Below are 46,097 nucleotides of genomic sequence, written 5' to 3'. Positions count from 1 at the left end.
GACATACGTCCGACGGGCCTTTGAACCAACTCAGCTACAGCCGGCCACTCAGCGCCCGGCCCAGCCTTGCTTAGTAATAGCGCGAGCTGTTCATGCGGCGCATCGCTTCGTACAGCGTGGGCATGCGCACTTCTTGCGAACGACGGTTCATGCGAGCCAGTGCTTCGACCTTGGCGACGGCTTCGACCGACACGACGTCGTCCGACTGCTGGCGCCACACCGCGGCCTGCAGCTCTTGCATGATGCGCGGGTCGCTCTGGGCGGTCGCCAGGAAGCGGGCGTCTGCACGCGCTTGCGCCCGGCGCTCAGCAGCTTCGCGCCACAGGGTGGCCAGGCTGCTCTTGCGGACCGAGCCGACGAAGAGCGCGAACAAGGCGATGGCGGCAACGCAGAACACGGTCCATGCGGCGAGCAGCGCGCCTTCGTCCCAGTTGGAGACGATCTTGTCGGCGACCACGAGCACGGCGGCCGCGAGGGCCAGCACGAACAGTGCGATCAGCGGACGGGCGCCATGGGCGCCGGCACGGGCGGCCTGGATCTGGCCGAAGAGAACTTCGGCGCGACGGACGCCGGGATGTTCGGTGGGTTGGTCAACGTGGACAAAGCTGGTCATGATGCATCCCTCCTGGGGATAAGTAGTAATCAGTGGTGGCGAACAAGGCCGATGGCCCGATATTAGGGATTACCCCAGTGTTCCGCCACTTTATCTTTTTGATGTTTATCATTCATATCGCTGATGGACGTCAATTTCCGCACATTCGACCTCAACCTGCTGCGCGTCTTCGACGAGGTGATGGCGGAGCGCAACCTCACGCGCGCCGCCCGCAACCTCGCGATCACCCAGCCGGCCGTGAGCAATTCGCTGCGCCGCTTGCGCGAATTGCTGGGCGACGAGTTGGTGCGGCGTTCCGGTGCGGGCGTGGAACCCACGCCGCGCGCGCAAGCCCTCTGGCCGACGGTGCGTGACGCCTTGCGCCAGCTGCAACACACACTGGCGCCCGGCGAGTTCGATGCCGGCACCGCCGACACGACCTTCCTGCTGGCCATGGCCGACGCCACAGCCGCCGAGCTCATGCCGGGCCTGGTGAAGATTGCGGAAGAAGAAGCCCCAGCCATCTCGCTGCGCGTGCTGCCGCTGACCACGCGCGACCCGCGCCGCATGCTGGAGCACGAAGAAGTCGACATGGCGATCGGCTACTTTCCCGCCGTGATCGCGAGCCTGGCGGCGCGCGGTCAGTCGGGGGTGGGGGCGCCGTTCGAGACCCAGCGGCTCTACCTGGGCCAATATGTCTGTGTGATGCGGCGCGGCCATCCACTGGCCAGCGCACCGCTGACGCTCGACAGCTACTGCACGGCGCGGCACCTGCTGGTGAGTTTTTCGGGGCGGCCGTACGGCTTCATCGACCAGACGCTGGGCGCCATGGGGCGCGAGCGGCGGATCGCGGTGACGGTGAACCAGTTCTTTACCGCCGGGCGCGTGGTCGCGAATTCGGACCTGCTGGCGGTGCTGCCGCGTCACTTCGTGAGCGTGACGGGCATCGAGAATCAGCTGGTGGTGCGGGACCTGCCCTTCGACCAGCCGCCGGTGCACGTGGATGCCATCTGGCACCGGCGCGCCCAGCATGGGCATTCGCACGAGTGGCTGCGCACGGCGCTGCTGCGCTCGGCGGCCGCGGCGTTTGCGGGCTCGGTCCACGGGCAGGCGTGACCTGCCCTTGGATCCCGGGTGCGCCGCACGGGGCGGCGCGCGTCAGCGAATTACCTGACGACGCTGAGCCAGGCGGAAGCCGCCGCACGCAGCTCTTGCGCGTGGTGCGCACCGCGACCGGCACGGCTGTCGGCGCTTTCCATCAGCGCAGCGGCGTGGCTGGCGGGGGTCTGGCTCGGCGACGAACGGAAGAAACGGGCCACTTGGGCAAGAAGACTGAACATGACGGTGCGCGGCTTGTGGCTGCGACGGGGTTGATTAACGATGGATGTAGATTAAGGGTAATCCCTAGTAAAGCAAGCCCCAGGTTATGCATCTCACGCATAGTGCGATTCACCTAGACTGACCCGACGATGAAGCTGCAACTGCTCTCCGACCTCCACCTGGAATCCCACCCCAACTTTCATGCCGACCCCATCCCGGGCGCCGACCTACTGGTGCTCGGGGGCGACATCGGCTCCTACCAGGAAGGCTCCCGCCTGGCGGACACCGATTTCGGGCTGGGCCGCTTCTCGCCGCGCAAGGGCTGGCCGACGCCGGTGGTCTACGTGCCGGGCAACCACGAGTACGACAACCTCGATTTCGACGCGACGCATGCGCGCCTGCGGGCGCTGTGCGACGAGCTCGGCATCCTCTGGCTGGAGCGCGAAACGCTGGTCATCGAAGGCATCCGCTTCATCGGCACCACGCTGTGGGCCGATTTCGACGCGCTGGTCGAGCCCCGCGACGGCCTCGCCGAGGCGCTCAAGAAGCGCGGCAAGGCGATGCGCGCGGCCGATTTCTACCTCGAGAAAATGGCCGGCACACGCGACGGCAAGCCCTTCATGGCTGCCGAAATGAGAGAGCAAGCGCTCACCTGTCAGGCCTGGTTGCGTGATGCGCTGGCCCAGCCTTACGACGGCACGACGGTGGCCATCACCCATTTCGCGCCCAGCCTCGCGAGCGCCGATCCCCGCTACGGGCTCACGCCCGGGACCGCGGGTTTCTGCAATTCGCTCGACGAGCTGCTGCCGCACGCGCAGCTGTGGCTGCACGGCCACCTGCATTGCCCGTTCGACTATGTGAAGGACGGCTGCCGCGTGGTCGCCAATCCGCTGGGCTACCGCAGCAACGGCGAGCAAGAGGGCTACCAGCCCCAGCTGCTGATCGATATCCGCTGACCGGCCGTTTCGCCGGTCAGGCGGTGCGCCCCTTGGCCACGAGCCGGATGCCCGGCATGAGCTCGGCCGCGAGTTCGGGCCGCTCCAGCGCGTAGTCGAGGTTCATGCGCGCGATCTCGACGTGCTCCTCGCCAAGCGCCTGGGCGCGCGAGCCCTGGCCGCGCTCGATGGCCTGCACCATCGCGTGGTGCGTGCGGTGCGCCTGGCGCATCCACTGCTGGCCCTCCTCCATCGACGACTGCATGGGCAGCATCGCGCTGGGTGCGGCAAAGGGCTGGCCGCCGAGCATGTCCATCACGCGCTTGAGCGCAAGGTTGCCGCAGCCTTCGAGGATCAGCTTGTGGAAGCGGTCGTTCATCTCGACGTACGCCGCGTAGTCGTCGATCTCCATGCTGGGCTTGTTGACGGCGCGGTCGCCGTCTTCCAGGCAGTCCTTCAGGTCGCGCAGCAACTGGCGCGACACGCCGTCTTCCGCCAGCAAACGGGCGGCAAAGCCCTCGATCACGCCGCGCACGCGGATGGCGTCGGCCACTTCCTGCGAGGTGAAGCGGCGCATCTGGTAGCCGCCGCTGGGCGACTGCTCGATGAGCCCTTCGTGCTCGAGGCTGGCCAGCGCCAGGCGCACCGGCGTGCGCGAGGCCCCGAGCTTCTCGGCCAGCGGGATCTCGGCCAGCCGCTCTCCGGGCACGAATTCGCCCTTGAGGATCAGGTCGCGCAGTTGCACGAGCACGCGGGATTGTTGAGAGTCCATCGGGAGGCGCCAGGGCAACAAGGAGAGGGATGAATGGGCGGATTCTAGGAGACCCGCCCGCCACTGCACGCAGCATAGCCAAACGGGCGCGGTTGTTGCATGCACTGCAAACTGAAGTGTGTCAAAAACACACAATCACCTCAGAGTTAACCCTATATATGACCGCTTCAAGCCCCAAAACAGGGCGATTGAGCCGATGAAAGTTTGACCTTTGTCAAAAATCACCAAGACAATGCATACAACTGCATGCAATGCCTGCAGGCCTTCTGACAAAGACCTCTCGATGGAGCCCGCACGATGATCAGCGCCGAGCAAAACGATTTCATCACCCGCGTCGGACCCGGCGCCCCCGCCGGCAAGCTGCTGCGCCGCTACTGGCAGCCGGTGGCCCTGGCCGACGAACTGGCGGGTCCGCGCCCGGTCAAGCCCGTGAAGCTCATGGGCCAGGACTTCGTGCTGTTCCGCGACGAGAGCGGCCAGCTCGGCATGCTCGACCGCGACTGCCCGCACCGCGGTGCCGACCTGGCCTTCGGCCGGCTGGAAAACGGCGGCATCCGCTGCGCCTTCCACGGCTGGCTGTTCGACGCCAAGGGCAACTGCCTGGAGACCCCGGCCGAACCCGCCACCAGCAAGCTGTGCAGCCGCATCAAGCAGTCGGCCTATCCGGTGATCGAGAAGGCCGGCGTGGTCTTCGCGTACATCGGCGAGGGCGAGCCCCCGGCCTTCCCCGACTTCGACTGCTTTGTCGCGCCCGACAGCCACACCTTCGCGTTCAAGGGCCTCTTCGAATGCAACTGGCTGCAGGCGCTCGAAGTGGGCATCGACCCCGCGCACGCCTCGTACCTGCACCGCTTCTTCGAGGACGAGGACACCTCCGAGAGCTACGGCAAGCAGTTCCGCGGCGCCTCGGCCGACTCCGACATGCCCATCACCAAGGTGCTGCGCGAGTACGACCGCCCCGACATCAGCGTGGAGCCCACCGACTACGGCTTCCGCCTCAAGGCGCTGCGCAAGCTGTCGGAAGACACCACCCACGTGCGCGTGACCAACGTGGTGTTCCCGCAGGCCTTCGTGATCCCGATGAGCGCCGAGATGACCATCTCGCAATGGCACGTGCCCGTGGACGACACGCACTGCTACTGGTACGCCGTGTTCACCAGCTTCACCGGCCCGGTCGACAAACAGCAGATGCGCGACCAGCGCCTGAAGCTGTACGAGCTGCCCGACTACACCTCGCGCAAGAACAAGCGCAACAACTACGGCTACAGCATCGAGGAGCAGCTGACCGAAACCTACACCGGCATGGGCGACGACATCAACGTGCACGACCAGTGGGCGGTGGAGTCGCAGGGCGCCATCCAGGACCGCACGCGCGAGCACCTGGGTAGCACCGACAAGGGCATCATTGCCTACCGCCGCGTGCTGGTGAAGGCCATCGAGGCCACGCTGGCCGGCGAAACCGCGCCGATGCTCATCGACGCCGCGCAGGCCAGCGCCATGACCGGCCCGCCGTCGATCGACGGCATCGGCAAGGTGGTCGATGAAGCCGCCACCGAGGCCTACTGGCAGGACGCCGACCGCGCGCGCCGCCTGAAGTCCGACTGGGCGTCCGCACGCCTGGCCGCTGCTGCTGCCTGAGCACGCGCCATGAACAGCCACACCTTCGTCGACCGCTTCGGTCTCTGGTCGTCCGACCAGCATGCGCAGGCGCGCGAACTCGTGCGCCGCATCGACAGCGGCGAGGTGGACACCGTCCGCTTCGCCTGGCCCGACCAGCACGGCCTGCTGCGCGGCAAGACCCTGGTCGCGGGCGAGGCGCGCTCGGCCCTGTGGGAGGGCGTGAACCTCACTTCCACGCTGCTGGCCAAGGACACCTCGCACAAGACCGTGTTCCCCGTGTTCACGCAGGGCGGCGGCTTCGCCATCGAGGGCCTGCAGGGCGGCGCCGACTTCACCATCGTGGCCGACCCTGCCACCTTCAAGGTGCTGCCCTGGGCGCCGCGCACCGGCTGGATCCTGTGCGACGCCTACATGGCCGACGGCCGGCCCTGCCCCTTCGCCACGCGGCAGATCCTGCAGCGCGCGGTGACGCAGCTCGACGAACTCGGGCTGGACTTCATCGCCGGCCTCGAGGTCGAGTTCCACGTCTTCAAGCTCGAAGACGCGCGCATGGACCTGCCCGACTCGGGCCAGCCCGGCGAACCGCCGCGCGTGTCGCTGCTGTCGCATGGCCACCAGTACCTGACCGAGCTGCGCTACGACCGCGTCGACGGCCTCATGGAGCTGCTGCGCTCGCAGCTCGTGGCGCTCGGCCTGCCGCTGCGCTCGCTGGAGATCGAGTTCGGCCCGAGCCAGTTCGAGCTCACCTTCGGCCCCACGGCCGGCGTGACGCCCGCCGACACCATGGTGCTGCTGCGCAGCGCCATCAAGCAGATCTGCCAGCGCGCCGGCCTGCACGCCACCTTCATGTGCCGCCCGAAGATCCCGAACGTGATGTCCAGCGGCTGGCACCTGCACCAGTCGCTGCGCCGCAAGAGCGACGGCGTGAACGCCTTCATGCCCGAGCCCGGCGGGCGCGACCTCAGCGAGATCGGCATGCACTACCTCGGCGGCCTGAAGGCGCACGCCTGCGGCGCGGCCGCGCTCGCCAGCCCGACGATCAACGGCTACCGCCGCTACCGCCCCTTCTCGCTCGCGCCCGACCGCGCGATCTGGGCCCGCGACAACCGCGGCGCGATGCTGCGCGTGCTCGGCGGCCCGGGCCAGAGCGCCTCGCGCATCGAGAACCGCGTGGGCGAGCCGACGGCCAACCCGTACCTGTACCTCGCGTCGCAGCTGTTCTCGGGGCTGGACGGCATCCGCCACCAGACCGACCCCGGCCCCTCGGCCGATGCGCCGTACGAAACGCCGGCGGAGCAACTGCCGCGATCGCTCGGCGACGCCCTCGCCTGCCTGCGCCGCGACGAGATGCTCAACACGCAGATGGGCAAGACCTTCGTCGACTACCTGTGCCACATCAAGGAAGCGGAAATCGCCCGCTTCAACCTCGAAGTCAGCGAGTGGGAACACCGCGAGTACTTCGACATGTTCTGAACCCTTCAATGCCCACGATCCACTACATCCTCAAGGACGGCACCACGCGCGAGGTCGACGCCAAGGTCGGCGCCAGCGTGATGGAGACCGCCATCCGCGGCAACGTGCGCGGCATCGACGCCGAGTGCGGCGGCTGCTGCTCGTGCGCGACCTGCCACGTCTACGTCGACGACGCGTTCCTCGAACTGCTGCCGCCGCCCGACGACATGGAAAGCGCGCTGCTCGATGCCGTCGCGTCTGAGCGCCGGCCCGGTTCGCGCCTGAGTTGCCAGCTCAGCGTGAGCGCCGCCCTCGATGGCCTCACGGTGCGTGTGCCCGATACACAGGTCTGACCAACGCGTCGGGCATCATCGCCCGCTGCCAAACATCCGGTTACAAGCCAGCGGCGCCCGTGCGGCGCATTCCACTCCCACTGAAAGGCGTTTTTTCATGACGACGACGATGACCAAGCGAACCCTCCTCTCGACCCTGCTGCTCGCCGGCCTCGGCATGGCGGGTGCTGCTCAAGCACAGACCAGCGAGCCGCTGCGCATCGGCCTCATCGCGACCTACTCCGGCCCCTACGCCGACTACGGCCGCCAGTTCGATGCCGGCATCGCGCTGTACCTGAAGGAGCACGGCGGCAAGGTGGGCGGGCGCACCGTCGAGATCATCAAGAAAGACACCGCCGGCCCGGCGCCCGACGCCGCCAAGCGCATCGCGCAGGAGCTCATCGTGCGCGACAAGGTGAACGTGCTCACCGGCCTGGACTTCAGCCCCAACGCCTACGCCGTGGGCGCCATCGCCACGCAGGCCAAGATCCCCACGCTGGTGATGAACGCGGCGTCGTCGGCCATCACCACCAGCTCGCCCTACGTGGCGCGCCTGTCGTTCACCGTGCAGCAGGTCACCGACCCGATGGCGCGCTACATGCTCAAGCAGGGCGTGAAGGACGCCTACACCGTGGTCGCCGACTACGCCTCGGGCGTCGACGCCGAGACCGCGTTCAAGAAGGCCTTCACCGCCGGCGGCGGCAAGGTCTCGGGCGAGGTGCGCACGCCGATGAACAACCCCGACTTCTCGGCCTACGTGCAGCGCATCAAGGACGCCAAGCCCCAGGCCGTGTTCTTCTTCTTCCCCTCGGGCGTGATGCCGCCGGCCTTCCTCAAGGTGTGGAAGGAGCGCGGCATGGAACAGGCCGGCATCAAGCTCTTCGCCACCGGCGAAGCCACCGACGACAGCTACCTGGACGCCACCGGCGACGTGGCGCTGGGCCTCGTCACCAGCCACCACTACTCGTTCGCGCACAACTCGCCCAAGAACCAGAAGTTCGTGAAGGACTTCGCCGCCGACAACGGCGCCAAGCTGCGCCCCAGCTACTTCGCCGTGACCGCCTACGACACCATGGCCGCCATCGACCTGGCGCTGGCCAAGACCAAGGGCGACACCGCCGGCGACAAGTTCATGGACGCGCTCAAGGGCCTGAGCTTCGAGAGCCCGCGCGGCCCGATCGAGATCGACGCCGCCACGCGCGACATCGTGCAGACCGTCTACATCCGCAAGACCGAGCGCGCCAACGGCCAGCTGGTGAACGTGGAGTTCGACAAGTTCGAGCGCGTCAAGGACCCGGCCAAGGAAGCCGCTCCCAAGTAAGCCAACGCCAGCCAGCACGCAGCAAGCAGGAAATTCATGGGCATCGTGATCTTCGATGGAGTGGCCTACGGCATGCTCCTGTTTCTCATCGGCGTGGGCCTGTCCATCACGATGGGACTCATGAATTTCGTCAACCTCGCGCACGGCAGTTTCGCGATGGTGGGCGGCTACGCGGCCAGCGTGCTCATGAACCAGTGGGGCCTGGGCTTCGGGCTCTCGCTGGCGGCGGCCTTCGTGGCGGCGGCGCTGGTGGGTGCGGTGCTGGAGTTCGTGTTCTACCGGCGGCTGTACCGCGCGCACCCGCTGGACCAGGTGCTGCTGTCGATCGGCGTGGTGTTCGTCTCGATCGCCGCGTTCACCTACTTCTTCGGCCCGACGATGCAGCCCTTCACGCTGCCGAAGGCACTCGAGGGCCAGGTGTCGTTGCTCGGCCTCGAAGTGGGCCGCTACCGCCTGTTCCTCATCGGCTGCGGCGTGGCCGTGCTGGTCGCGCTGCTGCTGGGCCTGGGCAAGACGCGCTACGGTGCGATGGTGCGCGCCGCCGTCGACAACCAGCGCGTGGCGGGCGGCACGGGCATCCACGTGCAGCGCCTGTTCTTCCTGACCTTCTCGCTGGGCTGCGGCCTGGCGGGCCTGGGCGGCGCGCTGAGCCTGGGCATGCTGGGGCTGGAGCCGTCGTTCCCGCTCAAGTACCTCGTCTACTTTTTGATGGTGGTGTGCGTGGGCGGTGCGGGCACCGTCACCGGCCCGTTCATCGCGGCGCTGCTGGTCGGCATCGTCGACGTGGCGGGCAAGTACTACCTGCCTGAAATGGGCGCCTTTCTCATCTACGTGTTCATGATCGTCATGCTGCTGGTGCGCCCGAACGGCATCGTCGCCAAGAAGGGGCTCGCATGAAGCCGCTGAGCCTGTCCCCCGCGCAGCTGCGCGTGGCCGAAATCGCCTTCTGGCTCGCGCTCGCCTCGAGCTTCTTCCTCTTGCCCGACAAGCTCACGCTGATGAGCCAGATCATGATCTTCGGGCTCTTCGCCGTGTCGCTGGACATGGCGCTGGGCTACGCGGGCATCCTCACCGTGGGCCACGCGGCCTTTTTCGGCGCGGGCGCCTATGCGGCCGGCCTGCTCGCCAAGTACGGCTGGAGCGAGCCCTTCACCGGCCTGGCGTTCGCGCTCGCCGTGTGCGCCCTGCTGGGCTACGTGCTGAGCTACCTCGTGGTGCGCGGCGCCGACCTCACGCGGCTGATGATCACCATCGGCGTGTGCGTGCTGCTGTTCGAGCTGGCCAACCGGCTCTCGGGCATCACGGGCGGTACCGACGGCCTGCAGGGCGTGGTGATCGCGCCGGTGCTCGGCCTGTTCGACTTCGACCTCTACGGCAAGACCGCGTTCGGCTATGCCTTCGGCGTGGTGCTCGCGATGTTCCTGCTGGTGCGGCTGGTGCTGCGCTCGCCCTTCGGCCTGGCGCTGCGCGGCATCCACGACAGCCGCAAGCGCATGACGGCCATCGGCTCGCCGGTGGAAGCGCGCCTGCGCATGGCCTACGCGATGTCGGCCGCCGTGGCCGGCGTGGCGGGCGCGCTGCTGGCGCAGACCACGCAGTTCGTGGGCATCGAATCGATCAGCTTCAACCGCTCGGCCGAAGTGCTGATCATCCTCGTGCTCGGCGGCACCGGGCGGCTGTACGGCGGCCTCATCGGCGCCATCGTCTACATGCTGGTGCACGACTGGTTCGCCGACATGAACCCGCAGTACTGGATGTTCTGGCTCGGCATCTTCCTGATCGCGGCCGTCATGCTGGGACGCGGCGGGATCATGGGCGCGCTCTCGCGCGTGGTGCGCACGGGGAAGGCGCGATGAGCTCCACCACCGCAACCACCACGCACGCGCTGCGCACGCAGAACCTGGGCATCCGCTTCGGCGCCTTCCAGGCCGTGAGCGACGTCAACCTGTCGCTGGAACCCGGTGCGCGGCAGGCACTGATCGGCCCCAACGGCGCCGGCAAGACCACGCTCATCAACCTGCTCACGGGCGTGTTCAAGCCCACCAGCGGATCGATCCGCCTGGGCGAGCGCGACATCACGCGCCTGCCCGGCGACAAGCGCGCCCGCATGGGGCTGGCGCGCACCTTCCAGATCAACACGCTGTTTCCCAGCCTCACGCCGCTGCTGTCGGTGGTGCTGGCCATCAGCGAGCGCGAAGGCCTGGGCGCCACCTGGTGGCGGCCGCTCAAGGGCTGCACCGCCGTGTTCGACGAAGCGCATGCGCTGCTGGCCACGCTGAAGCTCGACGCCCTGGCCGACGTGCCCGTGGCCGAGCTGGCCTACGGCAAGCAGCGGCTGCTCGAGATCGCGCTGGCGCTCGCCGCCAAGCCCCGCATCCTGCTGCTCGACGAGCCCGCCGCCGGCGTGCCGGAAGACGAGAGCGGCGAACTCTTCGAAGCCATTGCGGCGCTGCCGGCCGACATCAGCGTGCTCTTCATCGAGCACGACATGAAGCTCGTGTTCCGCTTTGCGCGCCGCATCTCGGTGCTGGTGGGCGGACGCATCCTCACCGAAGGCACGCCCGCCGAGATCGGCGCCGACCCGCGCGTGCGCGAGGTCTACCTGGGAAGCTCGCACCACCATGGCTGAAACCGCCGCCCTCGCCTTCGACCGCGTCACCGCCGGCTACGGCAACGCCGTGGTCCTCGACCGCCTCGACTTCTCGCTGCGGCCCGGCGAAAGCCTGGCCATCCTCGGGCGCAACGGCGTGGGCAAGACCACGCTGCTCGAAACGCTGATGGGCAACACCCGCGTGATGCAGGGCGCGATCCGCTGGCAGGGCGCCGACATCACGCGCTGGCCCGCGCACCAGCGCGTGCGCGCGGGACTGGGCTGGGTGCCGCAGGAGCGCGAGGTGTTCCCCTCGCTCACGGTGGAAGAAAACCTCACGGTGATCGCCCGCCCCGGCAGCTGGACCTTGCAGCGCGTCTACGAGTTCTTTCCGCGCCTGCGCGAGCGGCGCGGCAACTACGGCAACCAGCTCTCGGGCGGCGAGCAGCAGATGCTGGCCATCGGCCGCGCGCTCATGACCAACCCGAAGCTGCTGCTGCTCGACGAGCCGATGGAAGGCCTCGCGCCGATCATCGTGGAAGAGCTGGCGGCGGCGATCCGGCGGCTGTGCGAATCGGAAGGCCTGGCTTCGATCGTGGTGGAGCAGCACCCGGTGCTGGCCCTGGACATGACGCACCAGGCGATCGTGCTGGAGCGCGGCACCGTCGTGCACGCCGGCCCGAGCGCGGCGCTGGCGTCCGACAAGGACTTGCTCGAAGGTTTGCTGGGCGTCGGCATCGCCGAGGCGCCGGCCGGCTGAGCCGTCAGGCCAGGCCGATCCGCCGGGCCCGCACGAAGAAACGCCACGACGCCAGTCCGCCGGCGATCAGGCTCACGCCCCACGACAGCCACACGCAGGTGTAGAGGATGAAGGCCAGGCCGACGTCCACCACGGGCGCCAGGAAGGTCGTGTCCTTGCCGAACAGCACATGGGTGCCCAGGCCCCACCACACGAAGTACGGCAGCGCGGCCAGGCACAGGCCGTAGACGAGGCTGGCCACCAGCGGGCCCAGGTACTCGCGCAGCACGGCCCAGCGCACGAGGAAGAACAGGGCCAGGTCCAGCAGCACCAGGGCCAGCAGGCCGAGGCCCAGGATGAGTTCGAGGGTCATGGCCGCACTGTAAGCATGCCGACCCGCGACAGGGCCGTGCGCGCGCCGGCGTACCGGCAGGCGCTACCGCGCGCCGCAGCACGCGGTACGCCTCGACCGCATCAGCTCAGCATCTGCCCGCGGCTGCCGATCACGGCCACGTCCACGAACTGGCCGCCTTCGCGGTTCGAACGGCCGTAGTTGATCTTCACGCCACCCAGGTCGAAGTTCTCGATGCTCGCCATGCCGCCGAGCACGGCGGCGCGCGTCGGCGCGGGGCCGGCGCGGCGCAGGCCCTCGGCCAGCACGGCGGCGTTCATGTAGCCCTCCAGGCTGGTGAGCGAGAAGTCCTTGGTGCCGTTGGCCAGCATGTCGGCCTGGTAGCGGCGCACGATCTCGAACTTGGTCGAGTACGGCGACGGCACCACGATCACGAAGCCCAGGCCGCGTGCCAGGTCGCCCATGGCCGACAGCGCGCTGGCCGTGATCGACAGGCCGTAGGCCGAGCTGCTGTTGCCCGCGCCGCGCAGCGCCTTCAGGAACACCGGCGCCGTGCCGGCCAGGCCGACCACCACCACCTGCGGCTTGGCCTTGGCGATGGCTTCGGCGGCCGGGCCCACTTCCATGCTCGTGGTGTTGGGCGTGGTGGCGATCACCGCCGGCTCCAGCTTGGCCTTGGCCAGCGCGTTCTTGAACGCCGCCAGCACCGACTGGCCCAGCGGGTCGTTCGAATGCACGAGGCCGATGCGGGTCTGGCCCAGCACGGCGGCCGTGCTCACCAGCTTGTCGACCTCCTGGTCGTAGTTGGCGCGCACCCAGAAGGTGTTGGGCGAGGTCTTCTTGCGCAGCGCGATGGTGCCGGTGATCGGGCCGACCACGGCCATGCCGGGCACCGCGTCCATCACCTCGGCGGTCTGGCGCGTGCCCAGCGGGTGCACCAGCGCGAGCACCGAGCTGTCCTTTTCGAAAGCCAGCGCGTTGGCCTTGGCCACCTCGGGCTTGAAGGTGTCGTCGGCCATCACGAGCTCGACCTTGCTGCCGTGGATGCCGCCGGCCTTGTTCAGCGCGTTGAAGAACGCGCTGGAGCCCTGGTACAGCCCCTGGCCGTTGGCCTTTTCGACGCTGCTGTTGTCGAAGGTCGTCCCGATGCGGATCGCACGGTTCTGCGCGAACGCCGGAAATCCCAGCCCGACGCCGGCCGCGGCGGCCGTCGTGGCGGCCAGCCCGGAAAGGGCGCGGCGGCGGCTGGTGGAAAGCGGCGCGGTCGACTCGCGCGGCACGGGGACGGTCATGATCAAAGCCTCCAATAGTCGGTGACAAAAGTTCACATTTCAAACAGAAATGTAACGCACCTCACTGGATCGGTCATGACAAACCCTAGAGCAGCTCCTCGCCCACGATGGGTAAAAGCAACCAGTTCTTGAAGCGCAGCCAGAGGAATTCGCCCGGTTCGTCCTCGTGCACGATGTCGCCGCCGGCATCGTCGTATTCCAGCCACTGCACGCGCCGCCCGCCCGGCGCGAGCCGCAGCCGGTAGCCCAGGTTGACGCGCTCGCCGTTCATGAGCTTGTCGTAGTCCTGCACCAGCCGCGGGCTGTCGATCACCAGCCCCATCTCGGTGTTGACGGCGGCCGAGCGGTGGTCGAGGTTCATCGAACCCACGAAGAAGCGCTCGTCGTCCACGATGGCCAGCTTGGCGTGCAGCCGGCTGATCGACTTGCCGAAGTCGCCGAAGCGCCCCGAACGCCCGGTGAGCGTGGGCGCAATCTCGTAGATGGTGACGCCGATCTTCAGCATGTCGGCGCGGTAGCGCTCGTAGCCCGCATAGGCCAGCGGCTCGTCGGTAGCGCCCAGCGAGTTGGTGACCACCGTGATGCGGCCGCCGCGCTCGATGGTCGCCTTCATCATCGCCATGCCGCGCGCACCCGGAATGAAGTACGGCGAGCCGATCTTCACTTCGTGCTTCGCCGCCTGGATCACGCCAAGCGCACCCTCGGTCACGCTGCCGCCGTAGGCCGCCTCGGCCTTGCGCGTGATCTTGTCGGGGTCGTCCACGAACAGCGTGGCCGGGGCCCAGTAGCGGTCGATGCGGCCGGTGGTGAGCTGCTCGCCGAGCGGCGACTTGTTCAGGATGTCGCGCTGGCGCATGGGCACGTCGGGCACGGCCGCGCGCGCCAGGGTGTCGAAGCGCCGCTGGGCTTCTTCCACCGGCACGCGCCGCGGCGCGATGCGTTCGATGGGCCAGGCGTGCTCGCTGTTCCAGTAGCGGTCGAAGCCCTCGGACATGCGCCGCACGATCGGCCCGCTGGACAGCACGTCCATGTCGATGAAGTTCGCCGCCGTGCTGCGCATGAAGTACTCGTTGGCGATGTTGCGCCCGCCCGAGACCGCAAAGCTGTTGTCGGCCACCAGCAGCTTGTTGTGCATGCGGTGGTTGATGCGCCCGAAGTCGCCCAGCGAGAACAGCAGCCGCGCGGCCAGCGAGCCGGCGCGCGAAGGCAGCGGGTTGAACAGCCGCACCTCGATGTTCGGGAAGGCCGAGAGGCTGCTGAACACCTCGTCCTCGCCCGCCGTGTACAGGTCGTCCACCAGAAGCCGCACGCGCACGCCGCGCGCGGCGGCCTCGCGCAGCTCCTTGAGGAACAGCAGGCCGACGTCGTCGTTGCTGATCAGGTAGTACTGCACGTCGAGCGACTTCTGCGCATGCCGCGCCAGCGAGATGCGCGCGTCGAACGCGAACGCCGCCTCGGGCAGCAGCCGGAAGCCCGACAGCCCCGCCGCCCCGCCCTGCGGCGCGTCCTGGGCGGCCAGCCGGCCCAGGTCGGTGTCGGCCACGTCGGTGATCGCGCTCGTGAGCACCGGGTGCGACTGCGGCGGCGGCAGGCTGGCGCAGCCCGCGAGCCAGGCGATGGCCAGCCCGCTCGACACCAGGGCGACAAAGCGACGAAGGCGGAACAGGGCGGCGGCCATGGGTCGCACTGTAGCGCCGCAGAGCCCGGCCGGGGCGGCATGCCGCCCTATGATCAACGGCACACACGGCAGCCAACGAAAAGAAGGAAAAAACGCGTGCTCAATGGGTTGTGGCTGGGGTTCTTCGGGATGGCGGCGCTCGCAGCGCTGGGACGGTGGCTCGTCGGCGGCGACCCGACCGTGTTCGCGGCGCTGGTCGAAAGCCTGTTCGCGATGGCGCGGCTGGCCGTCGAGGTGATGGTGCTGCTGTTCGGCACGCTCACGCTGTGGCTGGGCTTCCTGCGCATCGCGGAAACCGCCGGCCTCGTCGGCTGGCTCGCGCGCCTTCTCGGGCCGCTGTTCCGGCGGCTGATGCCGGGCGTGCCGGCCGGGCACCCGGCGCTCGGGCTCATCACGATGAACTTCGCGGCCAACGCGCTGGGGCTGGACAACGCCGCCACGCCGATCGGCCTGAAGGCCATGCGCGAACTGCAGCGCCTGAACCCCGACCCCGTGACGGCCACCAACGCGCAGATCCTGTTCCTGGTGCTCAACGCCTCGTCACTGACCTTGCTTCCCGTCACCATCTTCATGTACCGGGCGCAGCAGGGCGCGAGCGACCCGACGCTGGTGTTCCTGCCGATCCTGCTGGCCACGAGCGCCTCGACGCTGGTGGGCCTGCTGTCGGTGGCGGTGGTGCAGCGCCTGCGGCTGTGGGACCCGGTGGTGCTGGCCTACCTGGTGCCCGGCGCGCTGCTGCTGGGCGGCTTCATGGCGCTTTTGGGCACGCTGTCGGCGGCGGCCATCGCCTCGCTGTCGTCGCTGCTGGGCAACCTCACGCTGTTCGGCGTGATCATCGTGTTCCTGGCGGCCGGCGCGATCCGGCGCGTCAAGGTCTACGAGGCCTTTGTCGAAGGCGCGAAGGAAGGCTTCGACATCGCGAAGCACCTGCTGCCCTACCTCGTCGCGATGCTGTGCGCGGTGGGCGTGCTGCGCGCCTCGGGCGCGCTCGACTTCGCGCTCGACGGCCTGCGGTGGCTGGTGCAGGCGGGCGGCTGGGACGCGCGCTTTGTCGACGCCATGCCCACGGCGCTCGTCAAGCCCTTCTCGGGCAGCGCGGCGCGCGCGATGCTCATCGAGACCATGAAGACCCAGGGCGTCGACAGCTTTCCCGCGCTGGTGGCCGCCACCATCCAGGGCAGCACCGAGACCACGTTCTACGTGCTGGCGGTGTACTTCGGCGCGGTGGGCATCCAGCGCGCGCGGCACACCGTGGCCTGCGCGTTGCTGGCGGAGCTGGCGGGGGTGGTGGCCGCGATTGCGGTCTGCTACTGGTTCTTCGGCTGAGCCCGCTTACTTGCGGGGCTCGACCACAGGAAACATCAGGTCGAAGTTGTCGAGCATCCCGAACAGCTCGCCCAGCTTCGCCCGGTTGCCGTCGATCTTCACGAGCCCCGACTGCACCGCTTCCGGAAAGGTCGTCTGCTTCAGCGTGATCGCATCGAGCGTCGCCCGGCTCAATGTGACCGTGGCATCCGCGCCGGCCGCCTGCTGGTTCTTCACGTGCGTGAGCGCCGAGTTCTCCAGCGTCAGCACGAACTTCTGGTTCGAATCGGTGAAGTTCCAGTTGACCACCATCGTCTTGCCCTCGGCCTTGGTCGCGTCGAGCCGCACGCCGAGGAAGTCGAAGAAGAGCTCGTTGCTCACTGCCTTCAGCGTGTCGCCGTTCGCGCTGCTGCCGCCCGGGATCTTCGGCACGCCGTTGCGCAGTTCCATCGCGCCCACCAGGTAGGCGCTGCGCCAGGTGCCCGCCTCCGACTGGTAGCCCAGCTGTTCGAGCGCGTCGGCGCCGAGTTCGCGTGCCGCGCGGTTCGCCGGGTCGGCGTACACCACCTGGCTCATCGCGCTGGCCACCCAGCGGTACTCGCCCTTCTTGAAGTCTTCACGCGCGCGCGCCACCACCGCGTCGGCGCCGCCCATGTACTCGACCGTCTTCTTCGCCTGCGCCACCGGCGGCAGCGGGTTCAGGTTGGCCGGGTTGGCGTCGTACCAGCCCAGGTACTTCTGGTAGACCGCCTTCGCGTTGTGGCGCAGCGTGCCGTAGTAGCCGCGCGTGGACCACTCCTGCTCCAGGCTCGCGGGCATGCGCAGCGTCTCGGCGATCTCGGACGCCGTGTAGCCATGGTTCAGCAGGCGCAGCGACTGGTCGTTGATGAACTTGTACATGTCGCGCTGCTTCTTCAGCAGGTCGACGATGCGTTCGCGCCCCGTGGTGGGCCAGTGGTGCTGCGCGATGAGCACGTCGGCCTTGTCGCCGAAGGCCACGCGGGCCTCGTCGATGTATTTGGCCCACAGGTTGCCGTCGCGCACCTCGGCGCCGCGGATCGTGTACAGGTTGTGCATGTTGTGCGTCACGTCCTCGGCCATGTTGAGCACGCGGAACTGCGGCAGGTACATGAGCATCTCGGACGGCGCCTCCGAGCCCGGCACCAGCTGGAACACGATCTGCACGCCGTCGATGGTGCGTTCTTCGGTGGTCTTCTCGATGGTCGAGGTGGGCGCGATCAGCGTCACGCTGCCGCGCGCCAGCGCCTTGCCCAGGCCCGTGTCGACCTGGCCGCGCGCGCCCGGCGGCAGCAGCGTGCCGAACTGGTACTGCGAGCGGCGGTTCATCGCATTGCCCGCCAGGATGTTCTCGGCCACCGCCGATTCCATGAAGCCCGAGGGCGCGATCACCTGCACCTTGCCCGCGGCCACGTCGGCCTCGTTGACCACGCCCTTCACGCCGCCGAAGTGGTCGGCATGGCCGTGCGTGTAGATCACCGTGCCGACCGGCTTCTTCGGGCGGTGCTGGTAGTACAGCTCGAGCGCGGCACGTGCCGTCTCGGCGGCGAGCAGCGGGTCGATCACGATCAGCGAGGTGTCGCCTTCGACGATGGTGACGTTCGCCAGGTCGAAGCCGCGCACCTGGTAGACGCGGTCGGTCACCTTGAACAGCCCGTGAATCGCATTGAGCTGCGCCTGCCGCCACAGGCTCGGGTTGACCGTGTCGGCCGCCTCGTTCGCCTTCAGGAAGTCGTAGGGCTTCATGTTCCAGACCGGGCGCGGGCCGCTGCCGCTCACGAGGGCGTCGGGCACGGTGCCGATGAAGCCGCGCATCGCGTCCTCGAAGTCCTGCCTGTTCGCAAAGGGCAGCGCCTTCGCCATGTCGGCGTTGGCCTTCAGCGTGACGGGCTCGGCCGCCTTGGGCGCGACCACCGGCTGCGCGGTGGCGGTGAAGGCACAGGCCCAGGCGACAAGGGCCAGGGAGAAACGGGTGGGCGCGAAAGAAGAAGCACGGGCAATGCGGGTCATCGATGTCTCGGGGTTGGGTCTGTCGGACGACGAAAGCACGGGAAGGCAGCGGCCGATTTTCGGAAGCACCCAACCCCTTGGCAAATGCAAAATGCGCGCTTGCTTTTGAACCGAAACGCAAAATGCAGCTGCGCCACCTCCAGCACCTGATCGCCCTCGCCGAGCAAGGCAGCTTCGGGCGTGCCGCGCAGGCCGTACACCTGTCGCAGCCCGCGCTCTCGCGCAGCATCGACGCGCTGGAGCAGGCGCTGAAGGCGCGTCTGGTCGATCGCGCCTACGGCACCGTGCGCTTCACGCAGGCGGGCGAGCTGGTCCTGGCGCGGGCCCGCGAGCTGGTCGCCGACGCGCGGCAGATCCAGCGCGAGGTGCAGCAGCTCGAAGGCCTCACGCTCGGCAGCCTCAACGTGGGCCTGGGCCCGTTCGCGGCCGGGCTGCTGGGGCGCGCGGCGCTGTCGCTCATGACGCAACGCCACCCGCAGCTGCTGATGCGCATGGAAGTGGCCGACACCCCCACCCTGAGCGAGCGCCTGCACCGGCGCCAGATCGACCTGTTCATTGCAGACACCCGCGACCTGAAGAAGCAGCCCGGCCTGAAGCTGGCGCGGCTGCCCAACGTGCCGGTGTCCTTCTTCGTGCGGCCCCGGCATCCGCTGCTCAGGCAGCCGGCGCCGGTCACGCTCGAGCAGCTCATGGACTACCCGGTGGCCGGCCCCAACCTGCCGGCCGAGGTGGCCGCGCATTTCGACCGGCAGATCCGCCGCACCGACCGCGGCGTGTTCAACGTGACCTGCGACGACGCCGACACGCTGCGGCACCTCGCGCTCACGGCCCACGCGGTGATCCTCGCGCCCCACGCACCCGGCCTCGCGCCCGAGACCGCCGCGCTCGCGCCGCTGCCGGTGGCGGGCCTGTCGCGCATGCGCACCCACTACAGCCTGGTGACGCTGGCGGGCCGCACGCCCTCGGCGGCCGCCACGGTCTATACCCGGCTGGTGACCGAGTTGCTCGGGCCGGTTCAGCAGCCCGCCAGAGCCTGAGCCAAAATGGCCCCTTCTCCGCCGTTCACCGCCTTGCCGTCCGTTCTCCCGTGACCACCTCCCGCCGGGCCCAGCCCCCCTCCTTCTCGCCCGGCGAATTCCGCAAGGCACTCGGCATGTTCGCCACCGGCGTGACCATCGTCACCGCGCGCGCGGCCGACGGCAGCCTGGTCGGCCTCACGGCCAACTCGTTCAACTCGGTGTCGCTGGCGCCGCCGCTGGTGCTGTGGAGCCTGGCGCGCGCGGCGGCGTCGATGTCGGCGCTGCGCGCCGGCTCGCACTACGCGGTCAACATCCTGGCCGCCAACCAGAAGGCGCTGGCGGAGCGCTTCGCCACCAAGAACATCGACCGCTGGGCCAACGTGGCCTACACCGACGGCCTGGGCGGCGCGCCGGTGCTGCAGGGCGCGGCGGCGAGCTTCGAGTGCTTCAACCGCAGCCGCTACGACGAAGGCGATCACGTGATCTTCGTGGGCGAGGTGGAGCGCTGCACGCACGACCCCGACGCCTCGCCGCTGCTGTTCCACGGCGGGCGCTTCTACACCGAGCACCCGTTGTGAAACGCCCCGCGCTGCTGGCCGTCCTGCTGCTCGCCGCGCGGATCGCCACGGCGCAGGGCACCACTGAGCCATCGCCGCTGCGGCAGAACTGGTTCGACGACCCCTTCTTCCAGGTCGCCGCGGGCCTGCCGGCCTGCCCCATGCCGCAAGGCCCCTACTACACCGCCGAGGAGCGCCGCGCGCAGACCCACTCGCGGCTGGAGCGCGGCACCAGCTGCTGGCTCGCCGGCAAATGCACCGACAGCAACGCCTACCGCTACGACAAGCCGCTCGCGCCGAAGGTGCGCGCCGCGCTGCTCGCGGTGCCGGGCGTGCGCCGCAGCAGCGTGTGGGTCACGGTGCAGCGCCGCTGGGCCTACCTGCAGGGCTGCGTGCCCGACGCGGCGCTGGCCCGCAGGCTCGAGCGCGCGGCGCGCACCGTGGCCGAGGTCGAGACCGTGGTGCCCGACCTGATGGTGGGCACGCGCGGCAAGCCGCCCTACCCGCTGGCCGGGCACTGAGCGGCGCCGCACGGGTTCTTCGCCGGCGCGATACGATCATCGGATGAATTCCGCGGCCCGTGCCGCCACCGACTGACCGCGAATGATCCAGCGCAAGACCCACCTCGACTCCCTGGCCATCGGCCTGCTCATCGTCTGCTGCGCGTTCTGGGGCTTGCAGCAGATCCTCATCAAGACCACCGTGACCGAGGTGCCGCCGCTGTGGCAGGCCACGGTGCGCATGGTCGGCGCGGTGGCGCTGCTGTGGCTGTGGTGCGCAGTGCGGCGCGTGCCGCTGTTCGAGCGCGACGGCACGCTGTGGCCCGGACTGCTGGCCGGCCTGCTGTTCGCGGGCGAGTTCGCCGGCATCTACCTGGGGCTGCAGCACACCAGCGCCTCGCGGCTCACGGTGTTCCTCTACACGGCCCCGTTCTGGGTCTCGCTGCTGCTGCCGCGCTGGGTGCCGGCCGAGCGGCTGCGCGGCTTCCAGTGGCTGGGCCTGTTCATCGCCTTCGCGGGCGTGGTGCTGGCCTTCAGCGAGGGCTTCGGCCACATGAGCTCGTCGCAGCTCATCGGCGACGGCATGGCGCTGGCGGCCGGCATGCTCTGGGGCCTGACCACGCTCACGCTGCGCACCACGCGCCTGGCCACGGCCAGCGCCGAGAAAACGCTGTTCTACCAAGTCGCCGTGACCGCCGCCGTGTGCCCCCTGCTGTCGCTCGCGCTCGGCGAAACCTGGGGCTTCTCGTACTCGGCCTGGGCCTGGACTTCCATCGGCCTGCAGACGGTGGTCGGCGCCTTCGCCAGCTACCTCACCTGGATGTGGCTGCTGCGGCACTACCCGGCCACGCAGATGTCGTCCTTCACCTTTCTCACGCCGCTGTTCGCGCTGATCTTCGGCGTGGCGCTGCTGAAGGAGCCGCTCACGCTGCAGCTGGTGGTGGCACTGATCGGCGTGGCGCTGGGCATCGTGCTGGTGAACCGGCGGCCTGCGGTACAACGCCCGGCATGAGCAAGAAACTCCACCGGTTCCAGCCCGTCCTCGACGAGATCGTCGCCACCCTGCGCCTGCAGCTCGGCCAGGGCGGCACCGTGGCCAGCTACATCCCGGCGCTGGCGCGCGTCGATGCGCGGCAGTTCGGCATCGCGCTGCGCACCTGCGACGGCGAGGAAGCCGGCGCGGGCGACTTCGAGACGCCCTTCTCCATTCAAAGCGTGTCCAAGCTCTTCACGCTCACGCTCGCCATGCAGCGCATGGGCGACGCGCTGTGGGAGCGCATCGGGCGCGAGCCCTCGGGCAACCCCTTCAACTCACTGGTGCAGCTGGAGAACGAGCAAGGCAAGCCGCGCAACCCCTTCATCAATGCCGGCGCCATCGCGGTGGCCGACCGGCTCGTGAGCCAGGCCAAGGCCAAGGGCGGCAGCGCCAAGGCCGACATCCTCGCGCTCATGAGCAGCCTGTGCGGCGAGCGCATCGACTTCGACGGCGAGGTGGCGCAGTCGGAGGCCGACACGGGCTTTCGCAACGTCGCGCTGGCCAACTTCATGAAGAGCTTCGGCAAGATCGACAACGACGTGGCCGAGGTGCTCGACACCTACTTCCACCAGTGCGCGCTGCGCATGAGCTGCCGCCAGCTCGCGCGCGCCGCTGCCTTCCTGTGCCGCGACGGCGCGCACCCGATCGCCGGCGAGCCCGAGGTCACGGGCGAGCGGCAGACGCGCCGCATCAACTCGCTCATGCTCACCTGCGGCACCTACGACGCGGCCGGCGACGTCGCCTTTTCGATCGGCCTGCCCTGCAAGAGCGGCGTGGGCGGCGGCATCGTCGCGGTGGTGCCCGACCAGCTCACGCTGTGCGTGTGGTCGCCGGCGCTCGATGCCACCGGCAACTCGCTGCTGGGCATGAAGGCGCTGGAGATGTTCGTGGCGCGCACCGGGCTGTCGGTGTTCTGACCTGCGGTCAGGTCGGCACAGCCACCGGCGCCCCGGGCAGGCAGCCCATGCCGTCGAGCGCGGCCTCCACCGCTTCTTCGAGCGGCGTGTGCGGCTCGCGGCCCAGGAAGGCCACCAGCTTCGCGTTGTCCATGCCCACGGGCGTGCGCCACAGGTAGCGCATCTCGCGCAGCTCGCGAAAGGTGACGACGAAGGGCGAGGCCAGCGCCAGCAGCCACCAGGGAAAGGCCGACACGCGCACCTGGGCGCCGGTGCGCCGGGCCACCACCTTGCGGATCGCGTCGCTCATGCGCGTGCCGTCGGCGTCCCAGTGGCCGGCCATGTGGAAGCGCGCAAAGGGCGCGAGCCGGTCGCGCCGCGCCAGCAACTCGACCATGGTGCGGGCCACATCCGGCAGGTACGACCACTGGTGGCCGACACCGGGGTCGCCGGGGCAGCTGACGGCCCGGACCGGTTGGCCCGCCTTCACCAGCCCCTGCGAGAACCAGTTGTTGCCCGCCTTCGGGCCGAAGAAGTCGCCCGCGCGCACGATCAGCACGCGCGCGCCTTCGCGGCTGGCGTCTTCGAGGCGCCGTTCCATCTCGACGCGGATCGCGCCCTTGGCGGTGAGCGGGCGCTGCGGCGAGTCTTCGGCCAGCAGCGGGAAGGCATCGGGGCCGAAGTTGTAGACCGTGCCGGGCAGCACGACGGTCGCGCCCTCGGCCTTCGCGGCGACGAGGGTGCTGTCGAGCATCGGCAGCACCAGCTCCGACCAGCCGCGGTAGCCCGGCGGGTTGACCGCATGCACGATGACCGCGCAGCCCTTCGCGGCCCGCCGCACGGCCTGCGCGTCCATCGCGTCGCCGGCCAGCCAGGTGATGCCCTCGCGCTTTCCTTCGACCGCGCCGCGCTTCAGGGCGCGCACCTCCCAGCCCGCATCGCACAGCTGGCGGGCCACCTCGCCGCCAATGCCGCCCGTGGCGCCGAGCACCAGAACCGTGTTGTCGTTGCGTGCCATGAAATGCTCCTGAACAGTGATCGATGGACGAATTCTGGGCAGGATGGGGTTCGAATGGAATTGCCGAACATGCACCATCGGCCATACATTTCCGTATGACCTGGAACATCAGCTGGGAGCTGTACCGCTCCTTCCTCGGCGTGCTGCGCGAGGGCTCGCTCTCAGGCGCGGCGCGCGCACTCGGTATCACGCAGCCCACCGTCGGTCGCCACGTGGCGGCGCTCGAAGAAGCGCTCGGCGTGGTGCTCTTCACCCGCTCGCAGGTGGGCCTGCTGCCCACCGAAGTGGCGCTCGCCCTGCGCACGCACGCCGAGGCCATGGAAAGCACCGCCGCCTCGCTGCAGCGCGCGGCCAGCAGCCAGGGCGACGGCGTGCGCGGCGTGGTGCGGGTGTCGGTCAGCGAGGTGGTCGCGGTGGAGGTGCTGCCGCCCGTGGTGGCGCGGCTGCGCGAGGCGCACCCGGCGCTGAAGGTCGAGCTGGTGGCGACCAACCGCGTGCAGGACCTGCTGCGGCGCGAGGCCGACATCGCCGTGCGCATGGTCCGGCCCCGGCAGGCGCAGCTGGTGGCGCGCCGCATCGGGAACATCGAGCTGGGCTTTCACGCGCACACCAGCTACCTGGCGCGCCATGGCACGCCGCGCACGCCCGACGACCTGGCGGCGCACGCGCTCATCGGCTACGACCAGCCCTCGGCCTTCGTGCGCGAGGCGATCAAGTCCTTCAAGTCGGTCACGGGCTTCACGCGCGATGCCTTTGCGCTGCGCACCGACAGCGACCTCGCGCAGCTGGCCCTCATCCGTGCAGGTGCGGGCATCGGCGTGTGCCAGGTCGGCCTGGCGCGACGCGACACCGCGCTGGTGCGCCTGCTGCCGCGCGCGCTCTCGCTGAAGCTCGACACCTGGGTCACGATGCACGAGGACCTGCGCCACAGCCCGCGCTGCCGCGTGGCCTTCGATGCGCTGGTTGAGGGCTTGCAACAGTACGTTGGCGTGGCGGCCGCCCCCGCGCCCCGGGCGACAATGCCCCGCGCAAGACCCAAAGCTTCTCCCTGAATGACGACGACCGATTCCCCCGACCACCTCCCCCTGCAGGAACCCCGCCTCTGGCGCGACGACCTCTGGACCGCCCGCATCATCAAGAACGAGGAAGACGACGGCTGGGCCGTCGAGATGACCCGCCACGGCGACCCCGAGCCCGCGCTCGTCGGCCCCTGGACCATGGGCCGCGACAAGAAGAACCCCAAGCCGCTGGACACCCCCGCCTTCCACACGTTGGTGAAGACCGCGGCCGAAGTGATCCGCCGCCACGAACAGCAGCTGCACGCCACGCTCAACAAGAGCGTGACGGTCACCGCGCGCAACGAGCAGCGCATCCGCGTGGCGCTGTCGATCGTGCCCGACGAAGACAACCCCTCGGCCACGCTCACGGCGTATGACGATGCCGACGACTCGGAACTGGCGAGCGTGAACGTGTCGCCCGCGTTCCGGCTCACGACCTCGAGCGCGACCGCGTGGATCGAGTCGGACTACGCACGCCCGCGCAGCTGATGTGTTCAGGCGCTGCGCGCGAATAGCACACGCGCCGCACTTTCGCCAATTAGCGAAAGAGCGTATGTTCACGCCGGGGTGAGTTGAGAAGAATCCGCCCCAACGAGCAATCGTTCCCAGTCATACGACGCCCGCTGCCAGTGCTGCCAGCGAGGTGTCGGGCAATTAAGCCCGAACCGGTTTCACCACCGGTTCGGGCTTTTTTGTTTTTTCGGTCGCAACAACGCCTTTTCAAAACGGATGCACGTCATCCGGTGGCGCAGCTTTGCCCGAAGAAAAAGCACTGGCAGCACAGCGCTCGTTTGCAGGGGCCGCGCGGCGGGAGGAGACACCCAAAACGCGGTTCCGAAGGTCGGATGTTCCTGATGACTCGCACAAAACCAAAGCAAAGGAATTTGACATGACGAACGCTTTCAACCGCCGCCAGATCGTGAAGACGGGCGGCTCGATGATCGTGCTAGGCGCCGCCTCCGGCGTGGCCGGCCTGGCCCGCGCGCAGGACGGCGCCACCGTGAAGCTCGGCCTGCTGCATTCGCTCTCGGGCACCATCGCCATCGCCGAGGCTTCGCTGGTCGATGCCGAGAAGCTGGCCATCGAGGAGATCAACGCCGCCGGCGGCGTGATGGGCAAGAAGATCGAGGCCGTGGTCGAAGACGGCGCGAGCGAGAACTCGGTGTTCGCCGAGAAGGCGCGCAAGCTGCTGGAGCGCGACAAGGTGGCGGCCATCATCGGCTGCTACACCTCGGCCTCGCGCAAGGCGCTGCTGCCGGTGCTCAACCAGGCCAAGGGCCTGCTGTTCTACCCCACCTACTACGAAGGCCAGGAGCAGGACAAGCGCGTGTTCTACCCCTCGCAGGAAGCCACGCAGTCGGTGATCGCGGCGGTGGAATGGATGGCGCGCGAGAAGGGCAAGAACTTCTTCCTCGTCGGCTCCGACTACATCTACCCGCGCACCTGCAACAAGATCGCCAAGCCCGCCATCGCGAAGGCCGGCGGCAAGGTGCTCGGCGAGGAGTACGCACCGCTGGGCCACACCGAGTTCTCGTCGATCATCAACAAGATCAAGGCCGCCAAGCCCGACTGCATCTACAGCACCGTGGTGGGCGGCTCCAACGTGGCCTTCTACAAGCAGCTGCGCGCGGCCGGGCTCGACGGTGCCAAGCAGGTGCTGCTGTCGACCGTGGTGTCGGAAAACGAGATCGACGGCATCGGCAAGGACAACGCCGCCGGCTACTACGCCTGCATGGGCTACTTCCAGAGCATCAAGTCGCCGGCCAACGAGAAGTTCGTGAAGGCCTTCAAGGCCAAGTACGGGCAGGACCGCGTGATCGGCGACCCGATGGAGGTGGCCTACAACAGCGTGTACCTGTGGAAGCTGGCGGTGGAAAAGGCCAAGTCCTTCGACGTCGACAAGGTCACGGCCGCCGCCGCGGGCGTGGAGATCGAGGCGCCCGAGGGCACGGTGCGCGTGCACGCCACCAACCACCACGTGTGGAAGAAGGTGCGCGTAGGCCGCGCGCGGCCCGACGGGCAGTTCGACATCGTGTGGGAATCGCCGCAGCTGGTCGAGCCCAACCCCTTCCCGAAGGTCTGAACGCGATGAACTTCGACATCGCGGTGATGCAGGTGTTCAACGGCGTGAGCCTGTTCACCATCCTGCTGCTCATGGCCATCGGGCTGGCCATCGTGTTCGGCCTGATGGGCGTCATCAACATGGCGCACGGCGAGCTGATGGCGCTGGGCGCCTACATGACCTACCTGGCGGCGCGCTTCTTCGCGCACTACGCGCCGGGCTTCATGGACCTGTACCTGTTCGCCGCGATTCCGTTCGCGTTCGCCGTGACCTTCGTGTTCGGCTATGTGCTGGAGCGGGGCTTCATCCGCTTCTTCTACGACCGCCCGCTGGACACCCTGCTGGCCACGTGGGGCCTGAGCCTCATGCTGCAGCAGGCCTACCGCTCGATCTTCGGCGCGCAGGAAGTGAGCGTGCCGCTGGCCTCGTGGCTGGCGGGGGCGTGGGAGCCCACGGCAAGCATCCAGTTGCCGCTGAACCGCATCTTCATCGTCGGTCTCACGGCCCTGGTGGCGGTCGGCGTGTACCTGCTGCTGTACCGCACGCCCTGGGGGCTGAAGGTGCGCGCGGTGACGCAGAACCGCGCCATCGCCGGTGCGGTGGGCATCGACACGCACCGCGTCGACGCGATGACCTTCGCGCTGGGCTCGGGCCTGGCGGGCATCGCGGGCGCGGTGTTCACCATGATCGGCTCGACCAACCCCGGCACGGGCCAGCTGTACATCGTCGACTCGTTCATCGTGGTGGTGTTCGGCGGCGTGCAAAGCCTCATCGGCACCGCGCTCTCGGGCTTTGCCATCGCGCAGTCGCAGACCTGGCTCGAGTACCTCATGAGCGGCTCGATGGCCAAGGCCACGATCCTGCTGCTGGTGATCGCGGTGCTGTACTTCCGGCCCAACGGCCTGTTCGCCACGCGGTCGAGGAGCTGAGGCATGCACGGTCTTTCTCCTCAACGCAAGCGCGACATCGGCGCCCTGCTCGCGGTGCTGGTGCTGCTGGTGGTGCTGCCGCTCACGCTCGACCCGTTCCGCCTCAACCTCGTGAGCAAGTACCTGGCCTTCGCGTTCGTCGCGGTGGGCGTGGTGCTCACCTGGGGCTACGGCGGCGTGCTGAGCCTGGGCCAGGGCATGTTCTTCGGGCTGGGCGGCTACATGATGGCCATGTTCCTCAAGCTCGAGGCCTCGGCGCCCGAGCTGCCGGACTTCATGGTGTGGAGCAGCGTCGAGCAGCTGCCCGCGTGGTGGCAGCCCTTCCACTCGCTGGGCTGGACGGTGGTGGGCATCCTCGTCGTGCCTGCCGTGCTGGCCTACGTGTTCTCGTACGCGATCTTCAAGCGGCGCGTGAGCGGCGTGTACTTCGCGATCGTCACGCTGTCGCTGGCGCTCACGCTCACGGTGGTGGTGGTCGGCCAGCAGGGCGACACCGGCGGCGCCAACGGCATCACCGATTTCCGCACGCTGCTGGGCTGGGACATCGCGGGCGATGAAGCCAAGCGCACGATGTACTTCGTCGAGGTGGCGGCCATCGCGCTCGTGATGATGGTGTCGCTCGCCATCGTGCGCAGCCGCTTCGGCAAGCTGCTGATCGCCATCCGCGACAAGGAAGACCGCGTGCGCTTCAGCGGCTACAACACGGCGCACATGAAGGCCTTCGTGTTCGCGGTGGCAGCCGTCTTGTCGGCCATCGGCGGTGCGTTCTACAGCCTGCAGGTGGGGCTCATCGCACCGGGCGTGATCGGCGTCGTGGCCTCGGTCGAGATGGTGATCTACGCGGCGGTCGGCGGGCGGCTGTCGATTCCGGGCGCGGTGATCGGCGCGCTCTTGATCGGCTTTCTCAAGTCGTACCTGTCGGAGACCTTCCCCGAAGGCTGGCTGTACGTGCTGGGCGCGGTGTTCATCCTCGTGGTGTGGGCGATGCCGAACGGGCTCGCGGGGCTGGGCGAAAAGCTCGTGCGCCGCCGTACCTCGGAGGTGGCGCCATGAACGCCACGATGACGATGCCCAACGGCGGGCTGCCGCAGGCCGCTTCGGCGGTGCCGCCGTCGAGCGAGCAGATCCTGCGCATCGAGGACCTCACCGTGTCCTTCGACGGCTTCAAGGCCGTGGACGGGCTCAGCCTCTCGGTCGAGCGCAACGAGCTGCGCGTGATCATCGGCCCCAACGGCGCCGGCAAGACCACGCTGCTCGACATGGTCTGCGGCAAGACCAAGCCCAGCGCGGGCCGCGTGCTGTTCAACGGGCAGGACCTCGGCCGCCTGAACGAGTACGAGATCGTGCGCGCCGGCGTGGGCCGCAAGTTCCAGACGCCCTCGGTCTACGAAGACCTCACGGTGCTGGAGAACTTCGAGATCTCGCTGCCGCGCATGCACGGCCTGCTGCAGTCGCTGACCTTTCGCCGCACGCCCCCCGTGCGTGCGCGCATCGACGCGATGGCCGAGCAGGTCTTCCTGGCCGATCGCCTGGGCCACCGCGCCGGGCAACTCAGCCATGGGCAGAAGCAGTGGCTCGAGATCGGGATGCTGCTGATGCAGGAGCCCGAGCTGCTGCTGCTCGACGAGCCCGTGGCCGGCATGAGCCCGCGCGAGCGCGAACAGACCGGCGACCTGCTGCGGCGCATCTCGGCCGGCAAGTCGGTGGTCGTGATCGAGCACGACATGGACTTCGTCAAGCGCATCGCGCACCGCGTCACGGTGCTGCACCAGGGCAAGTTGCTGAGCGAAGGCACGGCCGCCGAAGTGCAGGCCGACCCGCGCGTGATCGACGTGTACCTCGGCCATTGAGAAGAAAGAGAAACCCAGATGCTTGAAGTCTCCGATCTCAACGTGGCGTATGGCGAGTCGCACGTCATCCGCGATGTGTCGCTGCGCGTCGCGCCCGACGAAGCGGTCGCCATCATGGGCCGCAACGGCATGGGAAAGACCACCTTGCTGAAGTCGCTCATCGGCCTCTTGCCCGCGCGCGGCGGCCACATCCGCCTGAGCGGCACCGAGCTCACGACGCTGCCCAGCTACCAGCGCGTGGCGCAGGGCCTGGCCTTCGTGCCCCAGGGGCGCATGGTGTTTCCGTTCCTCACGGTGGAGCAGAACATCCTGTCGGGCGCCGCCCGGTCGGGCCACCGCACGGTGCCCGAGTACCTCTACACCTTCTTCCCCGTGCTCAAGGACATGAAGCAGCGCAAGGCCGGCAATCTCTCGGGCGGCCAGCAACAGATGCTGGCGATTGCGCGCGCGCTCATCTCGGAGCCGAAGGTGCTGATCCTCGACGAACCCACCGAAGGCATCCAGCCTTCGATCATCAAGGAGATCGCGCAGACGCTGAACGTGCTGCGCGCCGAACGCGGCTTCGCCGTCGTGGTGTCGGAGCAGGTGCTGAGCTTCGCGCTCGACCTGGCCGACCGCTTTCTCGTCATCGACCGGGGCCGCATCGTGCATGACGAAGCGCGCGCCACGCTCGACCAGGACAAGGTCAGGTCTTTCCTGACCGTGTGAGCCCTTCCTCTTTTTCTTCAACCACCCCTTCAGGAGCAGCGTCATGAGACATGGTGATATTTCGAGCAGCAACGATTGCGTCGGCGTCGCGGTCGTCAACTACAAGATGCCCCGCCTGCACACCAAGGCCGAGGTGCTGGACAACGCACGCAAGATCGGCGAGATGCTGGTCGGCATGAAGAAAGGCCTGCCGGGCATGGACCTGGTGATCTTTCCCGAGTACTCCACGCACGGGATCATGTACGACGCCAAGGAGATGTACGACACCGCGTCGGCCATCCCCGGCGAGGAGACCGCGATCTTCGCGGACGCCTGCCGCCGCGCCAACGTATGGGGCGTGTTCTCGCTCACCGGCGAGCGCCACGAGGAGCACCCGAACAAGGCGCCCTACAACACGCTGATCCTCATGAACAACCAGGGCGAGATCGTCCAGAAGTACCGCAAGATCATGCCGTGGGTGCCCATCGAGGGCTGGTACCCGGGCGACTGCACCTACGTGAGCGAAGGCCCCAAGGGCATGAAGATGAGCCTGATCATCTGCGACGACGGCAACTACCCCGAGATCTGGCGCGACTGCGCGATGCGCGGCGCCGAACTCATCATCCGCTGCCAGGGCTACATGTACCCGGCCAAGGAGCAGCAGATCATGGTCTCCAAGGCCATGGCCTTCATGAACAACACCTACGTGGCGGTGGCCAACGCGGCCGGCTTCGACGGCGTGTACTCGTACTTCGGCCACTCGGCGCTCATCGGCTTCGACGGCCGCACGCTCGGCGAATGCGGCGAGGAAGAGATGGGCATCAACTACGCCGAGCTGTCGATGGGCCTGATCCGCGACGCGCGGAAGAACGGCCAGTCGCAGAACCACCTGTTCAAGCTGGTGCACCGCGGCTACACCGGCACCATCAACTCGGGCGACGGCGACAAGGGCGTGGCGGCCTGCCCCTACAACTTCTACACGCAGTGGATCAACGACCCTGAAGGCACGCGCGAGATGGTGGAGTCGTTCACGCGCACCACGGTCGGTACGCCCGAATGCCCGATCGAGGGCATTCCGAACGAGCCGGCCAAGCACCGCTGACGCGCCGCCCCATGGACCACGACATCTTCGAACTCGGCGATGTCGCGCTGCAGCGGGGGGCCACCCTGCGCGGCGCGAAGCTCGCCTACAAGACCTACGGCACGCTCAACGCACAGAAGAGCAACGCCATCGTCTATCCGACCTGGTACTCGGGCCAGCACCCCGACAACGAATGGCTCATCGGTCCCGGCATGGCGCTGGACCCGGCGAAGTACTTCATCATCGTGCCCAACATGCTGGGCAACGGGCTGTCGTCCTCGCCGAGCAACACGCCCGAGCCCTACAACCTGGCGCGCTTTCCGGACGTCACGCTCTACGACAACGTGACGCTGCAGCACCGGCTGGTGACCGAGCAGTTCGGCATCGAACAACTCGCGCTGGTGGTGGGCTGGTCGATGGGTGCGCAGCAGACCAACCAGTGGGGATGCCTCTACCCCGAGATGGTGAAGCGCATCGCACCCTTCTGCGGTTCGGCGAAGACGGCGCCGCACAACATCGTGTTCCTCGAAGGCGTGAAGGCCGCGCTCACGGCCGATGCCGCGTGGAACGGCGGCTGGTACACCACGCCGCCGACCACGGGGCTGCGCGCGGTGGGCCGCGTGTACGCGGGCTGGGGCCTGTCGCAGCCCTTCTACATGCAGCAGCTGTGGCGCGAGCTGGGCTTCAGCTCGCTCGAAGATTTCCTCGTCGGCTACTGGGAAGGCTTTTTCCTGAAGAAGGACGCCAACAACCTGCTGGCGATGCTGTGGTCGTGGCAGCACGGCGACATCAGCGACAACCCGGTGTTCAAGGGCGACTTCAAGAAGGCACTGGGCGCCATCCAGGCGCGCGCGATCGTGATGCCGGCCGAGCGCGACCTGTACTTTCCCGTGGCCGACAACGCATGGGAGGTGTCGCACATGCCGAACGCCGAGTGCCGCCCGATCCCCGGCGTGTGGGGCCACTTCGCGGGCGGCGGCAGCAGCCCTGTCGACACCCGCTTCATCGACAACGCCCTCAAGGAACTGCTCGCCACGCCATGAATGCTCCCGTGCACGATCCGCTCGCCGCCTACCGCATCGAGACCGAGCCCTTCTACCGGCCCGCGGGCCACGAGGTGGCGCTGTACCGGCACGCGTACCGCCACCGCATGCCGCTGATCCTGAAAGGGCCGACGGGCTGCGGCAAGACGCGCTTCGTGGAGCACATGGCGTGGTCGCTCGGGCGGCCGCTGGTCACGCTCGCCTGCAACGAGGACATGACGGCGTCGGACCTCGTGGGCCGCTACCTGCTCGACGCGAACGGCACGGCCTGGCACGACGGGCCGCTGACGCTCGCAGTGCGCCACGGCGGCATCTGCTACCTCGACGAGGTGGTGGAGGCGCGGCAGGACACCACGGTGGTGATCCACCCGCTGACCGACGCGCGCCGCATCCTGCCGCTGGACAAGAAGGGCGAGCTGGTGCAGGCGCACCCCGACTTCCAGCTGGTGGTGTCGTACAACCCCGGCTACCAGAGCAGCGCGAAGGACATGAAACCCTCGACGCGCCAGCGCTTCGCGGCGCTGGAGTTCGACTACCCCGACGGCGCGCTCGAAGCGGAGATCGTTGCGCACGAGGCCGGTGTCGACCCCGCGCTCGCCGCGAAGCTGGTGGCCATTGCGCACTGCTCGCGCGAGCTCAAGCACCGCGGGCTCGACGAGGGCGTGTCGACGCGCATGCTGATCTACGCGGGCGTGCTGATCCGCGACGGCGTGGCGCCGCGCGACAGCTGCGACATGACGATGACACGCGCCCTCACCGACGACCCCGACATGGCCAGCGCGCTGCAGGGCTTTGTCGAGGCGCAGTTCGGATGAACGACGGGCACGGCGCCCTCTCGCTGCTGGCGCGCGGGCTGGCCGGCGTCGATGTCGACGTGCAGCCGCTGGCCGGTGCACGCGCGGTGCTCACGGGGCGCCGGCTGCTGCTGCCCGGGGGCGACGAGGCCGTGCGCCTGCACCGCGCGATGGTCGCGCATGCGGTCGCGCACCTGCGCCACTCGACGCCTGCGCGACCGGCGCGCGCACTCAAGCCCATGGGCATCGCGGTGGTCTCGGCCCTTGAAGATGCGCGCGTCGAGCGGCTGCTGTGCCGCGACTTTCCCGGCCTGCACGGCTGGTTCGCTGCCGCGCTGCCGCCGGCGCCCGATCCGCTGGACCTGCGCTTTGCCGCGCTGGTCGCGCGCATGGACCGCGTGCTGCTGCTCGCCGAGGCGCAGGACGACAACCACTGGGTGAACAAGGCGCGCCGCCTGTTCGACGAGACCGCCTCGCGCGCGGGGCTGGAAGACTACGACGCCTTCCGCGCCGTCGCCTCGATCCTCGCCAACGACCTGGGCCAGATGCGCGTGCGCTTCGAGCCGCAGGACTACGCCGTGCCCGCGCCCTGGCGCGACGACAACAGCTACCTGTGGGACTTCGGCGAGGCCGAGACACCGCCCGACGAAGCCATCGCGCTGCAGCAGACGGGCGTGCGGCCACCGCCACCTTCCGATGCACCGAACGAAGGCAACGACACGCCACCCGAAGGCATCGCCGACATGGAGCTCGGCCGCTACACCTACCCCGAATGGGACCGCACGCAGGAGCGCCTGCGCCCCGACTGGTGCACGGTGATCGAGAAGCTGCCCGCGTGGCAGGGCCTGGGCGCGGCGGACACCTCGGGAGCAGCGGGCAACGAGCGCATCGTGCCGCTCGCCCTGCCCCGCGCGCGCCACCTCGACCGCACGCACCGCCTGCGCCGGCAGTGGGAAGGCGACGACATCGACCTCAACGCGGCCATCGAGGTGCTGGTCGATCGCCGCCTGCGCCTGCGGCCCGATGCGCGGCTGTTCATGCGCCCCGGCAAGGGGCCGCGCCCGTCGAGCGTGCTGGTGCTGCTCGACCTCTCCGAGTCGGCCAACGACGCGGGCCACGGCGACGGCGCCGTTTCGCTGCTCGACCTGGAGAAGCAGGCCGCGCTGCTGCTGGCCGCCTCGAACGCGCGCGGCATCGACCGGCTCGCCATCCACGGCTTCTCGTCGAACACGCGCGCCGAGGTGTACTACTACCGCCTGCTCGAATTCGGCCAGCCGCTGGCCGCGCCCTCGCGCGCCATGATCGGCGCGGTGCGCGGTCGCTACTCCACGCGCATGGGCGCCGCGCTGCGCCATGCGGCCTCGCACCTGCAGGCCGAGCCGGCGGGGCCGCGCGCGATCCTGCTGGTGACCGACGGTGCGCCGTCGGACATCGACGTGCACGACCCGAAGTACCTGATCGAAGACGCCCGCCAGGCCGTGGCCGAGGCGCGCGACGCCGGCGTGCGCAGCGCCTGCATCGCGGTGGACGGCGCGGCCGACGCGTACGTGCGGCGCATCTTCGGCTGGCGCAACTATTGCATCGCCGACGACGCGCGCAGCCTGCCCGCGCGGCTGGCCCGCATGAGCACGCGGCTGGCCGCCGCCCATTGACCGACCGAATGAAGAAAGCCAGGGAGGAGCACACAATGAGGGCCCACACATCCAGGAGACACCCCAGTGGCTGACAGGGACCCTCTTCGCGTCGGCATTCTGTATTCCGAGACCGGCGTCACCTCGACCATCGGCCTGTCGCAGCTGCAGGGCGCGCTGCTGGCCATCGAGGAGATCAACGCGGCCGGCGGCGTCGACGGCCGCGAACTCGTGGCCGTGCGCTACGACCCGCAATCGAACCCCGTGCGCTACGCCCAGCTGGCCGAGCGGCTGATCGTGCAGGACCGCGTGAACGTGCTCTTCGGCTGCTACATGTCGAGCAGCCGCAAGGCCGTGATCCCGGTGATCGAGAAGTGGAACAAGCTGCTGTTCTACCCCACGCTGTACGAAGGCTTCGAGTACTCGGGCAACGTGATCTACACCGGCGCGGCGCCCAACCAGAACAGCGTGCAGCTGGCCGAGTTCATGACCACGAACTTCGGTGCGCGCGTGTACCTGATCGGCTCCGACTACATCTACCCCTACGAGTCGAACCGCATCATGGGCGAGCTGGTGATGCAGCGCCCCGGCAGTGAAAAACTCGGCGAGCGCTACGTGGCGCTGGACGCCACCGAGAAGGACTACCGCGCGATCATGGACGACATCCGCGACAAGCGGCCCGACTTCATCTTCTCGACGGTGGTGGGCGATTCCACCGCGAGCCTGTACCGCGCCTATGCCGAAGCCGGCTTCGACCCGAAGACGATGCCCATCTCGAGCCTCACCACCTCGGAGGCCGAGATCTCGCAGATGGGCCCTGGCGTGGCCACCGGCCATTTCACGGCGGCGCCGTATTTCCAGTCGATCGACTCGCCCGCCAACCAGCGTTGCCTGGCGCGTCTGCGCGCGCGCTTCGGCGACGGCTGCGTGCCCAACCTGTGCTGGGAGGCCTCGTACTTCCAGATGCACATCTTCGCCAACGCCTTCCGGCAGGCGGGCACCGACGGCATCGCGGAGATCCTGCCGCACATCCTGGGCAGCGAGTTCGATGCGCCGCAGGGCCGCGTGAAGATCGACCCGACCAACCACCACACCTGCCTGTACCCGCGCATCGGCCGCGTCGACGCGCACGGGCAGTTCACCATCGTGCGCCAGGCGACGCGCCCGGTGTACCCGGACCCGTACCTCGTCACGCACTCGCTGGGCGACTGGACGGCGCGGCTCGATGCGTTGGAGCTCTAGGATGAGGTCGCGCTGCTTTCTTCCCGTTGCCGGCGAGGCTTCAAGGCGCGTCCCGCGAAAGACCTGACCGTGGACAGCACAGCCCCCAAGCGACACACCCTGCGGGTGACGCCACCGCAGCTCAAGGAGCTGCGGCTGCTGAAGATCGCGGTGATCCACCCCGACGACGCAGACGGCCGGCAGCTCACCCAGCAACTGCAACGCATCGGCTGCCAGGTGCAGGCCTTCTGGCCGCCCGTGCAGCACCTGCCCGAGGGCATCGACGTGGCCTTCATGGCCGTGCAGCCCGACTTCATCAACCTGCGCTTCGAATGGACCCAGAGCGAGGACGCCCCCGCCGTCATCGCCGTCGTGACCTACGAGAACCCGACCATCGTCGAGGCCGTGCTCGAGATCCGCGCCAAGGCCGTGCTGCCGTCGCCGGTGCGCTCGTTCGGCCTGCTGTCGGCGCTGGTGGTCGCGCGCGAAGCGCACAAGGAAAGCCGCTCGCTCGCGCGGCGCCTGCGCAAGACCGAGGCCAAGCTGCTCGGCGTGCGCCAGCTGGCCGAGGCCAAGAGCATCCTCATGAAGACGCACGACGTGTCCGAAGGCCAGGCCCACGACCTGATCCGCGAACAGGCCATGAGCAAACGCACCACCATGGAAGACATTGCCGCGGCCATCGTCAACGCCAACGAGATCCTCTCGCTGGGCACGCGCGGCCCCAAGCCCGGGCCGGGCTGACGGCCCTCAGAGCTGGCGGAACGCCGTCAGCACCTTCAACACGCTCTGCGTGGCGCCGTCGAGCGTGGCATGCGGGCGGTGCGCGATGCCCAGGCGGCGCGTGAGCTTGGGCGTGACCGGCACGATCTGCATGCGCTCGTTGAGCGCCGCGTCGGTGGTCTGCTGCAGCGGCAGCAGCGCCGCGCCATAGCCCGCCGCCACCAGGCTGCGGATCGCCGCGTCGTAGTTGAGCTCGATGCGCGCGCGCGGCGCAAAACCGGCCGCGGCAAACCACTCCATCGACAGCCGGTACATGTGCGTGGTCGCGTCGTTGAAGATCAGCGGCTGCGTCGCCAGCCAGGCCGGCGTGGCGCGCTTGGGCGCCTTCCAGCGCGGCGGCACGAAGGCCATCATGGGCTGCGTGCGCCACGGCGTGACCACCAGGTCGCGCTGCGGCGGCTGCGGCATCGCCACCAGGCCGATGTCGAGCGTGCCCGCCGCCAGCCGCGCCATCGCCTCGGCCGAGCCGAGGATGCTCACCTCGACGTCGATGCCCGCATGGCCCACGCCCAGCGCCTCGAGCACCTGCGGCAGCAGGTCGACCACCACGCCGGTGGAGGTGCCCAGCCGCACGCGGCCCGTGCGGCCCTCGGCCTGGCGCTTGACGGCCTCCACCGCCTCGTCGGTGTCGCGCAACAGCTTGCGCCCACGCTCGACCAGCGCCGCGCCGGCCGCGGTGGGCGTGACGCGGCGGTTGCCGCGCACCACCAGCTGCGCGCCCAGGCGCGATTCGAGCTCGCTGATGTGCAGGCTCACGGTGGGCTGCGCCAGGTGCAGCGCCTGCGCCGCCGCCGAGAAAGTGCCCAGGTCGGCGATGGCGATGAGGGTGCGCAGTTGGTCGAGGTTGAGCTGTCGCATCAGGAATGCTGATTGAAGGTGTCAGAAATCTCAACTTCCACAATAGCACGCGCCGCCGGAAGATGAGCGCTCCCCTACCAGGAGCCCACCGTGACCGCGACGAAGCCACCGTCTTTTCATCAACGCCTGCTGCACGCCCTGCACAACTGGCGCCGCCGCGCCGTGACACGCCGCCGCGCCCGCGACGACGTGCTGCTGCTGGCCGGCATGAGCGACCACGACCTGCGCGACCTGGGCATCGGCCGCAGCGAAGTGCCCGAGCTGGTCGACCGCAACCGCTACTGAGCCGCCCGGCCCCGCCTGCGGTTTCTTCAGGAAGCCGCGGGCAATTTGAGGTTCAATCCGGGGCGTGCCCTCCACCGCCTCCCCTGCCCTTCTTTCCATCGAACTCACCTCGCCGCAGTCCGTCGACGGACGGCGCGCGGCCTTCCAGTCGCTGTGGCTGCTGGTGCGCATGCAGCACGCCCATGCCCATGCCCATGGCGGCGGCAGCGGCGTCGTGCGGCTGGCCGACCTGCGCGGCGAGGTGTCCGACGCCAGCACGCTGCGCATGGTCGTGAGCCGCGCGTTCCGCGACTTCAAGGCCTGGGGCCTGGAGGTCGGCTGGGGCGAAGACCTGCAGCGCGAGCCGCGCTTTCTCAACGCCGAGCGGCGCAGCCAGGGTCCGTTCTGGCTGCCGGCCGCGCAGGCCAAGCGCCTGCGCCTGCTCGTGGACAACCGCCCGGCGACCGCCGCCGAGGTGGCGTCGTTCCTCGGCCTGCGCGCCCGCAAGGCGCAGGCCGTCGACACGATCACGCCGCCCGACGCCGTGCACCTGCAGGACGCCGCCTTCTGGAAGCAGCTGGTCGCCTCGCAGCAGGCCGCGCGGCAAGGCCGGCTCATGTCGCCGGTGGCGGGCGGAACCGGCGGCAGCGCGCTCGAGTCCATCCGACTGGCCGGCACGCTGGCCGCGAGCGACTTCCAGCGCGCGCTGGTCACGCTCAACGAGGCCATGCTGTGGCGCCGGCTCGGCGACAACGAACAGGCGCGCCGCCGGCTGCAGGCGCTCAAGAAACAGCGGCTCGCGCACCACGTGGCGGGCAACGACTACCTGGGCGCGATGGAGTGCATCGTCTCGGCCTGGTGCGCCTACACCGCGCGCGACCTGCCGCTGGCGCAGTCGCTGCTGGGCGGCATGGCGCAAGACCCGGCGCGCGCGCTGGTGCTGCGCCACCACCCCGACGTGCGCTTCGAGTGGTGCAACCTGTGGGCGCTGGCCTGCCGCTCGCGCGCCCTCGCGCTGGCCGCCGACGACCGCCCGGCTGCTGCGGCGCTGGCCGAAGAGTCGCTGCAGCGCTTCGGCGAGGCGCTGGCCGCGGCCTTCGAGTCGCACTCCTTCGACGCCGCGCAGCACGTGGCGGCCAACATGGGCATGGCCGCGTGGCTGTTCGACCGCGTGGGCCTGGGCGACCTGCCGGCGCTCGCGCACGACGGCCACCGGGCCGACACCACGCGCCGCGCGGTGCAGTGGATCGCCTTCAGCGAATGGCTGTGCGGCCACACCGACGGCCAGGGCCGCTCGGCGTGGAACGCGATCTACCTGATGCGCATCGCGCGCGGCCACTGCCGGCCCGACGCGCAACCCACGCTCGCGCAGTTCCGCGCGCAGAAGCCGCTCGACCCGGCCGCCATGTCGAAGCTCGCGGGCCCGCTCGCCGACGCCTTCGACACCGCGAACTGGCCCGCACGCTGGGTCGACGTGGCGCAGGCGCGGCTGGCCGACCACCAAGCGGGGCGACGCCGCTACCCCGGCCTGCAGCAGGGCAGCCTGCTGTTCGAGCACGCGTGGTACGCGGCGCACGCGGGCGACCTGAAAGCGGCCGAGCACTCGCTGGGCCTGCTGCGCGAAGTGCTGCCGCAGCTGGTGCCGAGCGACCGCGCCTACTTCACCGAGTCGTGGAACGATGCGCTGCCGGCCGAGCTGGTGCTCGAAGCCAAACCGCCAAGGAGGCCGTCGGCCCCTAGGAAGAAGGCGCGCTGAGCGCCTGCTGCACGCGCTCGCGCAGCACCGGCAACACGTCGTTCTCGAACCACGGATGGTGCTGGAACCACGCGGTGTTGCGCGGCGACGGATGCGGCAGCGGGACGAAGCGCGGCGCGTAGTCCGCAAAGGCCTCGACGGTCTCCGTCACGCCGCCGCGCGCGGTCTTGCCGAGGAAGTGGCGCTGCGCGTACTGGCCGATGAGCAAGGTCAGCGCGATGTGCGGCATCTGTGCCAGCAGGCGGTCGTGCCACAGCGGCGCGCACTCCTTGCGCGGTGGCAGGTCACCGCTCTTGCCACGGCCCGGGTAGCAATAGCCCATGGGCACGATCGCGATGCGCGTCGCGTCGTAGAACACCTCGCGGTCGATGCCGAGCCAGCGGCGCAGCTGGTCGCCGCTCTTGTCGTTCCACGGCACGCCGGTCTGGTGCACCGTGAGGCTGGGCGCCTGGCCGACGATCAGCAGCCGTGCGCTCGCACTGGCCTGCACGATCGGGCGCGGCCCCAGCGGCAGATGCGCCTCGCATGCGCGGCAGGCGCGGATCTCGGCGAGCAGCGCATCCACGACGTTGGAGCTAGTCAGCGAACGGACGGAAGAAGGCGTTCAGCTCGGTGCCCGGCGTGGCATCGGCAAAGCCGTCGAAGCGGCCCTCTTCGGCCAGCGTGCGCGCGGCACGGATGAAGCCGCCCCAGGCCGCGCGCGCCATGCCGCCGCCCACGCTCACGCGGCGCACGCCGAGCGCGGCGATGTCCGCCATCGTGAGCTCGCTGGTCGCGCCGACCAGCAGGTTGACCGGCTTGGGCGCGACGGCGGCCACCACGGCGGCGATCTGCTCGCGCGTCTTGATGCCGGGCGCGTAGAGGCAGTCGGCGCCGGCCTCGGCGTACGCACGCAGGCGTGCGATGGCGTCGTCCAGGTCGGGGCGGTTGGCAAAGAAGTTCTCGGCGCGGCCCACGAGCAGCGTGTCGCCGCCCGCCGCGTCGATGGCCCGGCGCGCAGCGCGCAGGCGCTCGACCGCCACGCCGATGGGGAACAGCGGGTCGCCGGGGTTGCCCGTCGAATCCTCGATCGACAGGCCCGCCACGCCGGTCTCGACCGCGAGCCGCACGCTCTCGGCCACGCCCTGCGCGTCGGCGGCGAAGCCGTTCTCGAAGTCGGCGTTCACCGGCAGGTCGGTGGCGGCCACGAGTTCACGCAGGTGCGCGAGGATCTGGTCGCGCGACAGGGCGCCGTCGGCATGGCCCTGCGACCACGCGAAGCCCGAGCTGGTGGTGGCCAGCGCCTGGTAGCCCAGGCCTTCGAGGTAGCGCGCGCTGCCGGTGTCCCAGGGGTTGGGAATAACGAAGCAGCCTTGGGTGTGAAGCGCGCGAAAGTCTGCGCGCTTCTGCGCGATGGAGCGGGTCATGAGAGCCTCATCTTTCCTTCGGGGTTCAGGGAGGGGTTGCGGCCACAGGTGCGGGCACCGGTGCAGCCGCGAGGATGTGTGCCGCGAGCACGGCGAACTGGTCGGTGCGGACCTCGCTGCGTTGGAACCAGCCCTTGCTGTTGTCGACACGGTGCACCACGACGAGGTCGCGCTTGCGATCGACCATCATGAACTGGCCGCCGGCACCCACGGCCAGGAGCAACTGGTTAGGCCCGCGCTGCCAGAACGGGAAGCCCTTGAGCGGCACCCACCACAGATAGCCATAGCCGCTCCAGCCGGGTCCGACGGTCGTGTACGAGGTGGTGCTTTCGGTCACCCAGCCGGCCGGGACGATGCGCTTGTCGTGCCACATGCCGTCGCGCGCCATCAGCAGGCCGATGCGGGCCAGGTCGCGCGCCGACAGATGCATCACCTGGGCCGGGTGCTCGGAGCTGCGTTCGAGCCGGGACTCGGTGTCCTGCGGGTAGCGGAAATCCTGGAACTGCAGCGGTTCGGCCAGGTCGGTCCTCAGCGCCTCGAAGACGCTGCGTCCGGTGCGGCGTTCGAAGATGGTGCCCAGCACGTTGGCGTCCCAGTTGTTGTAGTACCAGAACTCACCCGGCGCATGGCTGCCCCGGGCCGGTCGCTCGGCCTTGGCCTGGGGGGTCTCGTAGGCGGCCGGATGGTAGACACCCGAGCGCAGCTGCAGCAGCTGCCGCACGGTGGCCGTGCGTTCGGTGTCGCTGAGCCCGTCCTTGTCGCCGATGCCGAGCTGGCCCAGCGTCTGGTCCAGGTCGATCTCGCCGCGGCCGACGTGAATGCCGTAGAGCACGCTCTGCACGCTCTTGCGCACCGAGGCCAGGTTCATCGGCTTGTCGATGTCGCCGTAGGCATGCACGAGCACGCCCTTGTCGATCACGAGGTAGGCGTCGGACTTGATCGATGCGGCAAACGCATCGGCCACCTTGAGCTTCGCTTCGGACCAGTGGCTCGGTTCAGCCACGCTCGGGGTGGCCCATTGCGCGGCGGGGAACACGCCGGCCGCGGGCACGGCGTGCGCGGCGCACAGCAGCAGCACGGCAGACAGCGCGGTGCGCAACACGCCGGGCAAGAAACTGCGCGGAAGACCGGCCATGGGCATCTCGACTCCTGAAAGTCGTGCGCCTTGGAAACGACGTGGAAACCTGGGGGCTGCGGGGCCCGGCGCGACGAGCCTCGCATTCTGACGCAGCGACGCCAGCCTTGCTGCCTCAGCACTCCACGACGTTGACCGCAAGCCCCCCCAGCGAGGTCTCCTTGTACGTGGACTTCATGTCCTCGCCGGTCTGCTTCATGGTGCGGATCACGGCGTCGAGCGAGACGTAGTGGCTGCCGTCGCCGCGCAGCGCCATGCGCGAGGCGTTGATAGCCTTCACGGCGCCCATCGCGTTGCGCTCCACGCAGGGAATCTGCACCATGCCGCCGACCGGGTCGCAGGTCAGGCCCAGGTTGTGCTCCATGCCGATCTCGGCCGCGTTCTCGACCTGCGCGGGCGTGGCGCCGAGCACGGCGGCGAGCGCGCCGGCCGCCATCGAGCAGGCCACGCCCACCTCGCCCTGGCAGCCGACCTCGGCGCCCGAGATGGAGGCGTTGGTCTTGTAGAGCATGCCGATGGCCGCGGCGGTGAGAAGGAAGTCGACGATGCCCTCGTCGCTGGCCTGCGGCACGAAGCGCTGGTAGTAGTGCATCACGGCGGGCACCACGCCGGCCGCGCCGTTGGTGGGCGCGGTGACGACACGGCCCCCGGCCGCGTTCTCCTCGTTCACCGCCATCGCGAAGGCGTTGACCCAGTCCATGGCCGCGAGCGGATCGGCCGCGCCGGCCTGCGCCAGCAGCTCGCGGTGCAGCTCGGGCGCACGGCGGCGCATGCGCAGCGGGCCGGGCAGCGCCTGCGCGGCCAGCGGGTTGTCGATGCCGAAGCCGCGCTGCACGCACTGCTGCATCACGCCCCAGATGCGCAGCAGGCCCGCGCGCACCTCGGCCTCGGGCCGCCACACGCATTCGTTGCGCAGCACCAGCGTGGCCACGGAGATGCCGTGCGCGCGGCACTGCGCCATGAGTTCGTCGCCGGTCGTGAAGGGATGCGGCACGGCCGCTGCGGCGGCTGCCGTCTGCGCCACCGCCTGCCCGCCCTCGACAACGAAGCCGCCGCCGACCGAGAAGTAGGTGCCTTCGGCCAGCACGGCGCCGTCGGCCGCGAAGGCGGTGAAGCGCATCGCGTTCGGGTGCTCGGGCAGCGATTCCTCGCCGCGAAAGGCGATGTCGCGCACGCGGTCGAAGGCGATGGGCGTGGTGCCCAGCAGGCTCAGCTGGCCGGTGCGGCGCAGCGCGTCGAGGCGCGGCTGCACGGTCTCGGGCCGCACGGTGTCGGGGGCGTCGCCGAAGAGGCCCAGGATCACGCCCTGGTCGGTCGCGTGGCCGTGGCCGGTGGCGCCGAGTGAGCCGAACAGGTCGACGTGCAGGCGCGCCACCTGCGCGAGCAGGCCGCGCCGTTCGAGCGATTGCGCGAACAGCAGCGCCGCGCGCATCGGCCCGACGGTGTGCGAACTGGACGGCCCGATGCCGATCTTGAAGATGTCGAAGGCGGAGAGCATCAGCGCATCATGCGACCGGAAGCTGCTGTTTGACCAGCGCCACCCAGTAGGCCGCACCCAGCGGGAGGATGTTGTCGTTGAAGTCGTAGTACGGGTTGTGCACGTTCGGGTCGTTCGGGCCCTCGCCCGCGCCGATGCCGATGTAGGCGCCGGGGCGCTTCTGCAGCATGAAGGCGAAGTCTTCCGAGCCCATGGCCGGCGGGATGTCGGTGTGCACCTGCTCGAGCTCGACCAGGCTGGCCGCCGCCGCGATGGCCGCGTCGGTCTCGGCCGGCGTGTTGACCACGCCGGGGTAGCCGCGGCGGTACTCCAGCGCCACCTTGGCGCCATGCGTGGCGGCCACGCCGTCGCAGATCTGCTGCATCGCCGCCTGGGTCTTGTCCTGGATGGCGGCGTCGAGCGTGCGCACGGTGCCGCGCAGCACCACGGTTTCGGGAATGACGTTCCAGGTGTCGCCGCCGTGGATCTGCGTGACGCTGACCACGGCCGCGTCGGTGGCGCCGGTGCGCCGGCTCACGATGGTCTGCAGCGCGTTGATGAGCTGGGCCGAGATCACCACCGAGTCGATGCCGGTCTCGGGCATGGCGCCGTGGGCGCCCTTGCCGGTGATGACGATCTCGAAGGTGTCGAGAAAGGCCGTCATCGTGCCCTTGCGGATCGCGAAGCGCCCGCGCGGCAGGCTCGGGAAGTTGTGCATGCCGTAGACGGCGTCGGCCGGGAACTGCTCGAACAGGCCCTCTTCCACCATCACGCGACCGCCGCCTTCGTTTTCTTCGGCGGGCTGGAACACGAAGTGCACCGTGCCCTGGAAGGGCTTGTGGCGCGACAGGTGCTCGGCCGCGCCCAGCAGCATCGCCGTGTGGCCGTCGTGGCCGCAGGCGTGCATCTTGCCGACGCACTTCGAGGCATGGGCCTGCGTGCCCAGCTCCTGCATGTTGAGCGCGTCGAGGTCGGCGCGCAGCGCGATGCTGGGGCCGTCGCCGTTCTTCAGCGTGCCGACCACGCCGGTGCCGGCCAGGCCGCGGTGCACGGGCAGGCCCATGAGCATCAGCGCGTTGGCCACCACGTTGGCGGTGCGGTGCTCTTCGAAGGCGGTCTCGGGGTTGGCGTGGATGTCGCGGCGCCAGCTGAGCATGCGGGCACGGGTGTCTTCGGCAATCTCGGGGTCGCGGTACATGGCGTGATCTCGTGGAGTGGGATGAAACGAAACGGTCTTTTCGGGGAACACCGCGGAACCGGCTTTGCCGGGCCGCTGGTGTTGCCCCCGGTAGGGGGTTGGCGAAGCGACACGAAGTGCGCGTAGCCTGGGGGCGAGCTCTATTTCTAGTGGAAGAACTCGGCGATGAACGTGGCGCCGAGGAAGGTGCCGGCCGTCGCGGTCAGCGACACCACCACGATGCGCCAGCCGAGGCGGCGGAACACGGGCAGGTCCTTGGCGACCGAGAAGCCGGCCAGCGCCAGCACCGGCGTGGTGAAGGCCAGGAAGTTGAGCTTGGCGGTGATCGCGATCAGCGCGTCGGAGAACGGGAACAGGCCCGGGATGCCGACCACGGTGGCCAACACCGACAGCACCAGCACCATCGGCAGGCGCGGCACGAAGCGCTTGATGGCTTCGACGGCGCCGGCAATCGCCACCACGGCGAGCACGCCTTCGAGCGACACCAGCACCGGCACCTTGTAGGTCACGGCATTGCCGATGAGCACGCCGCCGCCCACCACCAGCCAGGCCAGCAGCGTGTCGCGCAGCGAGGTCGGCGCGGCGTGGGCCACGTCGGCGCTCGAGACGTTCGCGCCTGCGTCCACGGCGGCGCCCTGTTGTGCGCCATGCTTCGAGAAGCGGCCCAGCACCGGCTCCAGCTTGCCGTAGAGCCACGAGCACAGCGGCAGCGACAGGAACAGCGTGAAGTAGAAGCCGGCCACGGTGGTCAGCAGGTTCGAGGCGGCGGCAATCGCCGTGAGCTGCGGCAGCATCTCGGGCGGGCTCTGCGCGGCGATGGCGCCCAGCGCCGCCGCCATCAGGCTGCCCGAGCCCACGCCGGCGCCCATGGCCAGCGAGCGCGGGTCGAAGATGTGCAGGCTGGCGATGAAGCCCGCCAGCACCGCGATGAAGAGCGCGCCCAGCACGGTGCCGGTGATGTACTCGGCCAGCACGCCGCGGCCTTCGGGCGAGGCCATGCCGTACTTCTCTCCGATGATCACGAGGTTGCCCTCGCGGCCCACCGAGAAGGTGGCGCCCACGGCCTCGCGCTTGATGCCCAGCAGCAGCGCCAGCGGCAGGCCCAGTGCCAGGGTGCCCAGCGCATGGCCGAACTCCTGGAACAGCAGCGCCCAGCCGGCCTGCTTGACCTGCGGCAGCGCGGCGCCGACCGTGAGGCCCAGCTTCACCACGAACAGCAGCAGGCCCGCGTTGAGCAGGCCGCCGGCCAGCGACTGCTGCGCCGTGGCCACGCGCACCACGCCCGGCACGCGCCGGTGCGCGATGCCCCAGGCGGCGGCCATGAGCAGTGCCCACAGCATCGGCAGCAGCACCACCTTGCCGGGGCCGACGCTGAACTGCGTCGGGCCGATGAGTTCGGCCACGGCCACGAGGACCAGGGTGACGACGAGGAGCTTGAGTTTGCCGGCGGCGGTGGACGGCGCGACGGCTGCAATCGTGGAGGCGGCGGAGGTCATGGGTGGGGCGGGAT

At 69.1% G+C, this 46,097-nt stretch carries 46 protein-coding genes; 31 read left to right on the top strand and 15 right to left on the bottom strand.

Going from position 1 to position 46,097, the window contains the following annotated elements:
* Positions 1–70 precede the first annotated feature (70 nt).
* Entirely contained in the window at positions 71–613 is a 543-nt protein-coding gene (locus tag AC07YS_RS26970; protein ID WP_495269489.1) for a hypothetical protein, read from the bottom strand.
* A gap of 123 nt (positions 614–736) precedes the next feature.
* On the opposite strand from AC07YS_RS26970, the gene AC07YS_RS26965 reads away from it, so the two are divergent.
* Positions 737–1,708, top strand: coding sequence for a LysR family transcriptional regulator (locus AC07YS_RS26965; protein ID WP_495269488.1), 972 nt, complete (start codon positions 737–739; stop codon positions 1,706–1,708).
* Positions 1,709–1,758: 50 nt separating this feature from the next.
* Here the strand turns inward: AC07YS_RS26965 and AC07YS_RS26960 are convergent, their stop codons facing one another.
* The gene (locus AC07YS_RS26960; protein ID WP_167394953.1) at positions 1,759–1,932 is read right to left on the bottom strand and encodes a hypothetical protein; all 174 of its coding nucleotides are present in this window, start codon (positions 1,930–1,932) and stop codon (positions 1,759–1,761) included.
* Positions 1,933–2,061: 129 nt separating this feature from the next.
* Between AC07YS_RS26960 and AC07YS_RS26955 the strand changes: the two genes are divergently transcribed.
* Entirely contained in the window at positions 2,062–2,868 is an 807-nt protein-coding gene (locus tag AC07YS_RS26955; RefSeq protein WP_495269487.1) for a metallophosphoesterase, read from the top strand.
* 16 nt (positions 2,869–2,884) lie between these two features.
* Here the strand turns inward: AC07YS_RS26955 and AC07YS_RS26950 are convergent, their stop codons facing one another.
* The gene (locus AC07YS_RS26950; protein WP_070061340.1) at positions 2,885–3,619 is read right to left on the bottom strand and encodes a GntR family transcriptional regulator; all 735 of its coding nucleotides are present in this window, start codon (positions 3,617–3,619) and stop codon (positions 2,885–2,887) included.
* Between the two features lie 297 nt (positions 3,620–3,916).
* Between AC07YS_RS26950 and AC07YS_RS26945 the strand changes: the two genes are divergently transcribed.
* From AC07YS_RS26945 to AC07YS_RS26910, 8 genes are all read left to right on the top strand, one after another.
* Entirely contained in the window at positions 3,917–5,257 is a 1,341-nt protein-coding gene (locus AC07YS_RS26945) for an aromatic ring-hydroxylating dioxygenase subunit alpha (protein ID WP_495269486.1), read from the top strand.
* Between the two features lie 9 nt (positions 5,258–5,266).
* The gene (locus AC07YS_RS26940) at positions 5,267–6,712 is read left to right on the top strand and encodes a glutamine synthetase family protein (protein ID WP_495269485.1); all 1,446 of its coding nucleotides are present in this window, start codon (positions 5,267–5,269) and stop codon (positions 6,710–6,712) included.
* 8 nt (positions 6,713–6,720) lie between these two features.
* A complete protein-coding gene (locus AC07YS_RS26935) occupies positions 6,721–7,044 on the top strand; it encodes a 2Fe-2S iron-sulfur cluster-binding protein (RefSeq protein WP_062470484.1) in 324 nt (107 codons plus the stop codon).
* A 97-nt stretch (positions 7,045–7,141) separates the two neighbouring features.
* On the top strand, positions 7,142–8,344 hold the full coding sequence (locus AC07YS_RS26930; protein WP_235926917.1) for an ABC transporter substrate-binding protein: 1,203 nt from the start codon (positions 7,142–7,144) through the stop codon (positions 8,342–8,344).
* A 36-nt stretch (positions 8,345–8,380) separates the two neighbouring features.
* Positions 8,381–9,241, top strand: a complete 861-nt coding sequence (locus AC07YS_RS26925) for a branched-chain amino acid ABC transporter permease (protein WP_495269484.1) — start codon at positions 8,381–8,383, stop codon at positions 9,239–9,241.
* Complete coding sequence (locus tag AC07YS_RS26920; protein WP_095948518.1) at positions 9,238–10,200, top strand: branched-chain amino acid ABC transporter permease; 963 nt, start codon at positions 9,238–9,240, stop codon at positions 10,198–10,200. The genes AC07YS_RS26925 and AC07YS_RS26920 overlap by 4 nt, the downstream gene beginning before the upstream one ends.
* A complete protein-coding gene (locus AC07YS_RS26915; RefSeq protein ID WP_095948517.1) occupies positions 10,197–10,973 on the top strand; it encodes an ABC transporter ATP-binding protein in 777 nt (258 codons plus the stop codon). Before AC07YS_RS26920 ends, AC07YS_RS26915 begins: the two co-directional genes overlap by 4 nt.
* Positions 10,966–11,694, top strand: coding sequence for an ABC transporter ATP-binding protein (locus AC07YS_RS26910; protein ID WP_495269483.1), 729 nt, complete (start codon positions 10,966–10,968; stop codon positions 11,692–11,694). Before AC07YS_RS26915 ends, AC07YS_RS26910 begins: the two co-directional genes overlap by 8 nt.
* A gap of 4 nt (positions 11,695–11,698) precedes the next feature.
* On the opposite strand, the gene AC07YS_RS26905 is transcribed toward AC07YS_RS26910, so the two are convergent.
* From AC07YS_RS26905 to AC07YS_RS26895, 3 genes are all read right to left on the bottom strand, one after another.
* Positions 11,699–12,046, bottom strand: a complete 348-nt coding sequence (locus tag AC07YS_RS26905) for a hypothetical protein (RefSeq protein WP_495269482.1) — start codon at positions 12,044–12,046, stop codon at positions 11,699–11,701.
* Positions 12,047–12,147: 101 nt separating this feature from the next.
* A complete protein-coding gene (locus AC07YS_RS26900; RefSeq protein ID WP_495269481.1) occupies positions 12,148–13,317 on the bottom strand; it encodes an ABC transporter substrate-binding protein in 1,170 nt (389 codons plus the stop codon).
* A gap of 85 nt (positions 13,318–13,402) precedes the next feature.
* Entirely contained in the window at positions 13,403–14,995 is a 1,593-nt protein-coding gene (locus AC07YS_RS26895; protein ID WP_495269480.1) for a phospholipase D family protein, read from the bottom strand.
* A 96-nt stretch (positions 14,996–15,091) separates the two neighbouring features.
* On the opposite strand from AC07YS_RS26895, the gene AC07YS_RS26890 reads away from it, so the two are divergent.
* Complete coding sequence (locus AC07YS_RS26890; protein WP_062470462.1) at positions 15,092–16,321, top strand: nucleoside recognition domain-containing protein; 1,230 nt, start codon at positions 15,092–15,094, stop codon at positions 16,319–16,321.
* Positions 16,322–16,327: 6 nt separating this feature from the next.
* Here AC07YS_RS26890 and AC07YS_RS26885 read toward each other — a convergent pair whose 3' ends face one another.
* Positions 16,328–18,328 (bottom strand): alkyl/aryl-sulfatase, encoded by a 2,001-nt coding sequence (locus AC07YS_RS26885; RefSeq protein WP_495269479.1) that lies wholly within the window; start codon positions 18,326–18,328, stop codon positions 16,328–16,330.
* A 122-nt stretch (positions 18,329–18,450) separates the two neighbouring features.
* Here AC07YS_RS26885 and AC07YS_RS26880 point away from each other — a divergent pair, with 122 nt between their 5' ends.
* From AC07YS_RS26880 to AC07YS_RS26860, 5 genes are all read left to right on the top strand, one after another.
* Positions 18,451–19,365: a LysR family transcriptional regulator gene (locus tag AC07YS_RS26880; RefSeq protein WP_139703541.1), complete on the top strand. Its 915-nt coding sequence runs from the start codon at positions 18,451–18,453 to the stop codon at positions 19,363–19,365.
* Between the two features lie 50 nt (positions 19,366–19,415).
* The gene (locus tag AC07YS_RS26875) at positions 19,416–19,925 is read left to right on the top strand and encodes a flavin reductase family protein (protein ID WP_495269478.1); all 510 of its coding nucleotides are present in this window, start codon (positions 19,416–19,418) and stop codon (positions 19,923–19,925) included.
* Complete coding sequence (locus AC07YS_RS26870; protein WP_495269477.1) at positions 19,922–20,425, top strand: BON domain-containing protein; 504 nt, start codon at positions 19,922–19,924, stop codon at positions 20,423–20,425. Before AC07YS_RS26875 ends, AC07YS_RS26870 begins: the two co-directional genes overlap by 4 nt.
* An 82-nt stretch (positions 20,426–20,507) precedes the next feature.
* Positions 20,508–21,416, top strand: coding sequence for a DMT family transporter (locus AC07YS_RS26865; protein WP_062470449.1), 909 nt, complete (start codon positions 20,508–20,510; stop codon positions 21,414–21,416).
* Positions 21,413–22,357, top strand: coding sequence for a glutaminase (locus AC07YS_RS26860; protein WP_495269476.1), 945 nt, complete (start codon positions 21,413–21,415; stop codon positions 22,355–22,357). Before AC07YS_RS26865 ends, AC07YS_RS26860 begins: the two co-directional genes overlap by 4 nt.
* 7 nt (positions 22,358–22,364) lie before the next feature.
* Here the strand turns inward: AC07YS_RS26860 and AC07YS_RS26855 are convergent, their stop codons facing one another.
* Positions 22,365–23,354, bottom strand: a complete 990-nt coding sequence (locus AC07YS_RS26855) for an NAD-dependent epimerase/dehydratase family protein (RefSeq protein WP_495269475.1) — start codon at positions 23,352–23,354, stop codon at positions 22,365–22,367.
* A gap of 95 nt (positions 23,355–23,449) precedes the next feature.
* Here AC07YS_RS26855 and AC07YS_RS26850 point away from each other — a divergent pair, with 95 nt between their 5' ends.
* The 13 genes from AC07YS_RS26850 to AC07YS_RS26790 all read left to right on the top strand — a co-directional run bounded on the left by AC07YS_RS26850 (position 23,450) and on the right by AC07YS_RS26790 (position 36,454).
* Positions 23,450–24,406: a LysR family transcriptional regulator gene (locus AC07YS_RS26850; protein ID WP_495269474.1), complete on the top strand. Its 957-nt coding sequence runs from the start codon at positions 23,450–23,452 to the stop codon at positions 24,404–24,406.
* The gene (locus AC07YS_RS26845) at positions 24,407–24,901 is read left to right on the top strand and encodes a hypothetical protein (protein WP_307696772.1); all 495 of its coding nucleotides are present in this window, start codon (positions 24,407–24,409) and stop codon (positions 24,899–24,901) included.
* Positions 24,902–25,301: 400 nt separating this feature from the next.
* On the top strand, positions 25,302–26,495 hold the full coding sequence (gene urtA / locus AC07YS_RS26840; RefSeq protein ID WP_139703526.1) for an urea ABC transporter substrate-binding protein: 1,194 nt from the start codon (positions 25,302–25,304) through the stop codon (positions 26,493–26,495).
* A 5-nt stretch (positions 26,496–26,500) separates the two neighbouring features.
* Positions 26,501–27,403 carry an urea ABC transporter permease subunit UrtB gene (gene urtB / locus AC07YS_RS26835; RefSeq protein WP_495269473.1) on the top strand — a complete coding sequence of 301 codons (903 nt, stop codon included), beginning with the start codon at positions 26,501–26,503 and terminating at the stop codon, positions 27,401–27,403.
* 3 nt (positions 27,404–27,406) lie between these two features.
* Positions 27,407–28,456, top strand: a complete 1,050-nt coding sequence (gene urtC, locus AC07YS_RS26830) for an urea ABC transporter permease subunit UrtC (protein ID WP_495269472.1) — start codon at positions 27,407–27,409, stop codon at positions 28,454–28,456.
* A gap of 14 nt (positions 28,457–28,470) precedes the next feature.
* A complete protein-coding gene (gene urtD, locus AC07YS_RS26825; protein ID WP_495269490.1) occupies positions 28,471–29,253 on the top strand; it encodes an urea ABC transporter ATP-binding protein UrtD in 783 nt (260 codons plus the stop codon).
* 18 nt (positions 29,254–29,271) lie between these two features.
* The gene (gene urtE, locus AC07YS_RS26820; protein ID WP_495269471.1) at positions 29,272–29,961 is read left to right on the top strand and encodes an urea ABC transporter ATP-binding subunit UrtE; all 690 of its coding nucleotides are present in this window, start codon (positions 29,272–29,274) and stop codon (positions 29,959–29,961) included.
* 43 nt (positions 29,962–30,004) lie between these two features.
* The gene (locus AC07YS_RS26815) at positions 30,005–31,042 is read left to right on the top strand and encodes an aliphatic amidase (protein ID WP_070061362.1); all 1,038 of its coding nucleotides are present in this window, start codon (positions 30,005–30,007) and stop codon (positions 31,040–31,042) included.
* Between the two features lie 11 nt (positions 31,043–31,053).
* Entirely contained in the window at positions 31,054–32,064 is a 1,011-nt protein-coding gene (locus tag AC07YS_RS26810; protein WP_495269470.1) for an alpha/beta fold hydrolase, read from the top strand.
* Positions 32,061–32,879 (top strand): CbbQ/NirQ/NorQ/GpvN family protein, encoded by an 819-nt coding sequence (locus AC07YS_RS26805; protein ID WP_495269469.1) that lies wholly within the window; start codon positions 32,061–32,063, stop codon positions 32,877–32,879. Before AC07YS_RS26810 ends, AC07YS_RS26805 begins: the two co-directional genes overlap by 4 nt.
* On the top strand, positions 32,876–34,510 hold the full coding sequence (locus tag AC07YS_RS26800) for a nitric oxide reductase activation protein NorD (RefSeq protein ID WP_495269468.1): 1,635 nt from the start codon (positions 32,876–32,878) through the stop codon (positions 34,508–34,510). Before AC07YS_RS26805 ends, AC07YS_RS26800 begins: the two co-directional genes overlap by 4 nt.
* Positions 34,511–34,576: 66 nt before the next feature.
* The gene (locus AC07YS_RS26795; protein ID WP_062470403.1) at positions 34,577–35,731 is read left to right on the top strand and encodes a transporter substrate-binding domain-containing protein; all 1,155 of its coding nucleotides are present in this window, start codon (positions 34,577–34,579) and stop codon (positions 35,729–35,731) included.
* A 69-nt stretch (positions 35,732–35,800) separates the two neighbouring features.
* Entirely contained in the window at positions 35,801–36,454 is a 654-nt protein-coding gene (locus tag AC07YS_RS26790) for an ANTAR domain-containing response regulator (RefSeq protein ID WP_095948498.1), read from the top strand.
* Positions 36,455–36,460: 6 nt separating this feature from the next.
* On the opposite strand, the gene AC07YS_RS26785 is transcribed toward AC07YS_RS26790, so the two are convergent.
* Positions 36,461–37,351, bottom strand: coding sequence for a LysR family transcriptional regulator (locus AC07YS_RS26785; protein WP_062470400.1), 891 nt, complete (start codon positions 37,349–37,351; stop codon positions 36,461–36,463).
* A gap of 90 nt (positions 37,352–37,441) precedes the next feature.
* Here AC07YS_RS26785 and AC07YS_RS26780 point away from each other — a divergent pair, with 90 nt between their 5' ends.
* Both AC07YS_RS26780 and AC07YS_RS26775 read left to right on the top strand, forming a co-directional pair.
* Positions 37,442–37,636: a YjiS-like domain-containing protein gene (locus AC07YS_RS26780; protein WP_495269467.1), complete on the top strand. Its 195-nt coding sequence runs from the start codon at positions 37,442–37,444 to the stop codon at positions 37,634–37,636.
* Positions 37,637–37,700: 64 nt separating this feature from the next.
* A complete protein-coding gene (locus AC07YS_RS26775; RefSeq protein ID WP_495269466.1) occupies positions 37,701–39,371 on the top strand; it encodes a hypothetical protein in 1,671 nt (556 codons plus the stop codon).
* On the opposite strand, the gene AC07YS_RS26770 is transcribed toward AC07YS_RS26775, so the two are convergent.
* The 6 genes from AC07YS_RS26770 to AC07YS_RS26745 form a co-directional block, all read right to left on the bottom strand.
* Positions 39,352–39,936: a uracil-DNA glycosylase family protein gene (locus tag AC07YS_RS26770; RefSeq protein WP_495269465.1), complete on the bottom strand. Its 585-nt coding sequence runs from the start codon at positions 39,934–39,936 to the stop codon at positions 39,352–39,354. The genes AC07YS_RS26775 and AC07YS_RS26770 overlap by 20 nt on opposite strands.
* Positions 39,937–39,946: 10 nt before the next feature.
* Entirely contained in the window at positions 39,947–40,777 is an 831-nt protein-coding gene (locus AC07YS_RS26765; RefSeq protein ID WP_495269464.1) for an isocitrate lyase/PEP mutase family protein, read from the bottom strand.
* Between the two features lie 25 nt (positions 40,778–40,802).
* Positions 40,803–41,912 carry a serine hydrolase domain-containing protein gene (locus tag AC07YS_RS26760; RefSeq protein WP_495269463.1) on the bottom strand — a complete coding sequence of 370 codons (1,110 nt, stop codon included), beginning with the start codon at positions 41,910–41,912 and terminating at the stop codon, positions 40,803–40,805.
* A gap of 115 nt (positions 41,913–42,027) precedes the next feature.
* The gene (locus AC07YS_RS26755) at positions 42,028–43,413 is read right to left on the bottom strand and encodes an L-serine ammonia-lyase (protein ID WP_489062326.1); all 1,386 of its coding nucleotides are present in this window, start codon (positions 43,411–43,413) and stop codon (positions 42,028–42,030) included.
* Positions 43,414–43,417: 4 nt separating this feature from the next.
* Positions 43,418–44,587, bottom strand: a complete 1,170-nt coding sequence (locus tag AC07YS_RS26750; RefSeq protein ID WP_159274307.1) for a M20 aminoacylase family protein — start codon at positions 44,585–44,587, stop codon at positions 43,418–43,420.
* A gap of 146 nt (positions 44,588–44,733) precedes the next feature.
* Positions 44,734–46,097: DUF3100 domain-containing protein (locus tag AC07YS_RS26745; RefSeq protein WP_495269462.1), on the bottom strand; the 1,364-nt coding region annotated here is incomplete at its 5' end.

Source organism: Variovorax sp. GW458-11-26-14-LB1, from assembly GCF_059423965.1.
This window is presented reverse-complemented; position numbering and strand designations above follow the sequence as displayed.

Bases quoted from the DNA above. Each gene is read 5' to 3' on its own strand.
- AC07YS_RS26860 (WP_495269476.1), top strand. From the start codon at position 21,413: ATGAGCAAGAAACTCCACCGGTTCCAGCCCGTCCTCGACGAGATCGTC.
- AC07YS_RS26915 (WP_095948517.1), top strand. From the start codon at position 10,197: ATGAGCTCCACCACCGCAACCACCACGCACGCGCTGCGCACGCAGAAC.
- AC07YS_RS26935 (WP_062470484.1), top strand. From the start codon at position 6,721: ATGCCCACGATCCACTACATCCTCAAGGACGGCACCACGCGCGAGGTC.
- AC07YS_RS26945 (WP_495269486.1), top strand. From the start codon at position 3,917: ATGATCAGCGCCGAGCAAAACGATTTCATCACCCGCGTCGGACCCGGC.
- urtD (WP_495269490.1), top strand. From the start codon at position 28,471: ATGCCCAACGGCGGGCTGCCGCAGGCCGCTTCGGCGGTGCCGCCGTCG.
- AC07YS_RS26895 (WP_495269480.1), bottom strand. From the start codon at position 14,995: ATGGCCGCCGCCCTGTTCCGCCTTCGTCGCTTTGTCGCCCTGGTGTCG.
- AC07YS_RS26815 (WP_070061362.1), top strand. From the start codon at position 30,005: ATGAGACATGGTGATATTTCGAGCAGCAACGATTGCGTCGGCGTCGCG.
- AC07YS_RS26760 (WP_495269463.1), bottom strand. From the start codon at position 41,912: ATGGCCGGTCTTCCGCGCAGTTTCTTGCCCGGCGTGTTGCGCACCGCG.
- AC07YS_RS26850 (WP_495269474.1), top strand. From the start codon at position 23,450: ATGACCTGGAACATCAGCTGGGAGCTGTACCGCTCCTTCCTCGGCGTG.
- AC07YS_RS26900 (WP_495269481.1), bottom strand. From the start codon at position 13,317: ATGACCGTCCCCGTGCCGCGCGAGTCGACCGCGCCGCTTTCCACCAGC.
- AC07YS_RS26940 (WP_495269485.1), top strand. From the start codon at position 5,267: ATGAACAGCCACACCTTCGTCGACCGCTTCGGTCTCTGGTCGTCCGAC.
- AC07YS_RS26845 (WP_307696772.1), top strand. From the start codon at position 24,407: ATGACGACGACCGATTCCCCCGACCACCTCCCCCTGCAGGAACCCCGC.
- AC07YS_RS26810 (WP_495269470.1), top strand. From the start codon at position 31,054: ATGGACCACGACATCTTCGAACTCGGCGATGTCGCGCTGCAGCGGGGG.
- AC07YS_RS26880 (WP_139703541.1), top strand. From the start codon at position 18,451: ATGCAGCTGCGCCACCTCCAGCACCTGATCGCCCTCGCCGAGCAAGGC.
- AC07YS_RS26855 (WP_495269475.1), bottom strand. From the start codon at position 23,354: ATGGCACGCAACGACAACACGGTTCTGGTGCTCGGCGCCACGGGCGGC.
- AC07YS_RS26765 (WP_495269464.1), bottom strand. From the start codon at position 40,777: ATGACCCGCTCCATCGCGCAGAAGCGCGCAGACTTTCGCGCGCTTCAC.
- AC07YS_RS26920 (WP_095948518.1), top strand. From the start codon at position 9,238: ATGAAGCCGCTGAGCCTGTCCCCCGCGCAGCTGCGCGTGGCCGAAATC.
- AC07YS_RS26805 (WP_495269469.1), top strand. From the start codon at position 32,061: ATGAATGCTCCCGTGCACGATCCGCTCGCCGCCTACCGCATCGAGACC.
- AC07YS_RS26970 (WP_495269489.1), bottom strand. From the start codon at position 613: ATGACCAGCTTTGTCCACGTTGACCAACCCACCGAACATCCCGGCGTC.
- AC07YS_RS26965 (WP_495269488.1), top strand. From the start codon at position 737: ATGGACGTCAATTTCCGCACATTCGACCTCAACCTGCTGCGCGTCTTC.
- AC07YS_RS26800 (WP_495269468.1), top strand. From the start codon at position 32,876: ATGAACGACGGGCACGGCGCCCTCTCGCTGCTGGCGCGCGGGCTGGCC.
- AC07YS_RS26750 (WP_159274307.1), bottom strand. From the start codon at position 44,587: ATGTACCGCGACCCCGAGATTGCCGAAGACACCCGTGCCCGCATGCTC.
- urtB (WP_495269473.1), top strand. From the start codon at position 26,501: ATGAACTTCGACATCGCGGTGATGCAGGTGTTCAACGGCGTGAGCCTG.
- urtC (WP_495269472.1), top strand. From the start codon at position 27,407: ATGCACGGTCTTTCTCCTCAACGCAAGCGCGACATCGGCGCCCTGCTC.
- AC07YS_RS26865 (WP_062470449.1), top strand. From the start codon at position 20,508: ATGATCCAGCGCAAGACCCACCTCGACTCCCTGGCCATCGGCCTGCTC.
- AC07YS_RS26905 (WP_495269482.1), bottom strand. From the start codon at position 12,046: ATGACCCTCGAACTCATCCTGGGCCTCGGCCTGCTGGCCCTGGTGCTG.
- AC07YS_RS26960 (WP_167394953.1), bottom strand. From the start codon at position 1,932: ATGTTCAGTCTTCTTGCCCAAGTGGCCCGTTTCTTCCGTTCGTCGCCG.
- urtA (WP_139703526.1), top strand. From the start codon at position 25,302: ATGACGAACGCTTTCAACCGCCGCCAGATCGTGAAGACGGGCGGCTCG.
- AC07YS_RS26925 (WP_495269484.1), top strand. From the start codon at position 8,381: ATGGGCATCGTGATCTTCGATGGAGTGGCCTACGGCATGCTCCTGTTT.
- AC07YS_RS26955 (WP_495269487.1), top strand. From the start codon at position 2,062: ATGAAGCTGCAACTGCTCTCCGACCTCCACCTGGAATCCCACCCCAAC.
- AC07YS_RS26910 (WP_495269483.1), top strand. From the start codon at position 10,966: ATGGCTGAAACCGCCGCCCTCGCCTTCGACCGCGTCACCGCCGGCTAC.
- AC07YS_RS26930 (WP_235926917.1), top strand. From the start codon at position 7,142: ATGACGACGACGATGACCAAGCGAACCCTCCTCTCGACCCTGCTGCTC.
- AC07YS_RS26950 (WP_070061340.1), bottom strand. From the start codon at position 3,619: ATGGACTCTCAACAATCCCGCGTGCTCGTGCAACTGCGCGACCTGATC.
- AC07YS_RS26885 (WP_495269479.1), bottom strand. From the start codon at position 18,328: ATGACCCGCATTGCCCGTGCTTCTTCTTTCGCGCCCACCCGTTTCTCC.
- AC07YS_RS26785 (WP_062470400.1), bottom strand. From the start codon at position 37,351: ATGCGACAGCTCAACCTCGACCAACTGCGCACCCTCATCGCCATCGCC.
- urtE (WP_495269471.1), top strand. From the start codon at position 29,272: ATGCTTGAAGTCTCCGATCTCAACGTGGCGTATGGCGAGTCGCACGTC.